The following is a 56186-nucleotide window of genomic DNA, read 5'->3' as shown; positions in this document are numbered from 1 at the left end:
GGTCTGGAATCCATATTTGTATTGGTCGACGTCGATCTTTCGGACCCGATCGATCGTGTCCTGCACAGCAGGCATATGCGTTCTCCATCCACGCCGGGGTCAAGGCCCGACAGTTTTCAAACTATGGCACCGCGAAACGAGCAGCCATGGGCGCTCCGAGGCGGCGTAAGTTCCATATAGTGCGCCTCGGCCGGAAATTCACCCGGCCACTATGAAACGCACGGCTCTACCAGGCCCTTGTGGCCCGTAATCCTTTTTCTTGAGCATCGAATTTTTCCGAAAACCGCTTCACACTTTTCGGTTCGATGCTCCAGCCGCCCTCAAGCAGCTTTTTCCCTGTCCGCCCTACGCGACGCGATCCCCGCCAGCGCGATGCGGAACAGTTCGATGTCCTCGGCGCCGGTTGCGTGGCCAATGGACACGCGCAAGGCACCGAGGCTGTCGCCAAAACCCATGGCCTTCAGCACATGGCTTGGACCGACCTTGCCCGACGAACAGGCTGATCCGGCCGACAACGCGACGCCGGCCAGATCGAAGGCGATCTGCGCCGTCTCGGCCTTGATGCCGGGAATAGCGAAGAATGTCGTATTGGCAAGCCTCGGCGCACCGGTTCCAAAGATTTCCGCGTTCGGCACCAGCGTCTTCACGATGGCCTCGATCCCGTCGCGGCGATGGCCGACCGCAGCGATGCCCGCCAATCCGGCAAGCGCCTGCCGCGCCGCCGCGCCAAAACCGGCAATGGCCGCCAGGTTCTCGGTGCCGCCGCGATGGCCCTTTTCCTGGCCACCGCCAGTGATCAACGGCTTCGGCATCATCAGGTCGGCGGCGGCAACGATGGCGCCGACGCCCTTGGGGCCGCCGATCTTGTGCGAGGACAGAATCAAATAATCGGCGCAACCCGCTGACATGTCGATCGGAATGCGGCCCACCGCCTGTACCGCATCGACGACCAGAATGCCGCCCGCCGCCTTGACGATCTCGGCGATGCGGTCAATCGGCTGAATAACGCCGGTCTCGTTGTTGGCGGCATGGATCGCCACCAGCGGCAAGCCTTCACCCTTGTCATGCGCGGCCAGAGCCGCCGACAGTTGGGCGAGGTCGGCGATGCCATTGGCGTCGACGCCGATCCGCATCACCAGCGCTGCCGGAAAATGCCCGCCATTCAGGATGCAAGGATGGTCGGCTTCCGAGACATGGAGCCGGCTCATGCGCACAGTGCCGCGGCCCATCCGCCAGTCCGCCGTCAGCAGCATCGAGGCGGCTTCCGTCGCGCCGGAGGTGAACACGACATGCTCGGCTTTGGCATTGACCAGGGCGGCGACGTCGCGCCTTGCATTCTCGATCAGCCTCCGTGCGGCGCGACCCTCGGCATGGACCGATGACGGGTTGGCGGCGACATCGAGCGCGGCAATCATTGCGTCACGCGCCGTGGACAGCAGCGGCGCGCTGGCATTGTAGTCGAGATAGGTGCGTGTCCTTGCCATTTTCGTTTCGATCGGTCCCTCAAGAGCCATTCCGCTGTGATAGCGCGTTATTTCCTTGAAATTGCAAGGCAAGCCGTCCTATTTACGCGGCTTGCGGCGTGGGTGGCCGAGGCACGATTTTTTGGCCACTCAGTTTTGAACAATTCTAAACTAGCTTCTAAGAAGACGCTCGCCCTGCGTCAAGGCCTGGGAAGACTGGGGCCTGGGGAAGAGTTGTTCCGGGCGCGCCGCGCATTCTTATGCCAATTGGAGTATTTTATGCCTGAGGTCATTTTCACCGGTCCGGCCGGCCGCCTGGAGGGCCGCTACCAGCCCTCCAAGGAAAAGAGCGCGCCGATTGCCATCGTGCTGCATCCGCATCCGCAATTCGGCGGCACGATGAACAACAAGATCGTCTACGACCTCTTCTACATGTTCCAGAAGCGGGATTTCACCACGCTTCGCTTCAATTTCCGCGGCATCGGCCGCAGCCAGGGCGAATTCGACCATGGCACCGGTGAACTGTCGGACGCGGCCGCCGCACTCGACTGGGTGCAATCGCTGCACCCGGATTCCAAGAGCTGCTGGGTCGCCGGCTATTCCTTCGGTTCATGGATCGGCATGCAGCTTCTGATGCGCCGTCCCGAGATCGAAGGCTTCATCTCGATCGCGCCGCAGCCCAACACCTATGATTTCTCGTTCCTGGCGCCCTGCCCGTCTTCAGGCCTCATCATCCATGGCGACGCCGACAAGGTGGCGCCGCCCAAGGACGTGCAGGGGCTGGTCGACAAGCTGCACACGCAAAAGGGCATCACCATCACCCAGAAGACCTTGCCCGGCGCCAACCATTTCTTTTCCAACGACGCTGAGCTTCTGCTCGAGGAATGCGCGGACTATCTCGATCGCCGGCTGGCCGGCGAATTGTCCGACCCACGGCCGAAGCGGTTGAGATAGGAGCGGACCCTGATGTACCAGCCTCCCCATTTCCAGGAGACGCGGCAGGAAATCCTGCACGGGCTGGTACGGGCGCATCCGCTTGGGCTGCTGATCTCCAATGGTGCCAAGGGGGGCGCCGAGGGGCCGGTCGCCAATGCGATCCCCTTCCTGCTCGATGCCCCCTCCTTGCCCAACGCGGATGTACCGCCGAAGGGCAGGCTGCGCGCGCATCTGGCCAAGGCCAACCCGCAGTGGCGCCTGCTGGCCGACAGTCCTCTCTCACCCGTATTGGTCGTCTTCCAGGGCACCGACGCCTATGTGACGCCTTCCTGGTATGAGACCAAGCGCGAGACCGGCAAGGTCGTGCCGACCTGGAATTACGCCATCGTCCAGGTGCGCGGCATGGTCAGGGTGATCGAGGACCGGGACTGGCTGGCGCGGCAGATTTCCGATCTGACGATGTCGCAGGAAGGCGCACGCGAAGCGCCCTGGGCCGTCACCGATGCGCCGCCGGCCTTCATCCAGTCGCAGATCAAGGGCATTGTCGGGCTCGAAATCGAGATCACCGATATAAGCGGCAAGTGGAAGGTCAGCCAGAACCGGCCAGCCGCCGACCGAGTCGGTGTCGCCGAGGGACTGGAGAGCGAAGGCAAGAGCGCCAGTTCGGCCGACATGGCCGGGCTGGTCAGGTCCTACGGCGGCATCGAGAGCCAGTAGCCGAGCCGAAAGGTCGTCTTGCGGATAGGCAGGCTCGCCGAGTTTCGACGGAAGATGAAGCCGAGCCGGGCAAAGATCAGTCCGCACAGGATCGCGCCGGCGCAGCCGAGACCGAAGCCGGCGACGGTGTCGCTTGGATAATGCACGCCGACGAACACCCGCGTCGACGAGATGCAGGCAGTGATCGCCAGCGCGATGTACCAGCGCCTCGGAAACAGCAGCAGCGCGATGCCGAAGACGGCGCCCATGGTGGTGGCGTGGCCGGATGGAAAGCCGGCAAAGCGCGCCTCCATGGCGAACGGATGCAACGACAACACCCCGAATTGATCGAAATAGAGCGGACGCGCTCGGCCGATGCCGTATTTCAGCAGATTGACGGCTATGCCTGAAAGACCGACCCCACCAAGCACCAGAAAGGCAAAGCAGGTCCAGTTGTAGACGATCATCAGCGTGTGCCTGGAAAGGCTTCGCCAGTCGGTCAGGTTGGCGGCAACAAGGCAAAGCGCTGCCGGAATGAGGTACCAGCCGCCCAATCCGAAAACCGTGAAGAACTCGGTGAAGCGGGCAAGACCAGGGGGCCACTCTCCCCAAAGCACCCCAGCCGCCCGATCAAGGCGCAGGAAAACCGCGGTTGTGAGCAGGATCCAGGCCAGCAGCCAGACCGGCCAGACTATGCGCGGATAGCTGGCCTTGCGCACGGCAAAGCGCCTTCGCACGATCCGTATCGTGTCGAGAAAGTTGCCAAGAGATCGGTGGAACACCGCGGTTGCGGTCATGGACATGTTCACCTGGTCATCCGGTAAAGGCCAAGCGACAGCCTGTCGCCCGAGGAATAATTGATGCCGTCGATCTCGGCGACGCGGTCCGCCGATTTGCCCTGCCCCGCCAGCAGATCGGTCAGCTTTTTCTCGTCGCCGACCGGCGCCAGTGCCAGCGCGCAGGCCGGGTCGTCCAGCAGATGCCTGGCGACGCCGTCGACATCGGTTAAAATGGTCTTTGTGCCTACCAGGAACACCAGGCTCGGTTCGTGATATTCCGCGGAGGCGAGCACCGTCGTCTCGCAGGGGCGGTTGGCGCTAACCGCAGCCTCGATCCGAGGGCTCAGCCAAAGCGGCTGCAACGACGGCGCGATGATGCCGAACAGCAGACCATAGGCAACGCCGGCGCAAACCGCGATAGCGCCTATGCGGCCAAGGGACACCTGCAACTGGCGCGAAAAGGCCAGATAGCCAGCGCCGAGCGCCGCGGCGGCGGCCGGAATGCTCCACCACAGGAAGGTGCCGGCGAGATAGATCGGCGCGGCGATGCAGACCACCGCAAGGCCCACTGTGACCACGGCGAGGCCGAAGGCGGTCGACCACCATAGCCACACCTGCCAGCGCTTGAGCGGTGCATTCGCGTCCTGCGGCTGCAATGTCAGGAGCCAGCCGATCAGCAGCGCCATGCCTGGATAGGCCGGCATGACATAGTGCGGCAGTTTCGTCGGGATCAGTTCGAACAAAAGCCAGAACGGGATATACCAAGCGAGGCAGAAACGAAGCCGGGGATCATCGCGCAGACGATTGAGGGCCTGGAGCCCGGCGCCGACGGCAATCAGGCCGAAGGGCCACATGAACAGCGAATAGGTCAGCATGTAGAAGCCGGGCGGAAGGCCGTGCGATTCCTCGCCCTGCGCGACCTTGCCGAGCATATCCTTGCCGACGGCCTGCTGCAGGAAAGCGCCGCTGCTTTTCCAGGTGATGAGGATGAGCCATGGCAGCACGATCAGCAACACGAGGGCCAGGCCGCGCGCCGGCTTCAGCTTCGCCAGCCAGCGCCAGTCCCGTTCGAAGGCGAACAGCGCGGCGACGGTCAGCGCCGACAGCAGCGGCGCGATCGGCCCCTTGATAAGGATCGCCGCGCCCTGGGCCGCCCAGAAGATCCATGGCAGATGGCTGGCAACGGCCTCCTTCCGGCGCGACGCCAAATAGATCTGCGCCAATGCGCCCTGTGCCAGCACACAGCAGGCCAGCAACATCGCGTCGGTCTTCGCGTCACGCCCCTCGAAGGCGGTCGCGAAAATCGCAGCCATCACCAGGCCGGCGGCCAGGCCGGCGCTGGTTCCGAAAAGATTGGCGCCTGTCCAGGCGATCGCCGCGACGGCAACGGCAATGCCCAGGGCGGAGACCAGGCGATACACCCAGATCGGCGCTTCGGCGCCCTTGCCGCTCAGCGTGACGGCGGCCGATTGCAGCCAGTAGATGCCGATCGGCTTCTGGTAGCGCGAGGCCTGCTGAAAGCGGATGTCGACATAGTCGCCGGTCTCGACCATCTGCTTGGTGGCCTGGACGAAGCGCGGTTCGTCGCGATCGAGCGGTGGCATGGTCGCCAGCCCGCTAACCGTCATCAGCAAGCTGAACAGGAAGAGAAAGAGGATGTTCCTGTTCATTCAACCACCGATCGCTTACCCTGATAGACGGATTTCTCAGTCGACCTTCGTCATCGCCGCTTTGCGCTCATTGGCGATCAGCCAAAGATTGCGGATGTAGATAAACATGCCCAAGGCCTGGCCGGCGATGAACACCGGATCCTGCCGCTGGATGGCATAGACCAGCAGCAGGCCGCCGCCGCCCAGCGAAAAGAACCAGAAGGCGACCGGCACGACGCTGCGCTTGGCTTTTTCCGACGCGATCCACTGCACCACGAAGCGCATGGAGAAGAAGAACTGGGCGACGAAGCCGAGCAGAACCCAGGTGTCGAACTGCTTGATGAAAACCTGATGGAACCAGGTCGCCAATTCCTGAAACACGTTAGCCATGCCTGATTTCCTCTGCCTTGGGCATTCTGCGGCGCCGCCGGCGCAGCCACCAGACGCCGACGAGATCGAGCGCACCCTGCAGGCCGCGATCGAAAATGCCGTAGTTCGATTTGCCGTGACGCCTTGAGCGGTCGACGACGTCGCAATGAACGACGCGAAAACCTTCCTGGATGACCAGCGCCGGAACGAAGCGGTGAGTGCCGTCGAAGAACGGCAATTTCCGGAGGATATCCGTATGGATCGCCTTCAGGCCGCAGCCGGTATCGCGGGTCTCGTCATGCAGGATTGCGTTTCTCAGCCAGTTGGCGAAACGCGAGGCCAGTTGCTTGATCTTGCTGTCGCGGCGTTTCAGGCGCTGTCCCTGCGACGCGCCGAACTCAGGGCCGGCCTGCCGCAGCGCATCGATCAGCATGGGAATGTATTGCGGGTCGTTCTGGCCGTCGCCATCGATCGTGGCGACGATCCCGCCACGCGCCGCCCAGGCGCCCGAGCGCACCGAGAGCGACTGGCCGGCGGATTTTTCGTGCCTGAGGTGACGCAGCGGAAATGGGCGAAGCGCAGCCTCGGCGGCCAGTACCGAGGTCGTCTCGTCGGTCGAACCGTCGTTGACGACGATCACCTCGAAGTCGCGCCCGGCCATCGCGGCGCCGATCTCGTCGAGCAGGAGCGGCAGGTTCGCCGCCTCGTTCCTGCAAGGAATGACGATGGATATCTCCGGCATGTCGCGTCGGGGCTCTGTCACAGGATATGGCATTTGGTGGATGCCGTGCGGTGCCGTTCCAGCGGGCGAAGGCTGCAAGGACCCGTTGGCGCGGCGCCTCATTACGCCAGCCGAAACGATGACGCAAGCATTCGCGCCGGATCATCGCAGACGGCATCGGCGTGGCCACAAAGCCGGATTCCACTTTTGCTGATCGCGCTTGAGTGCTAAACGCGCGCCTTCAATACCCGGGCCGCAGCGGCCGGGCGCTTTCGGGAAAGAAAAAATGTCCGCCTTCAAATCCGATTTCCTGCGCATCATGAGCGAGCGCGGTTTCATCCACCAGATTTCGGATGAGGCCGGTCTCGATCAGCTTTTCGCCAAGGAGACGGTGACCGCCTATGTCGGCTACGACGCGACGGCGACCAGCCTGCATATCGGCAATCTGATTTCGGCGACCATGCTCTACTGGCTACAGGAGACCGGCCACCGGCCGATCGCCCTGATGGGCGGCGGCACCTCGATGATCGGCGATCCTTCCTTCCGCGACGACCAGCGCCAGCTTTTGACGCCCGAGGCGATCGCCGCCAACATCGAGGGCATCAAGCGCATCTTCGGCCGCATCCTGCGTTTCGGCGATGGTCCCAGCGAGGCGATCATGGTCAACAATGCGGACTGGCTGATGAAGCTCAACTATGTCGAATTCCTGCGTGATGTCGGCCGGCATTTTTCGGTCAACCGCATGCTGACCTTCGATAGCGTCAAGCTGAGACTCGAGCGCGAGCAATCGCTGTCGTTCCTCGAATTCAACTACATGATCCTGCAGGGCTATGATTTCGTCGAGCTTAGCAAGCGCTATGGCTGCCGGCTGCAGATGGGCGGATCGGACCAATGGGGCAACATCATCAACGGCGTCGATCTCGGCCACCGCATGGGCACGCCGCAGCTCTACGCTTTGACCACACCGCTGCTGACGACGACGTCGGGCGCCAAGATGGGCAAATCGGCCAAGGGCGCGGTGTGGCTCAACGGCGATCTCTTCTCGCCCTATGACTTCTGGCAATACTGGCGCAACACCGAGGACGCCGACGTCGAGCGCTTCCTCAGGATATTCACCCGCCTGCCGCTCGCCGAGATCGCGCGGCTCGCCGCGCTGGGCGGTTCCGAGATCAACGAGGCCAAGAAGGTTCTGGCCACGGAAACGACGGCCATCGTGCACGGCCGCGAGGCAGCCCAACAGGCCGAGGAAACCGCGCGCAAGACGTTCGAGGAAGGCGCACTCGCCGAAACGCTGCCGACCGTCGAGGTTGGCCGGGCCGATCTCGAAAGCGGGATCGGCATCTTGTCGCTGCTCGTCACTGCCGGCCTTGCCGCATCCAACGGCGAGGCGCGAAGGCATATCCAGGGCGGCGCCGTGCGCCTCAACGACCAGCCGGTGTCAGACGACCGCAAGGTGGTGACGCCTCAGGATATGAGCCCGGAACAGGTCGCAAAGCTGTCGCTCGGCAAGAAAAAACACGTGCTGGTGCGGCCGGTTTGACGAGAGCCTGATCCGTCTCGATAGAAACTTGATCAGCTAGCTGCGGCCAATGGCCGAGATGGGGTGGAATATTGCCATTCGTCTCATCGGAACGAGCAGGTAGCGGCTCCGCTCCACCCCAGCAAAGCCATCTCAATATGGTGATTGGTGGTCGAGGAACAATATCTCTTCAGGTCGAGGGAGAGTTCCTAGCCTTTCGCTTAAAGGTCATTTACGGTCAAGGCGAAGAAATTCTGCAGTAAGTTTCAGCTGGTTGCCGAACGATATGAGGAAGATAACGCTAGAGTCCGCAGATCTCCACGCCTTGGTTAACGAAACGCGCGAGAGGCAGCTCGACCTGGGGTGCCGCCCTATCGTACTGAAAAATCCGCCAGGATTCGCCATCACTGCGTTTGTTACCGATGCTGAATTTCAGTCTTTGCAAGCATCGCGAATGTGCGTTTGCACCGCCGTCGACCAGGAGATGCCGAGTGCGGAAGCTCGACTTCGCATGGTTTCTCATGGCAACGGCTTTCGAGCCGCTCAGGGTGGCAGTTCCAATGTGGGGTTAACAAGCGGGCCTTATCTGACCTACGACGAAATCGTCGGTTCCCTTGAACGTCTGTCGGAAGCGTATCCGACGTCGGCTGAATTGTTGAGGCTGCCGAATATAAGCGTCGAAGGGCGGCCGATATTCGCCCTCCGGATTGGTAGCGCGCGAGGACCCAATGCAAAGACAGCAACTCTGGTGGGTGGTCTGCACGCTCAGGAATGGGTGCCTCCAGATGCGTTGGTACGCTTCTGCTCAGACCTTTTGGAGTCATACCGTTTTGGTGCAGGGCTCCAATATGGAGACTGTGAGATCGATGCGAGCGGGGTCGACACAATCATTAAGAACCTGCAGCTCTTGGTCCTGCCCTGCGCAAATCCTGATGGCAGAGTCTATAGCCAGACAGTCGATCCCAACTGGAGAAAAAATAGGGCTCGGTACCCGATGGAAGATGGCACGATATGCCACGGCGTTGATCTCAATCGCAATTTTGATGTCGTTTGGGACTTCGCGCGCCATTTCGCCCGTGGCTTCGCGCATGCTTCAAGCAAACCATCTTCTTATGTCTATGTTGGGCCCTCGGCTGTATCGGAGCCGGAAACCCGTAATATCGTCTGGCTCCTGGATCGGTTCCCGGACACGCGATGGTACGTCGACGTACATAGCTATGCTCCCGCCGTTCTTCACAGTTGGGGCATTGACAGCAGTCAAACTGTAAACCGCCACGAGAACTTCCTTAATCCTAGCTTTGATGGTTGTCGGGGAATTCCCTGGGATCGTAGGTATGGAGAATTCATCGAAAAGGCCGATCTCGAGGAGGCGGTCAGACTTTCGAGGTTGATGAGTTATGCTGCACAGTGCGTAGGCGGTGTTCGCTATCGGGTAAGGCAGGCTTATTCGATCTACGGTACGTCCGGCGCGAGCGACGACTACGCCTATAGCCGGCACCGCGTTAATCCCTCCTCCGGTCGCATCTTGAGCTTCACTCTGGAATGCGGACGTGAGTTCCAGCCCGAATTGTCAACCCGAGAAGCGGTTATGCGCGAGGTGGGCGCTGCCTTGGCCGCTTTCTCTCTGGATGTCGCAGCCCAATAGAAGGCTAAACGTCAGATAGCCATGGCGTGTTCAACTGCTTGCCCTTCGGTCCAGGCAGCCCCCTCACCGGCGAGTCTAATCAGCTTCTCGCGAGGTACAATGCTGGCGACTAGTGGGGCTAGCCGCTCATAGATCTTCTGTTCAGTTCCTTCGCGAACCGACCCATGGAAGAGTCGCATGCGGTCAGAATAGCCGAGCATGCGAGCGGCTCGATCCAATTTTCCGTCAAGGGCTGCAACCAGCGCAAGGTGTTCGACCAGGATCACTATATAGCTGGACAGACCGAGTGTGTTCGCATCTCTCAAGCTCTCTCGCGCGGTCTCCCGCGCCTCGCCGGTCATACCGAGAATGAGTTGATACGCTGCCAAATTCATACGCGCGAGCGACAAGGTGTGCCGATGGTTGTGCTTAACTGCAAGATCGATTGCTTGCTGGACAAACATCAGCGCATCATTTGCCGCGCCTAGGCTGAAACGATTTTCGGCCAGGCAGATAAGCACGAAACGCATCCCAAAATTGTCCTCTATCTCTTGAAAGATATCGGCGGACTCCTTGAGAAGTGTATATCCGTCGAGGAAATTACCTTCGAAATCGGAAAGGACACCGAGGCTAAGTAAGCAAGTGGCGCGTACCTTCGTATCGCCATAAGGTGGCAGCAGCATGTGGCTTTCCTCAAGCAACAGTCTGGCGTGTCTTGTCTCAGTTGGAGAAGATAGCGCTTGTCCGGCTCGCACCAAACACTGTGCCAGTTCCAACGTGCTACCCGAAGCGCGGAAAAGTGCCGCTGCTTCCAGAGCTGGTTGTGCAGCGTCTCTCCCGCCGAACCAGGCGTGATGCACATAGCTGGTGGCGTAGAGAAGTCGAGCCTTCACTAGAAGCGGAGTGTCTTCTCGTACGTGAGCGGACGTGGCTTGGAACCAGCGGTCAATTTCAGGGAAGAGGGATAACTCCAACATAAGACGCAGGCTGTGGCTTGCGAGTTCAAGTCCAAGCTCGATTTCCCCGTTCGCGCCAAAGGCCCATTCGAGACTCGCCCTGAGGTTATCGAGATCAGGTGCATATATCTGGAGCCAGTTGTCCGTCGACCCATCAAGCCACTCGGCCGAAGCCTCGGCATAAAAGGAGATCAGGAAACTGCAAAGGCGACGAGCTAGTGACTCGTGTTCCTCTTTAGCCAATCGTCCGAGTGCGAAGCTACGGGTCGATTCCAACAAGCGATAGCGTGTCTGATGACCGACAGGGACAAGGGTCACGAGCGATTTGTCGACAAGCGAAGAAAGCATGTTAAAGACATTACTGTGAATGATCGTATTATCTGTGGCGACAGCCTGGGCGCTCTCTAAGGTAAACCCTCCAGCAAAGATCGCGAGCCGCTTCAACAACGTCTGTTCGTCTGCAACCAAAAGATTGAAGCTCCATTCAAATACCGATTGGAGCGTTTGTTGCTGTGGCAGTGCAGTCCGCGAGGCGCCACCGAGGACTATAAGATGCTTCTCAAGAAGGTCTGCCAACTCATGGGCCAGCAAAGCTCTCAGATGTGAAGCAGCAATTTCAAGAGCGAGCGGAAGGCCATCTAGCCGCTTACAGATTGTACATACCGCTGCTACATTTTCCTTTCCCACTGTAAAACCTGTGCCGGCTGCGCTCCCTCGTTCTGCGAACAGCCTGACAGCAGGATGCCTAAGTGCTGACTCTGCTGAGGCAGCGTCCGGATGCGTCGGGAAACTTAGCGATGGAATGCGATATATGCGCTCACCGCGAACGGCCAGCGGTTCTCGGCTCGTGCAAATGAGGCTCACCCCAGCGCAATTGCGCAAGATGGCTTCCGCTGTCTCTGCTACAGAGAGAAGGAGATGCTCGCAGCTATCCAGAATTATCAGCACGGACTTGTCACGTAAGAATGACACAACGGTGTCCAAGGCAAGCCGACCCAGCGCTATACCTCCACCAAACAGCGTTGCGAGGCTCTCGGCAACCAGCTGACCATCAGTGAGGGAAGCTAGTTCCAGCACCCACACGCCGTCCGGATATCGCAGAATAGCCTCCCTCCCGAATTCCAAGCCCACACGCGTCTTGCCCACGCCGCCTGGTCCCACCAAGGTGATCAACCGAAATTTCCGAGCAAGTATTTCCATATCTCTCAACTCGGAGTCTCGCCCAATCAACGCTAGTGTTTGCTGAGGGATGTTGGTGCGACGCGGCGAGTCTAATTTCAACGGTGGGAACTTGCTGCCGAGACCCAGTGCCATTAGTTGATGCAGTCGCTGAGGGGTATCGACATCTCTCAGCAAGTGTTGGCCAAGATCCAGCAGAGCGGCACCATCGGGAAGGTTGTCAATCATAATGCTTGCTGCATCAGACACCAATATTTGGCCCCCGTGAGCGGCCGCTACCATCCGTGATAGCCGGTTAAGGGGGGGGCCAAAAAAGTCGTCATCTCGCGTTTGTACTGCCCCAATATGAATGGCCATCCGAACCTTCAAATACTCGACATCTTGAAATCCGTCGTCGTGCAGTGCCCTCTGAGCCTCGATCGCTGCACACAGGGCGGCAAATGCTTGGGGGAAAACTGCGTGGACCGCGTCTCCAACCCTCTTAAAAATGCGCCCGCCAGCATTCTTGACTGCGCGGCTCAAAATAAGATCGTGCCGCTCTATTGCCACCTGCATGGCCGTGGGCAGGCGCTCCCAGCGATCCGTCGAACCCTCTATGTCTGTAAAAAGAAAGGCGAGGGTCGCGCTTGAGCCTGGGCGACGTTTCGTAGGGCCAGAGGCTCTTGGTTCAAGCATATATTAGCCTCGATCGGACCACCCCGTTGTTCCCCAACATTTCGAAACTATCATGCGGTCCGGTGAGCACAAGCAGCACGAATTCGAGCATAGTCAATCGTGCTCAGGCGTAGAACGCAGAGCGTCTTCAGAAAGTCGGGCTCTTATGCTGTTTTTCACAGCAAAAGAGGAATCTTATGGAGTTCCGATTCGGCCAATCTCCGCGACCGCCAGCCGAGCTTTGTAGGCACGTCGAAGAGACGTCCCGGAGCGAAGCGGCATCGACTTGGCCTAAGGCCAGGCACCAACACGCGCGCAACAGGAATACCGATCGCAGCACGCGTCAAGTTCACTGCAATCATAGCCAGATTCGCGTCGTTGCACGCCCGTATGCAGCGCTCCACTGCATCAGACGCAGTAGCAGGACCGCGCTCGTCAAGAATGCTTCGAATGGGGGGGCCAGCTGACTGTAGGTGAGGAACGGTTTCGAAGGATACTAGCGACATCCAGCGCAATATGTCGTTTGCGCCGTCACCTATGCTAGATAGTCTGAGGGCTATCTCGCTTTGCAGCATCTCCGTAATCGCTGAGAGGATAGCAGAGGCTGGATCAAAGTTGGCAGCTGATCCAAATGCAACGTCGCGCCCTTCTGGAGTTGCAGAAACGGCGGCGTAAGCCGGTATCCCCAAGTCGGTTGTGAGATCAAGGACTTCAAATCGACGCGGACGATCGCCAATCCAGTGAGCCAAATCTGACGCGTCCCTGATATGAGAAACATCGACAGGCCGCTTTCGATCGGCCCCCATCCACCAGAGCGCGACAGCATCCCGCTCAACTAGCTCCAAAAAGGCGACTACGACAGCCTCCTCCCACGTTGACGCCGCGGCACAACCATTACTGTCAGAAATTGCGAAGGATGACTCGTCACCAGCCTCGGCGTAACCGATATAGACCACGGCGGCTGGGACCAGTATCCGGCGGCCGTGGGTCAGCGACATGGCCTCCACCCAGTCGAGCGATAGCTCGCGGTTAAGCGGGTTTGGTACCCACTCACTCCTCGCTTGCACCGCATTCCAAGACGATCGCTGCCTATACTGCTCATCGCTAAAGAGAATAAGAGCAGAAGGATCGATAGCCCTGCTCTGCACCTTTGCGATGGGTGCCCGCACATAGACTTCATCCCCCCAAAGACAAGCACTTGTCAGCTCCACCGCTTCCCCAAAGCAAGAAGATAGAGCCAACGCGGGTGACAGCCCGCGACCGGCCGGGACCCGCCCCGCCCCTCGCTGGGCAGCGAGGGGGAGCATAGCTCCTGAATCAGATTCGCTACGAGGTAGCGCTACGGCGAAATAGGCGGGCGCCCCCGAATTTGGTAAGGAAACAAAGCGATAGCGCTGAGATATGAACTCAACGGATCCCGCCGAAATGCCAGAGATCGGAAGCGCCACCGCTTGTCCATGAATACGCTATGTTGCGCTCAACGGCATCGTTTAAAGATCTGTTGTCCGAGTGCCACTAGGTCGTTCGAATCAAGGCTTTCGGCTACGAAGTCCTCGTAGAGGTTCGTAAGGTCCCACAAGCACTCAAGATCTCGACGCGTCGGCACTACAACAACTGTCCGGCCAGCAGGAATGACCTGACTGTCCGCTTCATCGTCGAACATCACCGCGACCTCATCGCCCTCGATTGGGATAAGGCCACAGTCTCCAGAAGAATTGATTTTCCCCGTCACCCCCGCGGCTTCAAGAATTTGCTTGCGATTGACATCGCCTTGTTCGGTCCAATTACTTGTAAATGCGGCAAGGTCGCTTACCGCCTGCGCCGACGGAGCAGGCGACGTTGGGTTGTCCTTTGCCCAGCGAAGTCTGACAATGAGGCTCCCCATATCTTCTGGAACTGCGTCAACGACGATGGCGGCCATGCCCTGTCTCCTGCTCTGTTCCACTATTTTGAAAATCTAGCATCACATGGCCAGCGTTTTTCAACAACTGGTTCTTATACGCAGCTGGATCGTTGCAAGAATCTGCAGGTGTCTAAGCACGCATAACCAAGAAAACTGACGGGCAAATCGATGTTGTCGCTGCAGTCGACCCCTTCTTGGTGGCTATCGCCGATGGAATAACCGACGATATGAGGCGCAAAGCCGCTGTTGGGTCAGCGCCTCAGGAAGGTCGCCTATGGGTCATGGGCGTGAATTCGGCCGGGGCAAACGAGCGTCCGCTGCGGGTCGAACCCGATCGTTTAGGAGTGATTGGGTTTGACCTCACCTGTACTCGAAAATCGACCTGAAAATCCCGGGTGCGATTACCGACAGCGGATTGACGTCCAGTTTCGGCTTGTTGGCATCGCCCCTGAGCCGGTAGGTCACGCCGATCAGGCCGCGATCCCGGCCATTGCCGAGCAGCGTGCCGAACAGCGGCAACTCGCCAAAGATGCGGTTGAGGCCGTAGACCGGCATGAAGGTGCCGGTCATGTCCATATTGTTGTTCTGGTCGTAGAGCGTGCCCTGGAAGGTGGTGCCGATGCGCGGGCCGCGCAGCACGCCATTGGCCAGCTTCAGATAACCGGCGCCTTTTTCGATCTCGGAAGAGCCGCGCTCGAACTGCACACGCGACGTGTCGAGATTGCCCTTGACCGCTTCGTTCAGGCTGCGGCTGTCGCCGGCCGGCGTGGTCGACACGATCGAGGCGAGTTTCGGCTCGTTGACCACGTAGAAGTTGCGGGCATCGACCTGGCCCCGCATCGACCCGTCGCTGGCCCCGGCCAGCGCCAGCGTGATCGAACCGCCCTCCATATGCTCGTAGATGTTGAGGAAGCGCAGGATCGCGCCGGCATCGGCCGACTTCATGTTGAGCGCGCGCCTGCCGTCGGCGGTCGTGTTGCTGATGGTTATGGCGGCGCCGGAGTCCGCCGTGGCGCTCACCTTGAGCCCGTTCACCCTGGAACCGGCGGCGCTGTAGTCGAGCTTCAGGTTCGACAATGTCTCGTCGTGGAAGCCGGTCAGAAAATTGACGTCCGCACTGACGGAAACCGCGTCGGAACCCGTGGTCTTGGTGGCGGTGTCGACGTCGGAGGTGAATTGCTTGATCAAGGAGCGGGCATCGAGCGCATTGCCGCTGATATCGATCGCAAAGCCCTTGCCCGATCGCTTGACCGACACGGCGACGTCGTCGCCCCGGTTCAAGGTGACCTTGCTGAAGCGGGCCGAGGACAGTGCGCCCTTGACCAGAACGACGCTGCCGTCGATCGAGAAGCTCTTTCCATCGAGGTCAAAGTCGGACAGCGTCGTGGTGTCGCCGGACTTGGTCATGGCGAAGGTGACGTTGGCGGGAATGCCTGGTCCCTTGCTCCAGCCGGCCCAGGGGATGTCCAGCCTGGCGTTGGTCAGGTCGGCCGAGACGTTCTGGCTGCCGCCGCCGCTCTTGTCGATGGCAACCTTGATTGTTCCCGAAAGCAGCGTCGACAGGCCGGGCATGGCGGTGGCGCGCATCTTGTCGTCAAGCACCATCGCCACCTTGCGGCCGGGTGGCGGCCCGTCGTCGGTTAGCGGCTCGATCAGGTCAAGCTCGGCCGGAAGGCCATTCAGCAGCGCTTTGGCGGAGATGACGGCCTTATCGGGTTCTACCGTAATCGAGCCGTCGGCGTTCGTCACCGTCTGGCCTTCGAACGGCTTGCCCAGCGACAGGTCCTTGTAGTCGAGCGCCACCAACCAATCGAGTTTGGAGGTATCGACGCCGGATTGCAGCGGGATGTCGGCCTTGACGTGGCCGGTCACCGTGCCGGACAGGTCGTCAGGCAGCAGGCCGACATGGCGCATGGCGTTGATCGGCTCGTAGGATGCGAGCTCGGCGATCGCGGCGGCTTCGCCGGCGACGTCGATGTCGAGCGCGCCGATCACCGGCGGGCGGTTTGCCGCTTTTACCGCCATCCTGCCGCCGCTTGCCGCCACGGTGCGGCCGCTCGGCATATAGACACTGCCGGAGGACAGCGTGATGTCGACATCGTTGCCGTAAAATGCGACCACGCCGACGGCATCGCGGATCGGCGGAATGCGGCCGGCCGTGTCGAAACGCGATCCTTCGATCTGGAACCGGCCGAACACTTCGTCCGCCGAAAGCGGAACGCCGTTGCCCAGCCGCCCCGGCACGACCTGGAATTGGAGATTGGCGTCGACGACGCGGCCGCCAAACAGGTTCTTCAGCACCCAGAGGCGGGCGTTGCGCGCGGAAAACCACGGCCACAATTGCTTGACATGCGAGACCGGCATGTCGTGGACGTTGAGAGCCACGGATATGCCCGGCGCCTTGCCGTCGACGAATGTCACCGACGCCGTGCCAAGCACCTCGCCCGCGGACCCGGATCTCACTCCGATCTGCTCGGCGACGAGCTTGTGGCTTTCGGGCTGGTAGACGCCGGCGACACGGGCAAAGAAACTGAGCGCAGGCTCGGGCGAGTCCGAAGGCGCCAGCGTCGAACCGTCGCTGGTCAGATCGTAGCGGTAGGACGGCTCCTCGCCCGCCGTTCCGGTGGCCGGCTTCGGGCCGATCGAACCGGCGAAATCGAATATCGAACGGCCGGTCTTCAACAGCAGCTTGTCGACCTGGATCTTGTTCGAGCCGGCGACAAGCGTCGCATCGAGGTCGACATCAGCCGGAAGCAAGCCGCGCTGGCCGAGATCGAGCACGGACCCGGTGAGCGCCAATGAGGCTGTCAGCCGCGATGCACTCTCGCCAAACCCTTGCGATCCCGCCAGCTTCAGGGCGACCGCGCCCATCTTCCCGCCTGACGCTGCCACCGCCTCGACGGCCTCCGCCATCTTCACGCTGGCATCCAGAGCGGTCACGCGGCGGGTCGTGATGTCGCGGGTGGCGGAAGCGGCGATGGTGAGCGTTCTGCCGTCGACTTCGGCGTCGGATGAAAACTCCATGCCGCCCGGCCCCGACTGCGAGACGGAGGCGTCGGTGATCCTGACCAGTTTGACCGACCCGGCCTCCGGCAGCACGAGATCGACATTGCTGAGGTCGATCTGGCGCATCGAATCCTCCCGCACCGCGTCGAGTGCGTGGTTGATGTTGGAGAAGACCGCTTCGGACAGTTTTTCCGGATCGATGAGGCCATCTTGATTGCGCAGCGCCGCCGTCCAGTCGCCGCCCGACGGCATCGCCGCCATCACGATATGCGCATCGGAAATCCTGGCGCTGGTGAGCCGCACCTCGCCCGAAAGCAGCGGTATCAGCCTGATGCCGAAGCGGACCCGCCCGGCATCGGCCATCGGCTTGCCCTCTGCGGTCTTAAGGCTGACATCGTTGACCTGCAGCGCAATGAAGCTCGACCCGTCGAGCGTGAGGCGAGCCGGTCCGGCTTCGACATTGACGTCGACCCCGGCCAGCTTTTCGATGGCCGTTTCGGCTTCCGCCCGCAACCGTTCGGAGCCGATGCCCGATACGCCGACCATATACACCGCAGCGGCGGCCAACAGCACAAGGGCGACAAAGCCGGCGAACAGCCTCGCCAGAATGCGAACGCCGCGGCCTATCGACGCCTGGCCGAGCGGCGGCACCCGGCACGCGGACGGGAAGGCCCCCAGGTCGGTGATCTCATCACGCCTGAATCTGATCTTCTCGTGCTGCGGTTGCTCCTGATCCACGCTATTTTCCGTTCTACGAACTCGATCGTGGACGAATCCCCGCTCGACATTATATCGATGAGGCTGCGCGCGTAACCACAAACAAGGGCATCGATATGGCTGATCTCAAGGTGGGCGATCTTGCGCCTCAGTTCGACCTTCCCCGCGACGGCGGCGGCTCGCTCAGCCTCGCGGCATTGCTGGGCAAGCCGGTCGTACTCTACTTCTATCCGCAGGACGACACCACGGGCTGCACGACCGAGGCGATCGGCTTTTCGCAATTGAAGCCGGAATTCGAGAAGGCCGGCGCCGTCGTGATCGGCCTATCGCCGGACAGTGTCAAGAAGCACGACAAGTTCAAGTCGAAATACGATCTGACCGTCGATCTGGTCGCCGATGAGGAGCGCAAGGTGATCGAGGCCTACCATCTGTGGGTCGAGAAGACGATGTATGGCCGCAAATATATGGGCGTCGAGCGCGCCACCTTCCTGATCGGCCGCGACGGACGGATTGCCGGGATCTGGCGGCAAGTCCGGGTCAAGGGTCATGCCGAGGCGGTGCTGGAGGCGGTGCGCGCGCTTTAAAGCCGACTCCGCCGTCTCGGGGCGTTTAGAGACCCGCGCTGACCGCGAGGGCCAAACAGGCGCCCCGTCTTACTTTGCCGATTTGGCTGCACCCGTGAATTGCAAACGGTTGCGGCAAAGCAACCGACCGTTAACCTTAATGATGTGTAATGAGGCTCGTCGTTGGTGTCGTAACGAAAGCTTGGTCACGTGAACGTAACCGGTCAGTCAGCGGTCTTCGGCAGGCGCAAGGAGCCCCACACGGTCATCATCGCCCGGGGCGATGAGATAAGGCACTTCACCATACGGCCGTGGGTTGCCGCATTTTGCGGCTCCGCGCTGGCGGCGATCGTCATAGGTTACCTGCTGGCGACCTCTTACCTCGTGCTGCGCGACGACCTGATCGGCGCCACCACCGCACGGCAGGCGCGCATGCAGCAGGCTTACGAGGATCGCATCTCGGCGCTGCGCGCCCAGGTCGACCGGATCACCAGCCGCCAGCTTCTCGACCAGCAGCTCATGGAAACCAAAGTGAGCGAGCTGCTGGAACGCCAGAGCCAGCTCAGCCAGCGCCATGGCCGCCTTGGACCGATCCTCGACCGCGCCGAGAGCGAGGTCGGAACGCCGCCCGCGGCAGGCACCGCGGCAGCCGCAAAGCCGGACCAGCGCGCCGAGGCTGCCCAGCCACAGGCCTATACGGTTGCCAGCCTTGGTTCCGGCCTGGGTACCAGCTCGGGCACCGGCGACAGCAGGCCGTTCTCCCTATGGTCGACCCGCTCCGATCCGCTGCCCAGCGACACGGCTGCCGACCGCGCCGACAAGCTCTTCGTTTCGATCAACGAGTCGCTCAAGGCCATCGAAAGCCAGCAGCTCACCCGCATCGCCACGCTTGCCGACAACGCCTACAAGAACGCCGATGCGATTTCGCAAGCGCTCGAGGCGGCTGGCTTGCCGGTCGACAGCGATTTCGGCGACGAACGCGATATCGGCGGCCCGCTGATCCCCGTCGACAGCTCGATGATTTTCGACAGCAAGGTCAGGGAACTCGACGAGGCGCTGGACGCGCTCGACCACCTCAAAAAGGAGGCGCGCCGCCTGCCGCTCGCCAACCCCGCGTCCGGCCGTTCCGTCACCAGCCCATTCGGCGTGCGCACCGATCCGATCCTCGGCACCGCGGCGCTGCATTCGGGCATGGATTTCAGGGCGGCGATCGGCGTGCCCGCCAAGGTCACGGCACCCGGCGTCGTCGTCAAGGCCGGCTGGAACGGCGGCTATGGCCGCATGGTCGAGATCGATCACGGCCAGGGCTTTACGACGCGCTTTGCGCATCTCAGCGAAATCGGCGTGAGGGTCGGCCAGAAGCTCGACGCCGGCGACGTCATCGGCAAGACCGGCAACAGCGGCCGCTCGACCGGCCCGCATCTGCACTACGAGGTCCGCCACAATGGCGAGGCGATCGATCCCCTGCGCTTCCTGACGGTCGGCAAGAAGGTCGCGCAGTTCCTTTAGTAGCTGCAGCCATCGTCCAGGCTGCAAAAGAGTGCTGTCGGAAAGGCTGCCGATCTCCCCCTGCGGGGGATCGGCAGCTTTTGCCGTTCCGCCCGCACTTCATGCGCGTCAGTCATTATTTTTGAATTCCATTTGACTGAATAAATCTTTGATGCCAACCTGCGTTCTCCTAAGGGACGCAAGGGCATGGCACTGCGGGGGACCAATCAGGAATTCGGGCGGCCTTACAACAGGCGCATCGTGCTCGAATCCATCCGCCTTCATGGCCCCATTGCCCGCGGCGACATAGCGAGGCGGGTCGGGCTTACCGTCCAGACGGTTTCAACCATCGTTCGCGAACTGGAGGAGCACGGCTATGTCCTGTCCGTGCGCGAGGAGCCGCGAGGGCGCGGCCTGCCTCCGGCAACACTCAGAATCAATCCGGAAGGCGGCTATGCCGTCGGCATCCACATCACCCCCCTCGGGATCGACGCGGCCCTGACCAACCTCAGCGGCGACGTGATCGAAAGCGCGCACCGTGAGGCGCCGAATGCCACGCCTGATCTTGCCTTCGACCTGATCGGGGCGATGGTCAACGATTTGACCGGCTTGCGTCCCGGCGGCCGCGTTCTTGGCATCGGCATGGCGTTGCCCGGCCCATTCGGGGTGGAATCGATGAGCTTCGTCGGGCCGACAACGATGACCGGCTGGAAGGACGTGTCGCTCAGGGAACGGCTGGCGGCTTCAACGGGGTTGCCGGCTTTTTTCGAGACCGACATGGCCGCCGCGGCGATGGGCGAGCGCCTCTATGGCCTCGGGACGGGATATTCCGAATACTACTATCTCTATTTCGGCGTCGGTCTTGGCGGCGTCATGGTGCATGACGGGAGCGCATTGCGCGGCGCCTGGGGAAATGCCGGCGAGATCGGCCACATTCCCGTGGTCCCAGGCGGCGAGGCCTGTCCCTGCGGCAACCGAGGCTGCCTCGAACGCTATCTTTCGCTCGAAGCGCGAGGACGCTGGAGCGGCAGTGACGCCGACTGGGTGGCCGAGATCGGCCCGGTCTTCCGCAACGCCATCGCCGTCGTCGAGAACCTGTTCGACCCTGAAACCGTCATCCTTGGCGGACTTGCGTCCACCGATCTGCTTGAGCGGCTGGCCGGCTCGGCAACGCAGCTTCCCAACTCGGTCTCGGCCCGAAGGGACCGCGCCAGCCCCCGCATCATCGTAGGGCGCGGTGGACAATATGCGGTGCTGCGCGGCGCCGCCGCACTTGCCGTTTCCGGGGTGCTTTCGCCACGCTTCGGCCAGATGTTCACCGCCGAGCGCGAACGCGGGCGGGACCTCCTGCAAGGCAAGGGGATGGCGGCATGAGCGGAGTTCAGCCTGGCATGATCGGAGCTCAGCCTGGCATGAGCGATCCCCTGCTGGTGCTCGACAACGTCGCCAAGAATTACGGCGCCATCGAAGCCCTGAAAGGCATCAGTTTCTCGATCGGCAGGGGCGAGGTCGTGGCGCTTCTGGGCGACAACGGCGCCGGCAAGTCGACGCTTGTCAAGATCATAGCTGGCGGCCTGGAGCCGACTTCCGGCCGCATGCTGTTCGAGGGACGGGAATTCCTGGCCAGGTCGCCGGCCGAGGCCAAGGCCGCGGGTATCGAGACCGTCTACCAGGACCTGTCGCTTTGCACCAATGTCGACGTGGTGGCCAATTTCTTCATGGGTCGCGAGATCACCAGGAAGGTTCTCGGCGTTCCCGTGCTCGACGAACGCGCCATGGAGCAGGTGGTCCAGAAGGCGCTGGCCAGCGCCGGCACCCGCATCCCTTCGCTGCGCACCAATGTCGAGCATCTTTCGGGCGGCCAGCGGCAGGCCATCGAACTCAACCGGTTCGTGCATTTTGGCGGCAAGCTCGTGCTTCTCGACGAACCGTTCGCCGCGCTCGGCGTCGAGCAGACGCGGCGCGGCCTCGACATGATCCGCCAGGTGGCGAGCCAGGGCATCGGCGTCGTCATCATAACTCATATCATGCAGCAGGCCTTCCAGGTCGCCGACCGGATCGTGGTGATCCGGCAAGGCGTCGTGGCGGGTGATATCGCACGCAACAAAACAAGCCCCGACGCGGTGATCAACATGATCACCGGTGAGACGCTCGCCGGTGCCGGACCGGCTGGCTGAGGGACAAATGAGGGGTCCGGCGCAAGAGGAGCGAACGACATGAAGAAAATACTTCTTTCCGTCTTCGGTATCCTGGCACTGGCCTTTGCCACGCTTATGCCGGCATTCGCACAGTCCAAGGGCACCGTCTATTATATGGTGCCGACACTGCTCGATGAATTCCAGACCGGCTCGGTGAGCGCGCTGGAACTCTTCCTGAAGCAGACCGGCTATGAGATGAAGACGCTGAACGCCGACAACAAGACCGACGCCCAGCAGTCGCAGATGAACGACGTCATCGCGCTAAAACCGTCGGCGATCATTCTCGCCGCCGTCGATTTCAATGCGTTGAAGCCGTCCATCGAAGCCGCCCGCGCCGCCGGCATCCCGGTGGTTGAGTTCGACCGTCAGATCACGTCCACCCCCTCCGACTTCACCTCGGTGGCGGGGACCGTCGAAATCGGCTACGTCGCCGCCGATCAGGCCGAGAAACTGCTGACCGCCAAGAACGGCTCCGTGAAGGGAAAAATCCTGCAGGTGCTCGGCGATCCCGGCGACCCTTACACGCTCGACATCCAGAAGGGTTTCGAGGAGAAGATGAAGGCGTTTCCGGACGTCAAGATCATCTCGCTGCCGGCCATGCAATGGGAAGCCAGCAATGCCGGCACCATCGTCGCCGACCAGATGCTTGCCAACCCCGACATCGACCTGATCTTCAGCCACGCCGCCCATCTCTCGGTCGCCGCCGTCGCCTCGCTCGAGGCCGCCGGCAAGAAGCCGGGCGACGTCATGCTGATGAGCTCGAACGGCGCGCCTGTCGGCCTCGACCTGATCCGCAAGGGATGGCTCAACGTCGAAGTCGAGCAGCCACTCTACGCGCAGGCCGCGGCGGTCGCCATGTTCATGGACAAGATCGTCAACAAGCAGGAGATCAAGCCGGGCGAGTACGAAGTGCTCGGCCTGAAGTCGACCGTGACCAAGGAAGCCTGGGGGCCGAACATCAAGATCCCCGGCGCTGCGATCACCAAGGAAAACGTCGACAACCCGGCCTTCTGGGGCAATCTGAAGCCGCCATCGGATATGGTGAAGCCGGTAGAATAAGACAGTTGCGCTCCGGGCCGCGCCGGCTCGGAGCGCCCACTCCAAAGCGCCGCGCGCCCGCATGGACGCGCGTGGGATGTTGTATCGCCTTGAACCCGAGCGCCAACCGGATCAGCCAATGAATCCCCGCACACGCCAAATCCTCGAGTTCGTCCTCGACAACCTCGTCTGGTTCATGCTGGTCTTCGTGCTGGTGGTCTTCTCCACCTTCGTGCCGAACTATTTCCAGCTCGGCATATTCGCCAATATCATCGAGGCGTCGAGCGTGCTTGGCGTCATGTCGATCGGCCTCGCGCTGGTCATCATCGCCGGACATATGGACCTGTCGGTCGAATCCGTGGCGGCGCTCAGCGCCATGGCGGTCGGCATCCTGTTCTGCTCGTCGGGTATCGGCCTTGGCATTCAGCTGAATCCCCAATGGCTGATGGTTCCGGTGTCGCTGCTGATCGCCGTTGTCGTCGGCGGCATCATCGGCGCCTCCAACGGCTATCTGGTCGTGCGACTGAAGATGAGCGCCTTCATCATCACGCTGGCATCCTACATCTGGGTGCGCGGCCTCGTGCTGGTTATTTCCGGCGGCCGCTCGGCGCAGGATCTGGCGCCGGCGATCCGCTGGTTCGGCATCCAGCGCCTGCTTGGCCTGCCGCTCACGGCCTGGATCGCCATTGCCTGCTTCGTCGTCTTCTCGCTGATCATGGCCAGGACGCCGTTCGGCAGGCATCTCGTCATGATCGGCGGCAACGAGACCGCAACCTTCCGTGCCGGCATCCGGGTGAACCGCAACCTCGTCATTGCCTTCATGCTTGCCGGCGCCATCGCCGGCCTTGCCGGCTGGCTGCTGACAATACGCACGTCCGGCGCCACCGCCAATCTCGGTGTCGGCCTGCTGTTCAACGCCTTCGCCGCCGTCGTCATCGGCGGCGTCAGCCTGAAGGGCGGCGTCGGCACCCTGCCCGGCGTCTATGCCGGCGTGCTGCTGCTCTCGGCCATCAACACGGCGATCAACCTGATGGGCCTGCCCGCCAATTTCACCCAGGTGATCCACGGCCTGCTGGTGCTTGCCGCCGTGCTGCTCGACGCTTTCAAGCAGACCATCCGCCAAAGACTGGCATGAGAGGGGGGCTGGCATGAGCGGGCGGCCGGAAATCGGAAGACTTGACGGAAAGGTCGCTTTGGTCATCGGCGCGGCCCGCGGCATCGGCAAGGCAACCGCCCTGCGTTTTGCCGAGGAGGGCGCGAAGCTGGTACTGGCCGATACCGAGATCGAGGCGGGGCAAGCGGCCGCGGACGAAGTCGGCGCCGCCTTCATCCGCACCGACATCTCGCGGATGGCCGATGCGCAGGCCGCGGCGGCGCTGGCGCTCGACCATCACGGCCGGCTCGACATCCTGGTCCAGAATGCCGGCATCTACCCCTGGCAGCTCATCGAGAACACCAGCCCGGATGACTGGGACCGGGTCATGGCCGTCAATCTGCGCGGCACCTTCAATGCCACCCGTGCCGCGCTCGTGCCGATGAAGGCGCAGCATTTCGGGCGCATGCTCTACACCTCGTCCATCACCGGCCCACACGTCACCAGCCCCGGTCACGGCCACTACGCCGCGACCAAGGCCGGCATCAACGGCTTCATCCGTTCGGCGGCTCTCGAATTCTCGGGCTACGGCATCACCGTCAACGGCGTCGAGCCCGGCAACATCCTCACCGAAGCGATCCAGATGCATCGCGGCGCGGCCTATATCAAGAATATGGAAGACTCCATCCCGCTCGGCCGGCTCGGCAGCCCGCGCGACGTGGCCAATGCCTTCCTGTTCCTCGCCTCGGACGATGCCAGCTACATCACCGGCACGACCATCGTGGTCGATGGCGGGCAGTTGCTGCCCGAGGGCAAGGATTTTCGGCTGCTGCCGCCGTGATCGTTGTGTCGCCAAACGACCTGGCTTCGTGTTTTGGGGTGCCAACGCAAACAATGCTGCCGGGGCAACTTCCGAGGTCCACCACCCAAGGCACCATGCCAGAAAGGCGGTCGTTGCCCCCGATCCGACCGCCACATACAGCATTGGCGGCGGTGGGCAGAGCTCGGATTTTATGAATTCGAATGCCGATCAAAATTGCCCCGTAGGCCCACAGGGGTGCAAGCCCCGATATACCCAATGCCAGCGGCAGGCCGCCTCATTCGCCAACGACGGTGAATGGCCGCCATTGCGGCCAGTAATGGGCGCTGCGGCAATGGGCATATGTCAAGTAACGGGTCAGCCACCAAAGGGCTGTTGGAGGCCGCAGAGCTTGGCTCTGTGGTCACCAATCATTTTCGACGCCTGTCGACGATTTCAAAGCGACGGATTGAGAGAAAGCATACAACCAATTGATTGAGTGGTGGGCGATGACGGGCTCGAACCGCCGACATCTTCGGTGTAAACGAAGCGCTCTACCAACTGAGCTAATCGCCCGCTCCGGCGCGGACCTTTAAGCGGTCGGGACCGGCTTCGCAAGGCCAAATGAGCGGGCGATGCCCCAACCGCAAGCCGGTTTGGGCGACAAAGTTCGCCCTGTCAAAAAACCTTCTCCTGTTTGCTGTTATGCTGTCGCGCTCCCCGCTTGACACCCGCTGGCTTACCCCTTATCCACCGCCCCAACGACGAACACGGCTGACACGTGCTCGTCCATGCGCGGGTGTAGCTCAGTTGGTTAGAGTGCCGGCCTGTCACGCCGGAGGTCGCGGGTTCGAGCCCCGTCACTCGCGCCATTCTTTTGAATGGCCTAGGTTTCCTTCATACAAAAAGTTTCGACTTTCAGTTTTCTGAGAGTTTCGACTTTTTGTATTCGCTTCATTTCCTCGCCAAGTTAATCATGCGCCGGCCATTTCAAGAATTTTCCTTGTAACGAGAGATATCGCTGGCTCCTCATTTTCAATGTAAGCGGAACTCTTGTCTTCAATCCTTGGAACTGGCCTGCCTTCGTACCAAGAACTGGCCTTCCCTGATTGATCTTTTCGTTTTTTCTTCTCGAAAATGTCTCGGTATCTTCGCGGCGAGATGCCGATAAATGGCTCAAATAGGACTTTTTTCTCTCGTTCTGCGGGAGAGAATGTGATGGAATCGGCGTGAAGATCCTTTGCGTGGCTTTTTGGATATGGTTCTAAAAAAACGACTCTTCTAACGCCGGAAGATACAATATGCTTTGCGCACATATGGCAGGGAAAGGTTGTGCAAAAAAGTATCGATCCAGCTAAAGCTTTGCCAAGCCGTGCTGCGTCAGTGATGGCCGACATCTCGGCATGGATAATCCGACCGAACTCGATCAAGTCCATTACTTTCGAATCCGAGATTGATTTTTCAGACATCAATCTGCGAACTTGTTTGTGAGTCGAGCCAGAAGATAAGAGCTTCTCAGATAGGAACCCGAGTTTACCCATTCGCTCAACCAGATCATCGATTACGCGAATTTTGCGGCTATGGTTTCCGTCGGCACCTTCCTCAAAATCACGATGTTTATCGCCGGCATCGTCACACCAATAGGTCCCGCCAAAAGGTTTCGGCACTTCGTTGCAACCTAAGGCAATAACCTCTCCGTTGGGGGAGAACACGGCAGCACCAACTTGTCGCGAAAGGTCTAGAGATCGAAGGGCCGCTCCAGCCGCCGCGTACATGCCGTATTCAGTCTTTGTAGGCGAATAGCTATTATGGCCAAAAAAGGCTCGGATGAACCGCTCGACTGTACTCTTTGAACCTTGGTTTACTTCGCCTCTAACAAAAACATCCCCCCGATGGAAAACGTCTGAAACGCGTTGCCCATACTCGTCAGAAATTTCGTTATTGTCGATAGAGATTAGGTCGATCGCCTGCTTCTCAGCATCGTCTTCTTCTATCGTTCCAGTGCCATATTCTTTGATTTTTTTTACGAGTTGTGACCTACGCTCCTCCTTGTCAGAGAAGACGGAAATTTGAATGAACTTCCGACCGTAAACCTGGCGCAGAAGGGCGATTTCCTCCTCCCGTTTGAACTGGCGGACTATGAAGGCGGTACCCAGTAAGGGTGCCTCACGTGCAATTTTCGGATCCATCTTCGGTTGTAGTTCTTGTCGCAGTCGGCGGATTTCACTTATTGCGAGGCAGGCCAACGCGGCCTGATTGTCAATGGTCCGGCGCACCGTGTCTGCGTTCGAGATCAACGAACGGTATCTGGCGCTGTAGGAATCCTCTTCGACCCTCATCTGAGGGAGTAGGTCTCGCATCACCTTAGTGATGTGGATTACCTGTGATTGGTAGGCGACGTCCTTGAGGCCGCTTTCGAGGAAACTCACGATGGCGTCGAGATCGACACCGATTGGGCCAACGAGTCCGATGACGAGTTCAGGATTGTTTATGGTGACCGTGTTGCTCATTTGCCCCCCCGGGATGGAACTTAACCGTTCCGTTTTTATTGTCGTATGAGAGTACTCATACCTGATGTATCATAGAGTCGCAAAATCGCTGGAGGGTGAACAATGGTCGAACCAGAACGCGTCAGCCTGAGTCAAAGTAGCAGTCAATCGAGAAAAGAGCAGCTTAGTGAGATCATGCGAGACGCTGTGAATAGCGTTTTGGAGCGCCCGGACTCCAGACGGGGGCCCTATATCATAGACAACAACGACATTAAGAACGTTGTTGTTCGGCGCTAATCGCATCAATCTAATGTCTAGGCCCGCGCTGCCGTGAAGGCAGGCGGGCTTTGCTTCATTTGAGGGATTAGATCTCCCTCAACCCTCCAGCAGCACCGCCTCGACCTCTTGCAGTGACGGCATCGACGGCGCGGTGCCGGGCCGCGTCACCGAAATGCCGGCGACGGCGCAGGCAAAGCGCACCGCCTGCAGCGGCTCCACGCCTTTGGCGAGTGCCGCGGCCAGGCCGCCATTGAAGGCGTCGCCCGCGCCCGTGGTCTCGACCACCGGGCCGGCATTGACCACGGGAACATGGTCGGAACGGCCGGCCGTGTGGAGCAGCGCGCCTTTTTCGCCAAGCGTGATGATCACCGTCCCAACGCCCTTGCCGAGCAGGCTGTCGGCGGCGCGGCGGGCATCGTCGATGGACGACACCTTGATGCCGGTCAGTCCCTCGGCCTCGGTCTCGTTGGGCGTGACATAGTCGCAAAGCGCGTAGATGCGGTCGGGAAGCGTTACCGACGGGGCCGGAGCCGGGTTGAGGATGGTCGTCACCCCTGCCCCGCGCGCGATTTCCAGGCCCCGCAGCGCCGCCTCGACCGGCTGTTCGAGCTGGGTGACGAAGATGCCGGCCGAGCGGATCAGGCCGGCATGGGCCTCGACGTCATCCGGCGAAATCAGCATGGCGGCACCCGGGCAGACGATGATGGCGTTGTTGCCGCTCGTCTCCTCGACGAAGATATAGGCCGCGCCAGTGTAGCTTTGCGGCGTGTCGATGACGGTGCTCTTCACGCCGGCCCGCACCCAGGTCTGCCTCGCCATGTCGGCAAACGGATCTACGCCAAGGCGCGTCAGGAAAGTGACGTCGGCGCCCAGCTTGCCGGCGGCGACGGACTGGTTGGAGCCCTTGCCGCCGGGGCCAAGCTTGAAAGACGTGCCAAGGATCGTCTCGTCCATGCGCGGCTGGCGGACAGCGCGATAGGCGGTATCGGCGACGAAGACGCCCAGTATGACAATAGGCTTGCCTGGCATGTCGCTACACCGCGTCCGGCGGCACGACGCCCTTGCGGAAGGCGAAGCAGCCATAGAAGCGGCGCTCGCCGGTCTGGAGGACGCAATAAGCCCGCTTGGCGCGCTCGTAGAAGGCGTAGCGCTCGACCGAGATCATCGGCCAGGCCTTGCCTTCCGCCGCATCGATCTCTCTTTGCACTTCCTTCTGCACGGGAGGTATCTCGTCCGGCTTGCCGACGATCTCCATGCGCGCCGCCGCATCGTCGACGAACGTGTCAAGCGGATAGAGCGATAGCACCGCCTTGACCACGTCGGCCGCCGGCGCGTCGATACGCAGCAGCTTGCCGAGCACTGTCTGGCGCGCGGTCGAATCGGACGGGAAATTGGTGTCGACGATGATCAAGTCGTCGCCATGCCCCATCGCTCTCAGCGCCTGGAGCACGTCGGCATTGAGCAGCGGATTGATCCCTTTGAGCATGGCATTCCTCCCGAACGGGCTTTTTGTGTGTGAGGTCAGATACGGCGGCCGGTCTCTGCATCGAAGAGATGTACCTGGTCCAACCGGGGCTTGAGGTGCAGCGTGTCGCCCGGCTTGAAGTCGTGGCGCTCGCGAAACAGCGCCACCATCTGACCCTCGCCGAAGCGCAGAAAGACCAACGTTTCGGAGCCGGTCGGCTCGACCACCGAAATCTTCGCCGGGACGCCGTCGGGGTGGATTTCGAGATGCTCGGGCCGCACGCCATAGACGACGCCGCGGCCGCCCTCGACACTGCTTTTCGCAGATATCGGGAACGGCGTTCCCGATATCTCGACGACTGGCTTGTCGCCGTTGCTCACGATGCCCTTCAGCAGGTTCATCGACGGCGAGCCGATGAAGCCGGCGACGAACAGATTGGCCGGCCGGTCGAACAGTTCCAGTGGCGCGCCGACCTGTTCGATGCGGCCGTCGCGCATCACCACGATCTTGTCGGCCATGGTCATGGCCTCGATCTGGTCGTGCGTGACATAGATGGTGGTGGTCTTCAGCCGCTGGTGCAGTTCCTTGATCTCGGCGCGCATCTGGACGCGCAGCTTGGCGTCGAGATTGGAGAGCGGCTCGTCGAACAGGAACACCTGCGGGTTGCGCACGATGGCGCGGCCCATGGCGACACGCTGGCGCTGCCCGCCCGAAAGCTGGCGCGGATAGCGCTTGAGATAGGGATTGAGGTCGAGAATATCGGCGGCGTGCTTGACCCGCTCTGAGACCACCGCCGGATCGGTTTTGCGCAGCTTCAGCGCAAAGGCCATGTTCTGCTCGACCGTCTTGTGCGGATAAAGCGCGTAATTCTGGAACACCATGGCGATGTCGCGCTTGGCCGGCGGCAGATGGTTGACGACACGGTCGCCGATGGCGATCGTGCCGCCGGAAATGGTCTCCAGTCCCGCGACCATCCTGAGCAGGGTGGACTTGCCGCATCCGGAAGGGCCAACCAGCACCACGAACTGTCCGTCAGCGATGTCGACGCTGACATCGTGCAGGACCTTGACGGTTCCGAATGCCTTGGCCACATTGCTGATCGCGACTTGGGCCATTCTCCCCCCTTGGGTCCTTGGGACCCACAGGCCCTTTCGTTGCCGTGAAGCTAACCAACGCGAACGGCAAGGGCAAGTCAGTCTCTTATAGATAAAAACCCAACCTCGTTGACACGGCACCTGGTTGCGAGAATAGTGGCAAATGCCAATCCGACTGCCGGTCATACATCCGAAAATCGGAACTCCAGGCGACGCAGGGTGGGGTCCCACGTCCCCGTTTGATCAAGGAGAACCGCCGGCGTTCGGGCGTCCGACAGCTTGGCATATCAAATCACGACTGTTGTTCTGGGAGGAATGGTAGATGAGAGTCGGTCTTTACGAAAAATTGGTGCGTGCGGGTGCTACCCGTCGTGACATCCTCAAGGGCGCGGCCAGCATGGCCGCGATCGCCGCGGCATCCGGCGCCGGGCTCGGCGCGCTGACGCGCCCGGCTTCCGCGGCAAGCGAACTGCGCGCGCAGATCCTGCAGATTCCCGGCGTCGGCAAGGGTCAACCGACCGATGCGGACTTTCAGAAGGTCGGCGAGCTCTGCCTCGAGGCGACCAAGGCCAATGTCAAGGAAGGCGAATTCGCCGGTGTCGAGTTCACCTTCATGGGCCTCAACAACCAGAACCTGCACAATGTGCTGTTCCGCGGCTTCCTGAAGCCGTGGGAGGCTTATACCGGCGCCAAGATCAGCTGGATCGACCTGGCGCAGGCCGACTACAACGCCCGCCTGCAGCAGTCGATCGCCACCGGTACCGTCGACTTCGACATCATCGAGATGGGCGCGCCGTTCGAAGGCGATGTCTGCGGCAAGGGTCTGACCTCGGAAATGCCGGACTGGGTCAAGGAGCAGATCGATATCGATGACCTCGTGGCCTATCTGAAACCCCCGGTGGGCACCTGGGACGGCAAGCAATATCGTGTGACCGTCGACGGCGACACGCACAACTTCAACTACCGCACCGACGTGTTTGCAGACTCTGATCTGGCAGCAGCCTGGAAAGCCGACAGCGGCGACAAGTCAGGCCTGACGGAGTGGGGCGTGCCGAAGACCTGGCAGCAGGTTCAGGCCGTCACCAAGTTCCTGAAGGGCAAGAAGTTCAAGGGCGAGGACGTCTATGGCTATCTCGATGCGCCCAAACCCTGGGGCGGGTTCGGCTTCTACTTCCTCGGCAGCCGCGCCAGCGCCTATGCCAAGCATCCCGACGACAAGGCCTGGCTGTTCGACGCCGACACGATGAAGCCGCGCGTCAACAACCCGGCCTGGGTGCGGGCGATCCAGGACGTCATCGACGCGCTGCCGTCGGAGCCGCCAGACCAGATCAATGCCGACCCGAACACGACCGGCTTCCAGCAGTTCCTGGCCGGCACCGGTTCGATGATCCCCTGGTGGGGCGATATCGGTTCCAACGTCAAGACCAACGACTCCTCGGTCATTGGCGACGTCACCGGCTTCTCGATCCTACCGGGCTCGGACGACGTCTACAATTCCAAGACCGGCCAGTGGGAAAAGCTCGCCAGCGGCCCGAACCATTCGCCGAACTGCGCCTATCTCGGCTGGGGCGTCTACGTCATGGCCCGCGTCGACAGCGACGAAAAGAAGAAGAAGGCGGCATGGTCCGCCGCCGCCCATCTCGGCGGCAAGGATCTGTCGCTCTGGACGGCCATGTATCCGTCCGGCTTCCAGCCCCACAGGAAGAGCCACTTCAACATTCCGGAATGGGTCGCGGCTGGCTACGACGAAGCGTTCATCACCTCCTACCTCAAGTCGGAGGGCGATTCCTACAACCATCCGAACGCGGCGATCGAACCGCGCATCCCCGGCATCTTCCAGTATTACAGCGCCGCCGAGGACATCCTGGCCAACACCTTCGCCGGCAAGATGAAGGCGCAGGAAGGCGCCGATGCCATCGCCGCCGCCTGGGAGAAGCTGACCGACCAGATCGGCCGCGAAAGCCAGATCAAGCTCTACAAGGCCTCGCTCGGCATGTAGCCAGGAGCTATGATAAGATCGCGGCCCGGCGACTCCTCGTCGCCGGGCCGTATCTTGACCGGCCCGGCCGGTCGCTTGTGCAAAAGAGGCGAGAGGCGTGGCTGACCAGACTTCGACCACGAACGCGTGGCCGGCAAATTCCGTTCCTACCGATCTGATCCCGCCCGGCCGCAAGCGCCTCGGTTGGGCCCTGATGGCCGCGGCGACGCTGGGCCTCCTGGCAACGATCCTGGTTCAGATCCTCTACAAGAGCGAGGTCGACACGATCGGTTTCGAGACCTGGCGGCCGGTCGTCTATGCCTATATCCTGTGGGGCGTTGCGCTCGGCGTCGGACAGGTGCTGATCCGCGGCGAGGACGGCCAGCGCGCGCTGTTCCTGCTGCCGGCGCTGCTGTTCACCATCGCCATGGTGATCTTTCCGACGCTGTTCGGTTTCTACATCGCGCTGACCGACTGGAATCTCTCTTCCTTCTCCGGCCGCAAGTTCAACGGGCTCGACAATTTCTGGCAGATGCTGGGCGATCCCTACTATCGCAACGCGCTGTTCAACATGGTGCTCTACGTGCTCGCCGTGTTCGTCGAATATGTCATCGCCTTCGGTCTCGCTCTGCTGCTCAACGCGCAGATCCGGGCGCGAAAATTCTTCCGCGTCGTCTTCCTGATGCCCTTGATGCTGTCGCCGGTCGCGGTGTCGTGGATGATCGGCAAATCGCTGATGGAATACCGGTTCGGGCCGGCGGCGACGCTGGCGCGCCATCTCGGCTGGGAAAACCCGGCCTTCTTCTCCAACCCGATCACCGCCCGCATCTCGATCATGGTGCTCGATGCCTGGACCTTCATTCCGTTCATGATGATCATGCTGCTCGCCGGCCTGCAGGCGATGTCGCGCGAGGTGCTGGAGGCAGCGCGCGTCGATGGCGCCACGGCCTGGCAGACCTTCTGGCAGGTCACTTTCCCGCTGATGCTGCCGGTGTCGGTGACCGCGGTGATCCTGCGCATCATCTTCAAGCTGAAGCTTGCCGACATCATCATCACCGTCACCTCGGGCGGCCCGGGCGGTGCGACCGATTCCGTATCGAGCTTCATCTATCGCGAGTACCGCGACCGCTCGAATGTCGGCTACGGCACCATGCTGGCGATGGCCTATCTCATCATCATCGTCGTGTTCGTGACGTGGCTGCTGAAATTCGCCAGCCGCTTCGTGCGCAACGTCAACTGATCGGCAGGCCATATGAGCGTTCAGACAACCGACTATAGCGCCTCCGAAATCCGCTCGCCGGCGAGCTTTGTCGCCAATCGCGTCTTCATCTACGGCGCGCTTATCTTCTGGGCCTTCATCTGCCTGTTCCCGATCTACTGGACAATAACCACCTCGTTCAAGACCGCGATCGACGTCACCCAGGGCCATCTCATCCCCTTCGTCGACTTCAAGCCGGACTGGAAGGGCTGGCGCTCGCTCGGCCTATCGCCGGATTCGATCTTCCAGACCTCGACGGTGCGTGAGGAATTCCTCAAGCGCTTCATGAATTCGGTCATCACCTCGGTCGGCGCATCGAGCCTCGCCATCATCATCGGCAGCCTCGCCGCCTATGGGCTCACCCGCTATCGCTACAAATTCGCCTGGTTCAAGAACGAGGACATTTCCTTCTTCTTCCTGTCGCAGCTGATCCTGCCGCCGGTCGTGCTGGCGCTGCCGTTCCTGGTGCTCTACCGCGAAGTCGGCCTGCTCGACACGCGCATCGGACTGATCCTGCTCTACACGCTGATGGTGCTGCCGATCGTCATCTGGATCATGCGCGACCAGTTCAACTCAATCCCGGTCGAGCTGGAGGAGGCAGCGCTGGTCGACGGCCTGTCGATCTGGGGCGCCTTCTTCCGCATCGTCATGCCGATCGCACTGCCCGGCATGGTCGCCGCCTTCATCCTGGCGATGGTGCTGTGCTGGAACGAGTATTTCTTTGCCGCATTGCTGACCTCGACCGATGCCAAGACCATTCCAGTCATGGTGGCGAGCCAGACCGGCTCGCAAGGCATCAACTGGTGGTCGATGGCAGCCCTTGCCACCGCCGCCATCACGCCGCTCGCCGTCATCGGCATCGCGCTGGAGCGCTATCTGATCATGGGCATGACGGCGGGTGCTGTGAAGTAGGCGGCGCCTTCTTCCCTTCTCCCCCTTGTGGGAAAAGGTGGATTGGCGTGCAGCGCCAAGACGGTCGAGGGGTGCTGGAAGAAATGAGACGTCAGCGTTCCCTGGAACAGCCCTCATCCGACCGAGCTTCGCTCGGCCACCTTCTCCCACAAGGGGAGAAGGCAGAGCTGCGCTAGGCCGACAAGATCGCGCGCAGATGATCGAGGATCATGGCGACGCCCTTTTGCCCAAGTTCCGCCGAGGCTTCCGACGCGCTCGCCGTGTACCAGCCGGTGTTGTCGGCGAAATGGCCGGCGTCCACCGCTTCGGGGCACAGCGCCAGCATCAGCGACGTCTCGCCGATACCGGCATGGTCGAACGGGTACTGGCCGTTCATCGTGGCTGGCATCAGCGGATGCACCTGCACCCAGTTGAAGAAATTTTCACCCGCCGCATGCCCGGAATAGTAGTCGGCCATCGCCTGCGTGCCCCACCAGCCCTCGCCGCGCTCCTTTTCGAGGAAGCGGAAGATCGCTTGCCGCCCGGCGCTCTTGAAGGCGAGATCGGTTGGCATGCCGGCGGCGAAATTCTCGGTCTGGTGGTGGATGATGGCATGGACGTTACGAAAGCCGATGCGCAACAGGCTGTAGAACAATTCCTCCGCGAACGGCGCCAGCGCATTGCCGCCGACCTGCACCGAGCCGCTGCCCTCGGGCGGCGCCACCGCATAGCTCGCCGTGCCGTAATAAAAGGGCGGCAGGATGACGATGTCGGCTTCCTTCTCGAACAGCTCCAGCGTCTTGACGACCGCCAGCGTATCCATGCCGACGGCCATGTGCTCGCCATGGTATTCGAGCACGCCGAGCGGGAGCACTACCGGCCAGTTCTCGGCGATCGCCTTGCGGATCTGGTGCGGCAGCATCAACTCGTAGCGCATGGGCGCCCTACTCCATATTGGTGTGACGGGCGCGCATCGCTTCGGGCGACATGCCGGTGATGGTCCTGAGCTTCAGCACCATCACCTCGAACAGCAGGAACAACGCGCCTTCGAACACCGAGCCCATCGGCAGCACGGACGTCTTGTCCGATCCCTGGTCGTCGGCCATGGTCTGTGCCGGAATGAGCAAGGTGAAGTCGGCAAGCGTTGCCGCGCTGCTCCCGGTCTGGGCGGTCAGCAGCAGGACGGTCGCACCCGCTTCGCGGGCGATCCGCATCAGGGTGAGCACGGTCGAGGTCTCGCCCGGCCCGGAACTGACGAGAAAGACGTCGCCCGCTGCAAGCGGCGGCGTTGTCATGTCGCCGGCCACCGAGACCGGCAGCCCGAGATGGTAGAGCCGCATGGCGAAGCCCTTGACCTGCAAAGCCTCGCGACCGCAGCCATAGACGACGATCTTGCTTGCGCCAGCGAGCATGGCGCAGGCGGCATCGACGCGGCTTTCATCCACTCGCTCCAGCACGCCGCCAAGCTCGTTCAGCGCAATTTTGAACAGATCCGTGCCGGCCCTGGTCATGACGGTTCCGCCGGTCTGGTGGGATCCGAAATCTGTCTGAATTCCTGGGTCACGTTTTCCCCGAACGGCTTGTTTTTGTTCATGCTATCACCGCGAAAATCCGTGTCCAACGGCGCTGCGCGCTTTTGCTGTGCCACGGGCGTGATAGTGTCATGTCAGACAAATCAACCGAGGAAACGGCAGGGACATGAGGACACGGCATTTCGACCGCATCGGCAATGGCGGCATCGACTTCACGGAGCTCGGCTTCGGCACGGCGCCGCTCGGCAATCTCTACCGCGCTGTTTCCGACGAGGATGCCAACGCCACGCTGGAGGCCGCGTGGAAGGCCGGCTGCCGCTACTACGACACCGCGCCGCTCTACGGGCTCGGCCTGTCGGAAACGCGGCTCAATCCGTTCCTGCGCTCGAAAAAGCGCGACGACTACGTGCTGTCGAGCAAGGTCGGGCGCATCATGCGCGCCAGCCCGCCCGAGCATCGCACCGGCATCGGCAAGTTCTTCGACACGCCGTCGCGCCGGGAGGTCTACGACTACAGCTATGACGGCGTCATGCGTTCCTTCGAAGCCTCGCTGGAACGTCTCGGCGTCGACCGCATCGACATCCTGTTCGTGCATGACGTCGACATCTTCACCCACGGCAGCAGGCAAGCCTCCGACCAGCGCATCGAGGAGTTCATGCGCTCGGGCTATTACGGGCTGCTTTCGTTGCGCGACCAGGGCGTGATCAAGGCGTTCGGCGGCGGCATCAACGAATGGCCGGTTGCCCAGACATTGGCCGAGCGTGGCGACTTCGACCTGTTCCTGCTTGCCGGGCGCTATACGCTGCTGGAGCAGGAGGCGCTACAGTCCTTCCTGCCGCTCTGCCAGAAGCGCGGCATCGGCATCGTTCTCGGCGGCCCGTACAATTCAGGCATCCTGGCAAGCGGGCCAAGGCCCGGCGCCTTTTACAACTATTCCGAAGCGCCGCAGGACATCATCGACCGCGTCACGCGCATCGAGGCTGTCTGCAAGCGCCATGGCGTGCGGCTGATCGAGGCGGCACTGCAATTTCCGCTGCTGCACCCTTCGGTCGTGTCGGTGATCCCCGGCGGCCAGCGGCCGAGCGAGGTCGAAAGCAACCGCTCGCTGCTCGACGCCAAGCTGCCCAAGGCACTCTGGGCCGATCTCAAGCAGGAGGGGCTGATGCGCGCCGACGCGCCGACCGCATAGAACCTTCTCGGGCGCATCGCGATTTCCGTCATCCTCGGGCTTGTCCCGAGGATCTGCCAACATCAACATAAGTAATTGTAATAGGGTCTATTCTTCGTAGGCACGTAGATCCTCGGGACAAGCCCGAGGATGACGATGGCGTTATGCGCGCCTGCTGGTCGCATGTACCTGCGTAGGCTCAAAAAAGAAAAGCCGGGCAAACCCGGCTTTTCTGATCTCTGAAAAAGAAAAAGTGGTCTTAATTGACCGCGTCCTTGAGACCCTTGCCGGCCGAAAACTTCGGCACGGTGCGCGCCGGAATCTTCACTTCCGCGCCGGTCTGCGGGTTGCGGCCGGTCGACGCGGCGCGTTTTGACACGGTGAAATTTCCGAAGCCGACAAGCCGGACATCGCCGCCCTTCTTCAGTTCGCCGGTGATCACGGAAAATACCGCATCCACCGCCGACTGCGCGTCACCCTTCGAAATACTCGCGGCATCGGCGACAGCGGACACCAGTTCGTTCTTGTTCATAAAAATTCCCTTCCATGAGAAAACCGGAACCACTCGACTCATCCGGCAGGAAACGGACTTTAGAAAGAAGCGCTCCCGCAACCAAGTCGAAAAGCGCCAAATAAAGCGGAAAAAGCCCGGAAATCCGGGGTTTTTCACATGAAAAAGCCGGGCTCAAGGCCCGGCTCTCTCTTTGTGCTCTGCAACTTTAGAGTTTGTGCGATGCAACTTTAGTTATTGCTAATGTGCAAGCGACTTGCTGGCGTCGTCTCCGGCATCCACTGTGGCCGGCGCATTGACCGGTTCGACCCATTCAATCGGCTCCGGCATGCGCACCAGCGCATGACGCAGCACCTCGCCAACCCGCGAGACCGGGATGATCTCCATGCCGTTCTTCACGTTGTCCGGAATCTCCGCCAGATCCTTGGCATTGTCTTCCGGGATCAGCACCTTCTTGATGCCGCCGCGAAGTGCGGCCAGCAGCTTCTCCTTCAACCCGCCGATCGGCAGCACCCTGCCGCGCAACGTGATCTCGCCGGTCATCGCCACATCGGCCTTGACCGGAATGCCGGTCAGCACCGAGACGATCGCAGTGGCCATCGCCACGCCCGCCGACGGTCCGTCCTTGGGCGTAGCACCTTCCGGCACGTGGACGTGGATGTCACGCTTGTCGAAGAGCGGCGGCTCGATGCCGAAATCGAGCGCGCGCGAGCGGACATAGGAGGCCGCCGCCGAGATCGATTCCTTCATCACGTCGCGCAGATTGCCGGTCACCGTCATGCGGCCCTTGCCGGGCATCATGACGCCTTCGACCGTCAGCAGCTCGCCGCCGACTTCCGTCCAGGCAAGTCCGGTGACGACACCGACCTGATCGTCGGCCTCGACCTGGCCGAAGCGGAAGCGCGGAACACCGAGGTAATCGGCGAGATTGTCCGCCGTGATGTTGATCGTCTTCTTCTTCGTCTTCAGGATCTCGGTCACCGCCTTGCGGCCGAGCTTCATCAGCTCACGCTCCAGGCTCCGCACGCCCGCTTCACGGGTGTAGGTCTGGATGATGCCGCGGATCGCGTCCTCGCCGACGGAGAACTCCTTCGGCTGCAGCGCGTGATCGCGGATCACCTTCGGCATCAGGTGGCGCTTGGCGATCTCGATCTTCTCGTCCTCGGTATAGCCGGCGATACGGATGATCTCCATGCGGTCCATCAAGGGCGCAGGGATGTTCAGCGTGTTCGCCGTCGTCACGAACATCACGCTCGACAGGTCGTATTCGACCTCGAGATAGTGGTCCATGAACGTCGAGTTCTGTTCGGGATCGAGCACTTCGAGCAAGGCCGACGACGGATCGCCGCGGAAATCCTGGCCCATCTTGTCAATCTCGTCGAGCAGGAAGAGCGGGTTGGATTTCTTGGCCTTCTTCATCGACTGGATGACCTTGCCGGGCATCGAGCCGATGTAAGTGCGCCGGTGACCGCGGATCTCGGCCTCGTCGCGCACGCCGCCCAGCGCCATGCGGATGAACTCGCGGCCGGTCGCCTTGGCGATCGACTTGCCGAGCGAGGTCTTGCCGACGCCGGGAGGTCCGACGAGGCACAGGATCGGCCCCTTCAGCTTCTTCTGGCGGCTTTGCACGGCAAGGTACTCGACGATGCGGTCCTTGACCTTGTCGAGGCCGAAATGGTCGGTGTCGAGCACGTTCTGCGCGAAGGCCAGGTCCTGCTTGACCTTGGAGTTCCTGCCCCACGGTATCGACAGGATCCAGTCGAGATAATTGCGCACGACGGTCGATTCAGCCGACATCGGCGACATCGTCCGCAGCTTCTTCAATTCGGCTTCCGCCTTTTCGCGAGCCTCCTTGGAGAGCTTGGTCTTCTTGATGCGCGCCTCGATCTCGGCGGCCTCGTCGCGGCCGTCCTCGCCCTCGCCGAGTTCCTTCTGGATAGCCTTCATCTGCTCGTTGAGGTAGTATTCGCGCTGCGTCTTCTCCATCTGGCGCTTGACGCGCGAGCGGATGCGCTTCTCCACCTGCAGGACGGAGATTTCGGCTTCCATGAAGCCCATCGCCTTTTCCAGCCGCTCCTTGACCGAGAGCGTGGCCAGCATCTCCTGCTTCTCGGGGATCTTGATGGCAAGATGCGAGGCAACCGTGTCGGCGAGCTTGGAATAGTCGTCGATCTGGCTGGCGGCGCCCACCACTTCGGGCGAGATCTTCTTGTTCAGCTTGACGTAGTTCTCGAAGTCGGTGACGACCGAACGGGCCAACGCCTCGACCTCGACCTCTTCCTCCTCCGGTTCGACCAGCGCCGAGGCGCGAGCCTCGTGGAAGTCGGGACGGTCGGTGAAGGAGACGATTTTCGCACGCGAAGCACCTTCGACCAGCACCTTGACGGTGCCGTCCGGCAGCTTCAGCAATTGCAGCACGTTGGCGAGCGTACCGATGTCGAAGATGGCATCGGGCTCGGGATCGTCATCGGCGGCATTCATCTGGGTCGCAAGCAGGATCTGCTTTTCCTGACCCATCACCTCTTCCAGCGCCTTGATCGATTTTTCGCGCCCGACGAAGAGCGGCACGATCATGTGCGGGAATACCACGATGTCGCGCAGCGGGAGGACTGCGAAGACGCCGTCGCTGGGAGCCTTGGATACTTTGGCCATTGTCCAACCTTTCATATCGCAGCCGCCATTCGGCCAACCGCGAATCTCATATTAACGACCGAGGATCGTTCCGCCTACCACCGTTTGTGACGGGAGTTTTACAGCACAGAATTCGGCACCACGGCCTTCTCGTGTTAGTTGGATGCACGAGAGCCAAAGATCAAGGGCAAACACTGTCCGTTCATCCACTCCGTCGCAGGGCGGCACATCAAAACGACCGCTACAGCAAAACGGCACCTCACGGCGCCGTTTTTCGAGAAAATTCCAATGCCGGCTCACGTCAGGCGCTGACGTTGCCCTTCTTTTCCTTCTGCTCGGAATAGATATAGAGCGGCCGGGCGTTGCCGGACACCACCTCTTCCGAAATAACCACTTCGCGCACGCCTTCCAGCGCCGGCAGCTCGAACATGGTGTCGAGCAGGATCGCTTCCATGATGGAGCGCAGGCCACGTGCGCCGGTCTTGCGTTCTATGGCGCGCTTGGCGATCGCCGAGAGCGCATTCTCGTGGAAGGTCAGGTCGACATTCTCCATCTCGAACAAACGCTGATACTGCTTGACCAGCGCGTTCTTCGGCTCGGTCAGGATCTGGATCAGCGCCGGCTCGTCGAGATCCTCCAGCGTCGCCAGGACCGGCAGACGGCCGACGAATTCCGGGATCAGGCCAAACTTCAGGAGATCCTCGGGCTCGACCAGGCGGAACACATCGCCGGTGCGGCGATCCTCGGGCGACGCCACGATGGCGCCGAAGCCGATCGAGGTCTTGCGGCCACGATCCGAGATGATCTTGTCCAGCCCGGCAAAGGCGCCGCCGCAGATGAACAGGATGTTGGCGGTGTCGACCTGCAGGAATTCCTGCTGCGGGTGCTTCCTGCCGCCCTGCGGCGGCACGGAAGCGACGGTGCCTTCCATGATCTTCAAGAGCGCCTGCTGCACGCCCTCGCCCGACACGTCGCGGGTGATCGAGGGATTGTCCGACTTACGCGAGATCTTGTCGATCTCGTCGATGTAGACGATGCCGCGCTGGGCGCGCTCGACATTGTAGTCGGCCGACTGCAAGAGCTTCAGGATGATGTTCTCGACATCCTCGCCGACATAGCCGGCCTCGGTCAGCGTCGTCGCATCGGCCATGGTGAAGGGCACGTCGATGATGCGGGCGAGCGTCTGCGCCAGCAGCGTCTTGCCGCAACCGGTCGGCCCGATCAGCAGGATGTTGGACTTCGCCAGCTCGACGTCGTTGTTCTTGCCGGCGTGCGCCAGGCGCTTGTAGTGGTTGTGGACGGCCACCGACAGCACGCGCTTGGCGTAGGGCTGGCCGATGACGTAGTCGTCGAGGACCTTGAGTATCTCCTGCGGTGTCGGCACGCCCTCGCGCGACTTCACCATCGAGGTCTTGTTCTCCTCGCGGATGATGTCCATGCAGAGCTCGACGCATTCGTCGCAGATGAAGACCGTCGGGCCGGCAATCAGCTTGCGCACTTCGTGCTGGCTTTTGCCGCAAAACGAGCAATAAAGCGTGTTCTTGGAATCACCGCTGTTGTTGCCGACCTTGCTCATTTTCTTGTCCTTTCATGGCCGCCCGCCGATGGTCTGGCTGAAAGGGCGCATATTCAATCTATCGCGGGAATCCGCCGCCGCCAGTGCCCTAGCTCCCACAACGTATTCCGTACGAAACACAAATCAGAAAACGTGGCAATGATTCGCAACAACCCCACCCAAAGCTAAGCCGTCGAAAATCAACATAGCCTTAACGTAGGCAATCCTGCCCGTCGAGGGAACAGCCAATTGTGGCCGAAATGCTGCAAACCGCGCCAAAAGCGCGTTATGCCGCCACTCACCTGCCACTAAAGGCCTATGCGGCAACGCCTTCGACCGGCTCGCGCGACGAAATGACCTTGTCGATGAGGCCGAAATCCCTGGCTTCGTCGGCGGTCATGAAGTGGTCGCGGTCGAGCGTCTTTTCAATCTCGTCGTAGCTTTTGCCGGTGTGCTTGACATAGACCTCGTTCAGGCGGCGCTTCAGCTTGATGATGTCCTGGGCATGGCGCTCGATGTCGGACGCCTGGCCCTGGAAGCCGCCGGAAGGCTGGTGGACCATGATGCGGGCATTCGGCGTGGCAAAGCGCATGTCCTTGTGGCCGGCAGTCAGGAGCAGCGAGCCCATCGAGGCCGCCTGGCCGATGCACAGCGTCGAAACCGCCGGCTTGATGAACTGCATGGTGTCGTAGATCGCCATACCCGAAGTGACGACGCCGCCGGGCGAATTGATGTAGAGATTGATCTCCTTCTTCGGATTCTCCGCCTCGAGGAACAAAAGCTGCGCGCAAACCAGCGTCGCCATGCCGTCCTCGACCGGGCCGGTGATGAAGATGATGCGCTCCTTGAGGAGCCGGGAGAAAATGTCGTAGGCCCGCTCGCCGCGATTGGTCTGTTCGACCACCATCGGAACGAGGTTCATGTAGGTTTCGACGGGGTTCTTCATGGACTATCCCTTATTGAAGATGGGATTCCGGCGCCGGATATGAGCAAGTCGGGCAGAATCGGTTCTGGAGCGTTAGAATGTAAATAGGATGTCGGCTCACCCTAGCGCAAGGCCGCCCCTCCTAGCCACCTGGTTAAGTGGAATCAAGCTTTCCGCGCAAGGGCCAGCCCGGTGCGAATACCGGCGGCTCCGCCTAGCCTCAAACGACTGGACTGCGTAGCAGTTTCTTAACCGCATCGCTTAACGAAATATGGCGAATCCGCTTTCCCCCGGTACGGCTTTGCCTACAATTCAACGTTGAACCCGCTTCGCGCAGTTCAAACAGGGGGAGTGCCATGACCAGGAAAGCTTCTTCCTTCGCCATTGCCGGCCTGACCATGCTCGGCACAATGTCGGAAACGGCGGCCGGTGGCCGCGCCGTCGAATGCTACGAGCCGGTCAACAGGCCGGCCGTCTACGACACCGTCTATGAAAATGTGCTGGTCAGCCCCGGCGGCCAGGTGGTCGACTACGACCCGCCGATTTATGGCACGGTTGAGCGCGTCGAGCAGATCGCAGCGCCCCGCGTCACCTATGAGGTCGTGCCGGCCATCACCCGCGCCGTCTACCACACGGTCAAGGTCGACGATGGCGGCTATGCCTGGGAATGGCGCGTCATCCGCGGCCGCAAGGTGCTGTGCAAGGTCTGGCGCAAGGCCCGCTACGCGCGTGTCGCCGAAACAGTCGTCGTTGAACCCGAGCGCACCCGACGGGTTGTCCTCCCAGCCGAATATGAGAGCGTTGCCCGTGAGGTGCTGGTGCGACCGGAGCGGCGGCGCATCACCGAGATCGCGCCGTCATACCGGAGGGTGGCCCGCCGGGTGATGGTGCGGGAAGGCTCGACCAGTTGGCGGCGGGTGCACGTTACGCGGCACTGTGATTGATAGATCAGTATGCTGCTGTGGGTTGTAATTGTTTTCGGAGTTGCTGCCGCTTTCGTTCTTGTTCGGTATGATTTGCATGGCGGTGCCGTGCTCAAATGGAAAAGCGCGTCGGAGCCCAAGACGTCTTACGCATACGCTGCTTTCCTGGTTTTGCTCGCAATTGCAGCTGTTGCGCTATTCTTCTACCCGTAGCAAGCGGTCGGTTCTGATTTGGACACGGTCCGAGACTAAGCTTCGGCCCTAAGCCATGTCTTCAAGCCCGCGACGTCGCCGCCCCGCCCGGGACCAGGCTGGCTTGGCTTGGAGCGCCGCGCGTCCACCGGACGCGCAAAGGACGCTCCAACAATTCGAATCCGCGCATGATCCTTTCCGAAAACCGATTCCGGTTTTCGGGGTCATGCGCTATTGGTCAAGGATGATGCCAGGCTATCTCGTTTTCGATCCCGCCACGCGGCGTCTGCGCCTCGACCCGCATGAGCAGGCCTTCGTCCAAAATCCTTACGAGGCCTATGCCTTCCTGCATGGCGCATCGAATGCCTTCTTCTGGGAGAACTATGGCTTCTGGTGCTTTGGCGGCTTCGACGACGTCAACCGGCTGCTGCGCGACCGTCGTTTCGGGCGCCAGAACCCGGCCGGCATTCCCGACAGCCGAGGTATCGGCGAGGACCGCTCGCATCTCACCGCCTTCGACGGCATCGAGGCCAATTCGATGCTTGAGCTGGAGCCGCCCGTGCACACGCGGCTGAGGACGCTGGTCAACCGCGCCTTCGTCTCGCGCCAGGTCGAGCGTCTCAGGCCGCGCGTCGAGGCGCTGGCCAACGGGCTGATCGACCGTTTCGAACCTGACGGGGTCGACCTGCTGCCCTCCTTCGCCTCGCCCTTGCCGATCACCATCATTGCCGAAATGCTCGGCGTTCCCGTCGCGATGGGACCGCAACTGCTCGACTGGTCGCACCGGATGGTGGCCATGTACATGCATGGCCGCACGCGCGAGACGGAAGAGACAGCCAACCGCGCCGCACGGGATTTTTCCGATTTTCTGCGCGGCTATGTCACCGAGCGGCGCAAGCAGCCCGGTGACGATCTGCTGTCGCTGCTGATCGCGGCGCAGGAGGACGGCCAGAAGCTTTCGGAGGACGAGCTGGTGTCCTCGGCGATCCTGCTGCTCAATGCCGGCCATGAGGCAACCGTCCACCAGACCGGCAATGCCGTGCGCACGATCCTGGCGCAAGGCGGCGACCCCTGCCGCTTCTTCACCTCGCCGGACGCAACCACGGCAGTCGTCGAGGAATGCCTGCGCTTCGATGCGCCGCTGCACATGTTCCTGCGCTACGCCTATGAAGAGATCGAGGCCGCGCCGGGGATTACCGTGCGGCCGGGCGAAATGATCGGCCTGTTGCTCGGCATGGCCAATCATGATCCCCTGGCCTTTGCCGAACCCGCCGCTTTCCGGCCCGGCCGTGCCGACCAGAAGAATTTGTCGTTCGGCGCCGGCATCCATTTTTGCATCGGCGCACCGCTGGCGCGGCTCGAATTGCAGGTGTCGCTGAAGACCTTGTTCGAGCGGCTGCCGCGGCTCCATCCTGCCGAGGAGCCGCGCTTCCGCGACAGCTATCATTTTCATGGGCTGGAAGCGCTCGTCGTGGGCTTCTGAGATATCCGAGGCCGAGACCGCATGGCTGAAAAATTGACATTCGCTTTTCTGCGGGAACCGCCCTTCTGCTTCAGCGACGCTTCCGGGGAAGTCGCTGGCTGCGACACTGAGCTTGCGCGGAAGGTTTGTCAGGTCTTGGGGTTAAAGGTCTTTTCGCCGGTCGAAACCGAGTTCGCCAGATTGCTTCCGGGATTGGCCAGCGGTGAATGGGGCATGACCACCGGCCTGTTCATTTCGGACGAACGCAAGAGAGCCGTCGACTTCACGCGACCGATCTGGGTGCTGCCGGACGGGCTGCTGGTCGCGAAAGGCAATCCGCGTGACTTCCGGGGTTATCGATCCGTCGCCAGGGATGAGGCAGCCCTGATCGGCGTCATATCAGGCCAGGTCCAACATCAGACGGCCTTGCAAAATGGCGTTGCGCCGGAGCGGATAAGGATATTCGCCACGCAAGCGGGTGCGGCGGACGCGGTCGCGGCCGGTGCGGTGCAGGCCTATGCAAGTGTCGCCATGGCACACCGAGGCTATCTGGCCAGCCGACCCGCCGCGCTGCTTGAGGTCATCGACGTTCCGGCGGATGAAAAACAGCCGGCGGCCGGCGCATTTGCCCTCGCCAAGGGCAATGCGTTTCTTCGCCAGCGCATCGATTCATGTCTGGGCGATCTGCTCGGCAGCGCCTGGCACAGGCAGATGATGCACGGCTACGGGTTTTCCGACGCCGATGTCGATCGGCTTTTGTGAATTCGGCACGGCGGCCTGCTGTTTCTATGCATGTCGTTATCGCAAAACCGTTGCACACTTTTGCGCGACATGCATTAAAGCTTGATCACGTACTCCTTGCGGGTCGTTTCAAGCACTTCCCAGCTTCCCCTGAAGCCGGGCCTCAGCACGAAGCTGTCGCCGGCCTTGACGGTGCGCGCCTCGCCGCCTTCTTCGGAAATCACCGAGACGCCCGACAGGATGTGGCAGAACTCCCACTCGTCATATTCGATGCGCCATTTGCCCGGCGTTGCCTCCCAGATGCCGGCGTAGAGGCCGCCATCCTGTTCCTCGACATTCCAGGTGCGGAACTTCGGATCGCCCGAAATCAGGCGATCCGGCGCCGGTGCGCCAAGTTCCGGTTCGACGCTCTCGATATCGACGGACAGAAATTTCGGCGGGGTCATGGCCATCAGATCTTGGCCAGGGCCTGTTCCAGATCGGCGATGATGTCTTCGACATCCTCGATGCCGACCGACAGCCGGACCGTGTCCGGCCCGGCGCCCGCCTTGACCTTCTGCTCGTCGGACAATTGGCGGTGCGTGGTCGAGGCCGGGTGGATGACCAGCGACTTGGTGTCGCCGACATTGGCGAGGTGCGAGAACAGTTCGAGCGCCTCGACGAACTTGACGCCGGCCTCATAGCCGCCCTTCAGGCCGAAGGTGAACACCGCGCCGGCGCCAAGCGGCGAGTACTTCTTCTGCAGCGCATTGTTCTTGTCGCTGGGCAGGCCAGGATAGTTCACCCAGGCAACCTTGGGGTGATCGGACAGCCAGCCGGCGACCTTCACGGCATTGTCGCAGTGACGCTGCATGCGCAGCGGCAGGGTTTCCAGCCCGGTCAGGATGAGGAACGCGTTGAAGGGCGAGATCGCCGGGCCGATATCGCGCAGGCCGAGCACGCGCGCGGCGATGGCGAAGGCGAAATTGCCGAAGGTTTCGTGCAGGATGATGCCGCCATATTCGGGACGCGGCTCCGACAGCATCGGGTATTTGCCTGACTTCGACCAGTCGAAGGTGCCGCAGTCGACAATGGCGCCGCCGATGGAATTGCCGTGACCGCCGATGAACTTGGTCAGCGAATGGACGACGATGTCGGCGCCATGCTCGATCGGCCGAACCAGATAGGGCGAGGCCAGCGTGTTGTCGACGATCAGCGGCAGGCCATACTTGCGGGCTATGTCGCCGATCTTCTCGATGTCGACGAAGATGCCGCCGGGATTGGCCAGGCTCTCGATGAAGATGGCCTTGGTCCTGTCGTCGATCTGGCTTTCGAAGGTCGAGGGGTCGTTGGTGTCGGCCCAGCGCACCTGCCAGCCATAATTCTTGAAGGCGTGGCCGAACTGGTTGATCGAGCCGCCGTAAAGCCTTGTCGCGGCGACGAAATTGTCGCCGGGCTGCATCAAATTGTGAAACACGAGGATCTGCGCGGCATGACCCGATGCGACCGCGAGCGCCGCAGTGCCACCCTCAAGCGCGGCAACACGCTCCTCCAGCACCGCCTGCGTCGGGTTCATGATGCGGGTGTAGATGTTGCCGAAGGCCTTCAGCCCGAACAGCGAGGCGGCATGGTCGGCATCATCGAAGACAAAGGAGGTCGTCTGGTAGATCGGCGTGGCCCGAGCTCCGGTCGCCGGATCGGGCTTGGCACCCGCATGGACGGCGAGCGTGTTGAAACCGGGCGTGCGGGTCATCGAATACCTCCCTTTTGAACCTTCTGAAAATCGCCGGGCATTCTTGGCGAAGCCCGGTCACGAATGCAAAGAAGAAAATGCCCTTCGATGCATGTTCTGTGATCGAGGCGCGAGAAAATGTTCCGATTGCCGGAATAACTTTCCGTCTCGAGCCTGATCCAACCCGATAGGATCGGGATGGGGCATCTAGCTGTGGGCTTTCTTGTTTGACCATGATCTTCCGAAAACCGGTTTCCACTTTTCGGGATCATGGTCTACTTCTGGCGAACGCCGAAACTCTGAAAACCCGGCCGCATCAGCGGCTTCTTCGACGACAGCACGCCGGAGTTGACGCCGGTCCAGCCGATCTCGCCCGACAGCTTGCCATATTCGATCTTGGGGCAGCGGTTCATCACCACCTTGATGCCGGCGGCCTCGGCGCGCGCGGCCGCCTCGTCGTGGCGCACGCCAAGCTGCATCCAGATGACTTTCGGCAAGGGATCGAGCCGCAAGACCTCATCGACGACGCCCGGCACTGCCGCAGAACCGCGAAAGACGTCGACCATGTCGATCGGCTCGGGTACATCGGCGAGCCTGCTATAGGTCATCCGGCCGAGGATTTCCTTGCCGGCCTGACCCGGGTTGATAGGGAACACCGAAAAGCCCTTTGCCAGCAGGTATTTCAACACGAAATAGCTCGGCCGCACATCATTGGCCGACGCGCCGACCATGGCGATCGTCTTCACCGAATTGAGGATGCCGGCGATGTAGGCATTGTCGTAGGCATCGTGGTTCATGCGGCAATCGCCTTCCTGCGATAGTGGTAGCGGTAGAGTTCGCGGCTGAAGCCGAGCGAGGCGTAGAGCGCGCGGGCCGGCGTGTTGTCGGCAACCACTTGCAGACTCGCCGCCGATGCCCCTGCCCGCCTTGCCCAGTCGATCAGGCCACCGACCGTCTTGCGGCCCAAGCCTTGCTGCCGGAACCTGGCGTCGGTTTCAACAGATTCCACGACAAGCAGCCCATCGCGGATGACGCCATAGGCCAGGGCGGCAATTTCGTTGTCGCGCTCGCACGACACAAACGCCTTGTCGCCTGATATCAGGCCAGTCATGTCGCGAAAGACGCGGCGTTCGGTGTCGTCATAGGTGCCCATGCGGAATCGTGCCGCGAACCAGTCCTCGCCCGGCGTCGGAGAAACCGCAACCTGGCCGTCGCTGCCTCCCGACAGTTCGTCGATCCCGGCATGGAGATGGATCGTTCCGCCTTCCCAATCATAACCGCGACGGTCGAGCGCGGTCTCCAGCTCGGCGGCGATATCGGGGACCCGAAACAGTGGCGTCTGGCCATGGCCGATATAGTAGGACTCGGCGGCGTCGAGCACCGCGTCGGGCGCGCCCCGCTTGCCACGCAAGGGGTTGGCGGAATTCGCACGCCGGATCCTGCCGCCGGAGCGCCTGAGAAGCCAGCCTTCGACAACCGTCTCGGCAGCCGCCGGCCAGGCTTCGCGGCAAGCCTCTTCCATCCGCCAGTTGAGATCATCGTCGCGCGCCGTCATTCGTCATCTTCCCTCAGCGCCTCCTCCATAAACGCCTCGGGGTCGATGCAGAAGTCGCGCAGCATGCGAAAATGATCGGTATCGCTGAAATCGGTCGGATCGAGGCCGAAGCGGCTGACGCGGAACAGCCGCGCGCCGGGACAAGCCATCAGCAGCGGCGAGTGCGTTGCCATGATCACTTGCGCCATGCCCGACTGGTCCATCCGCCGCAGCAGCTTGAGCAGCTCGATCTGGCGCGTCGGCGAGAGCGCGCTCTCGGGCTCGTCGAGGATGTAGATGCCTTGCCGGCGGCAGCGCTCCTCGAAAAAGCGGATGAAGCCTTCGCCGTGCGACCAGGACAGGAAATCGGGCGGCGCTTCACCCGCGTCCAGCGCGGCCTGGTCGAGATAACGGGCGACAGAGTAAAAGGATTCGGCGCGGAAGAACCAGCCGGCGGTGACTTTCGGCAGCCAGTGGCCGCGCAGTGTGCCGGCCAGTGCCGCGCCACTTTTGTCGACGGCGCGCGAGTGGTCGATGGGCATATAACCCTTGCCGCCGCCGGCCTCGTCGTAGCCGGCCAGCGCACCGATCGCCTCGAGCAGCGTCGATTTGCCGGTGCCGTTCTCGCCGACGATGATGGTGATCGGCGTGGTGAATTCGAGCTGGAATTCCTGGCCACGGAAGATCGGCAGGCTCCAGGGATATTTTTCCCAGTCGGCGACCCGCGACGGCTCAAGCAGGATGCGCTTGAGGTAAGGCGCCTTCAGCCGCGTCAGTTGCTTGCGAGGAGCCATGCGGCGGCGATCAGTCCGGCAGCGAGATCGTTCCGTCTTCCGCGATCGGAAAGGCCGGATTATGCGCGACTTCCCAGACATGCCCGTCGGCATCGGCGAAATATCCGTACCAGCCGCCCCAGAAGGCGCGGCCGGCCGGCTTGACGATGCGGCCGCCGGCCTTCTCAGCCGTCGCAAGCACTTCGTCGACCTCGGCGTCGGAGCGGGTGTTGTAGGCGAGATAGACCGCTGACGGCGCCCCGGAGAAGGTGACGCCGGAATCCTCTTCGGCGCTAGCGCGCGGAAACAGGCCGAGAATGACGCCACCCATCTGGAAGAAGGCGACGCCATCGGTGATCCCGGCATGGCGCTTCAGGCCCATCCCCTCGTAGAAGCGCACGGCGCGGTCGAGATCGTCGGTGGCGACGGTGATGATCGAGATGCGCGGTTCCATGGCTAGTCGTCCGTCCACCCTACTCGTCCGACCATTCCGGCTTGCGCTTGCCGATGAAGGCGCCGATGCCTTCCTCGGCGTCGCGCGCCAGCATGTTTTCGACCATGACGCGGCCGGTATAGTCATAGGCGTCGGCCAGTCCAATCTCGGCCTGCGCGTAAAACGCCTCCTTGCCGGTCTTGACCACCAAAGATGATTTGGAAGCAATGGTTTGCGCGTATTTGGTGACGATCTGATTCAGGTATTCGCGCGGCGCGATGCGGTTGACGAGGCCAAATTCCTTGGCTGTCGCCGCATCGATCGTCTCGCCGGTCAAGAGCATCTCCATTGCGTGCTTGCGCGAGACGTTGCGCGACAGTGCCACCATCGGTGTCGAGCAGAACAGGCCGATATTGACGCCCGGCGTGCAGAAAGTGGCTTCGTGCGAAGCGATCGCCAGGTCGCAGCTCGCGACCAGTTGCAGCCCGGCCGCGGTGGCCAGGCCGTCGACCTCGGCGATCACCGGCTTGGGGTGGCGCACGATCGTCTGCATCAGTGCCGCGCAAGCAGAAATCGTCTGTTCGAAGAATGCCTTGCCCTTGTCGGCATCAGCGCGGTGCAAAGTCATTTCCTTGAGGTCATGGCCGGCGCAGAACACTTTTCCGGCCGCCGCCAGGATGATGACGCGAACCGATTTGTCAGCCTTTGCGCGGTCGAGCTCGGCCGTCAGCGCCGCCATGACCGCCAGCGACAAGGCATTGGCCGGCGGACTGGCGAGCGTCAGGCGGAGCACACCTCTGTCCTGCCTGGCGGCAACCGGGCCTTCGGGCGGCTTGATGGCGACGATTTCGGCCATGTTCTCCAACCTTTTTGTCGGCCGGCGGCATCGGATTCGCGGGCCATGGAACAAAAGAACTAGCACGCTGCCGATTGAAGAACAGCCACGGGACGTGTTTTCTCCAACCCGACAATTGGCCCAGGATCCCACTCCGAGCCGGTACCGAATCCATATAGGAAACCGCTTATGCCCGCCCAAGACAATCTCGAACCGGTGCTGACGGCGGCTGAAGTCAATTCGCTGATGGCAACCGTCTACCCCCAGCTCAACGACCAGTTCACCTTCTATGAGGCACTCGACGTGTTCCCCGGCGGCTGCACGGTGCGGCTCAATGCCGGCGCGCGGCATTTGCGCCCCGGCGGCACTGTGTCCGGCCCATCGCTGTTCACGCTGGCCGACATTGGCGGCTATGTCTGCGTGCTTTCGCATGCCGGGCCGGATGCGCTTTCGGTCACCACCAACCTCAACATCAATTTCGTCCGCAAGGCCGAAGCCGGACCGATCGACGGCCATTGCCGGATCCTGAAGCTGGGCAAGAGCCTGATGGTGTTCGACATCGATATCGTCGCCGGGCCGGAGAGGCATACGGTGGCGCATGCCACGGGTACCTATTCGATCCCGCCGAAACGGACGCCGTCCTGAAACGTTGGAGCCAAAATGAAAAACTATTTCGCATTGGTCGACAAAGATCCTGACAGCGCGTTCGGTATTCGCTTTCCGGACATTCCCGGGTGCTTCTCGGCGGCGGGTGCGGCGGAAGACATCGTGCCGAACGCAATTGAAGCATTGCGATTGTGGGCGGAAGACATGCTCGTTCCAGAACCATCCGTCCGCAAAACGATCGTCGCGCTTCCCGACATACGCAACGCGCTCGCCAACGGCGCCCAGTTGGTCTCGGTGCCGCTGACGGGGGGAAAATAAACTATCCGCTGCTAATTTGCCCACCACCACAGCGCTGGCTGCTACCTACGAAGTTTATTTTGGAACGAAGTTGCGAATTTTACCCAGAAGCTCGCCAAGTTCCTCGACCGACATGGTGCGTTCGCTCCAATTCGACGACTCTAAATCATCATTCACCTCGAACAGGGGCATGTGGTTGTCGCCTCTGTAGGACGCTAAGACCAAAAAAACAGAATCGCTCTCACCTACTCGTTCGGTCCGATAGTTCGGTTTGGCGCCTGTACCCAATACCCCAATGCGGACGGCTACTGAGTTCCCGTGCTCCTTCGTCGCCCTTCTCGCTTTGCCATAGACTTGGCTTACGTAGTGGTCGGGGTTTTCAAGGCAATTCGCGATGCTTGCAATCGTTGAGTCGGTGGGGATACGGTCCTTTAACATTGGTGCTCCTTTTTCCGAATGAATCCATTAGGTTCGTCGTCGAATCTCTTCATCATCTGCCGATAATTGTGCTTGACCAATCAAAGGCGAAACATTTGACCTGCTCTTCGGCGATCAACTCATCACTGATCAACCCGAGTTCTTCGTATTGAATGGCATCCTTTGAGGGCTTGCCTGTCATTGCATTCACGACAATAACGGAGAGGATGGGAAGCCGGTTCTCGCTCGTTCTGATCGCAATCCCGCCTACAATATCCCCCCAAGAACGGGGATTGATCCCGAACTGCTTTGATAGTTCGCCGTACGAAATCACGCCGGTTCTCTGGCTCAAATATCGTGCAACATCAGGCCTGTAGCTATTCTTCATCTTTCGGTACTTAGCTGCGGAAATGCGGGGCATAAGGATCTCCTGATGTGAATATCAAACTGACTTGTCTTTCGAGGCCTTCCATCTCTTTTGATGCTGCCATGCGGCGCCCTTTGAAATGTCAACGACCTTTGCAGCCTCGGCAGGGATTGCGCCCGTCTCAAACGCTGCATGCAGCATGCGAATGCCTTCTTCGGTAAGGCGGCCATTGGACTTTTTGTATTCCTCGGAAGCCGGGGCCATCTCTGCTTCCACGAACGCTTGGATCCGGTCGATTGATGCCCGAAGCCTGTTGAGTTCTTCGATAATTGGGTGCATGTGCCATATCCTTTTTTCCATACGGTTCCGTATATATATCAAAATCTATACGTTGTGTCAACATAAATATACGGCTGATGGGAACACCGACCTAGCTAGCATCGAACCAACCGCAGTTTGCCCCTGACCACAGCATCTCAAAACGAAGGTCCTTAAGAGTGACGAGTTTTCGATGTGGTAAAATAATACCTTTCATCCAACATATTGTTTTTACTTTGTTTTTTACTTTCATCCTGTTTTTCTACGCCTTGACGCGCGCAACACCCTCCCCTATAAGCCCTCACGAAGCAGCGGCCCGCAAAGGCCGCCGTTTTGTTATTGGCGGCGGGCCAACGCTGGTCGCCAATCCAAGCAACAAGAAACGCCTTCTCCTATTGTTAGAAAATGGGAAGGTCCGAACCGAAAGCAGAAGACATGACAACCTTTTCGCAGAAGCCTGCGGATGTGGTGAAGAAGTGGGTGCTGATCGACGCCGAGGGTCTCGTCGTCGGCCGTCTCGCCACTGTCATCGCCAACCATCTTCGCGGCAAGCACAAGCCCACCTTCACCCCGCATGTCGACGACGGCGACAACGTCATCGTCATCAATGCCGACAAGGTGGTATTCACCGGCAAGAAGTTCACCGACAAGGTCTATTACTGGCACACCGGCCACCCCGGCGGCGTCAAGGAGCGCACCGCGCGCCAGCTGCTCGAGGGCCGTTTCCCCGAGCGTGTCGTCGAGAAGGCCGTCGAACGCATGATCCCGCGCGGCCCGCTCGGCCGTCGCCAGATGAAGAATCTCCGCGTCTATGCAGGCACGGAACATCCGCATGTCGCCCAGCAGCCCGTCACCCTCGACGTGGCCAAGCTGAACGCCAAGAACAAGAAGGCTTCGTAAGATGGCTGAGCTTTCCTCGCTCGCAGAACTCGGAACTGCAACCGGCAACACCAACACCCAGCCGGCCGCACCAGTCCACGTCCAGAAGCTCGACAAGTCGGGCCGCGCCTATGCAACCGGCAAGCGCAAGAACGCCATCGCGCGCGTCTGGGTGAAGCCCGGCTCCGGCAAGATCGTCGTCAACGACAAGGAATTCGCGTCCTATTTCGCGCGTCCGGTCCTGCAGATGATCCTCAACCAGCCGATCATCGCCGCCAACCGTTCGGGCCAGTACGACATCGTCGCGACTGTCATCGGAGGCGGCCTTTCCGGCCAGGCCGGCGCCGTGCGCCACGGCATCTCCAAGGCGCTGACCTACTACGAGCCGGCGCTGCGCGCCGTGCTCAAGAAGGGCGGCTTCCTGACCCGCGACAGCCGTGTCGTCGAGCGCAAGAAATACGGCAAGGCGAAGGCCCGCCGCAGCTTCCAGTTCTCGAAGCGCTAAGCGCTACGCAGTTCAAACATTCGAAAAGGCCGCCTCCGGGCGGCCTTTTCTTTGGTAGTCACCATTTCAAGCGTGATTGGCTGGCGCCTTGATGAAGTCGATGAATGCGCGCAGCGGCGCCGGCACGAGGCGCCGGCCGGGATAATAGAGGAACGGTCCGGAGAAGCTCTGCCACCAGGGTTCGAGGACGGGTTCGAGCGCACCGCGTTCAAAGTAGGGACGAAGCCAGTCTTCGAAGAGGCAGACGATGCCGGTGCCGGCGATGGCTGCATCGACAATGAGATCGGCCGCCCCGCCCAAGGTCACGAGAAGCGGCCCCGCGGGATCGACCCGCACCACCTCGCCGTCGCGCTCGAACTCCCACGGCGGCGGCGTACGGCCGGCGAAGCGGCCACGCAGACAGGCGTGGCCGAGCAGGTCGCGCGGGTGTTGCGGCCGGCCATGACAATCAAGGTAGGCGGTGCTGGCAGCGGCGGCGAAGCGCTGCACGCGCGGTCCGATCGGCACCGCGATCATGTCCTGCTCCAGCCGCTCGTCATAACGGATGCCGGCGTCGCAGCCGGCCGCCAGGATATCGACAAAGCTTTCCTCGGCGATGACCTCCAGCCGAATGCCGGGATAGGCGGCGAGGAACGACGGGACAATGGCTGGCAGCACCAGCCTGGCTGCGCTGACCGGCACGTTGAGACGCAGCGATCCCGCCGGCCTGTCACGAAAGCCATTCACCACGTCCAGCGCCACCTCGACCTCGGTCAAGGCTGGACCTAGCCGCGCCAGCAACCCCTCGCCCGCTTCGGTCAGAACGACGCTGCGCGTCGTCCTGTTGAGCAGCCTGACATCGAGTTGTGCCTCCAGGCGACGAACCGCCTCGCTCAAGCCCGACGCACTGCCACCGCTCGCACGCGCTCCATCGCGAAAACCTTTGGCGCGTGCTACCGCCATAAAAGCATGCAGATCTCCGAGGTCGATCTTCATTGTTCGCCATCTCGCACAGCCCGTGCGGATTGTAGCCAATTATCGCGAGATCGGACAATGCCTATCTCTGCGTCATCTCAAGAGGAGACAGA

General features: G+C 61.3%; 53 protein-coding genes and 2 tRNA genes (1 of these 55 running past the window's edge). 23 read left to right on the top strand and 32 right to left on the bottom strand.

Annotation, left to right across the window (positions count from 1 at the left end):
* Both sufB and MESS2_RS16190 read right to left on the bottom strand, forming a co-directional pair.
* Positions 1-75, bottom strand: partial view of a Fe-S cluster assembly protein SufB gene (gene sufB, locus MESS2_RS16195; protein WP_008875460.1) — the start only. It extends 1443 nt beyond the left edge of the window; the window shows 75 of its 1518 coding nt (coding positions 1-75); it begins with the start codon at positions 73-75; its stop codon lies beyond the left edge, outside the window.
* 245 nt (positions 76-320) lie between these two features.
* On the bottom strand, positions 321-1484 hold the full coding sequence (locus MESS2_RS16190; protein ID WP_040593267.1) for a cysteine desulfurase family protein: 1164 nt from the start codon (positions 1482-1484) through the stop codon (positions 321-323).
* Positions 1485-1742: 258 nt separating this feature from the next.
* Between MESS2_RS16190 and MESS2_RS16185 the strand changes: the two genes are divergently transcribed.
* Together MESS2_RS16185 and MESS2_RS16180 are read left to right on the top strand one after the other, a co-directional pair.
* Positions 1743-2417 (top strand): alpha/beta hydrolase, encoded by a 675-nt coding sequence (locus MESS2_RS16185; protein ID WP_006332791.1) that lies wholly within the window; start codon positions 1743-1745, stop codon positions 2415-2417.
* A gap of 12 nt (positions 2418-2429) precedes the next feature.
* Positions 2430-3116, top strand: a complete 687-nt coding sequence (locus tag MESS2_RS16180) for an FMN-binding negative transcriptional regulator (RefSeq protein WP_008875458.1) — start codon at positions 2430-2432, stop codon at positions 3114-3116.
* On the opposite strand, the gene MESS2_RS16175 is transcribed toward MESS2_RS16180, so the two are convergent.
* Genes MESS2_RS16175 through MESS2_RS16160 form a run of 4 tightly spaced genes read right to left on the bottom strand, consistent with a single transcriptional unit; the run spans position 3092 to position 6634 of the window.
* Positions 3092-3892 (bottom strand): phosphatase PAP2 family protein, encoded by an 801-nt coding sequence (locus tag MESS2_RS16175; protein WP_157357736.1) that lies wholly within the window; start codon positions 3890-3892, stop codon positions 3092-3094. The two genes, MESS2_RS16180 and MESS2_RS16175, sit on opposite strands and share 25 nt — an antisense overlap.
* A gap of 8 nt (positions 3893-3900) precedes the next feature.
* On the bottom strand, positions 3901-5544 hold the full coding sequence (locus MESS2_RS16170) for an ArnT family glycosyltransferase (RefSeq protein WP_008875456.1): 1644 nt from the start codon (positions 5542-5544) through the stop codon (positions 3901-3903).
* Between the two features lie 36 nt (positions 5545-5580).
* Positions 5581-5913, bottom strand: a complete 333-nt coding sequence (locus MESS2_RS16165) for a lipid-A-disaccharide synthase N-terminal domain-containing protein (protein ID WP_008875455.1) — start codon at positions 5911-5913, stop codon at positions 5581-5583.
* The gene (locus MESS2_RS16160; protein ID WP_008875454.1) at positions 5906-6634 is read right to left on the bottom strand and encodes a glycosyltransferase family 2 protein; all 729 of its coding nucleotides are present in this window, start codon (positions 6632-6634) and stop codon (positions 5906-5908) included. The genes MESS2_RS16165 and MESS2_RS16160 overlap by 8 nt, the downstream gene beginning before the upstream one ends.
* A gap of 265 nt (positions 6635-6899) precedes the next feature.
* Here MESS2_RS16160 and tyrS point away from each other — a divergent pair, with 265 nt between their 5' ends.
* Positions 6900-8153, top strand: coding sequence for a tyrosine--tRNA ligase (gene tyrS, locus MESS2_RS16155; RefSeq protein WP_008875453.1), 1254 nt, complete (start codon positions 6900-6902; stop codon positions 8151-8153).
* A 304-nt stretch (positions 8154-8457) separates the two neighbouring features.
* Positions 8458-9777 carry a M14 family metallopeptidase gene (locus MESS2_RS16150; RefSeq protein WP_244440008.1) on the top strand — a complete coding sequence of 440 codons (1320 nt, stop codon included), beginning with the start codon at positions 8458-8460 and terminating at the stop codon, positions 9775-9777.
* Between the two features lie 11 nt (positions 9778-9788).
* Here the strand turns inward: MESS2_RS16150 and MESS2_RS16145 are convergent, their stop codons facing one another.
* The 4 genes from MESS2_RS16145 to MESS2_RS16130 form a co-directional block, all read right to left on the bottom strand.
* On the bottom strand, positions 9789-12566 hold the full coding sequence (locus tag MESS2_RS16145; RefSeq protein ID WP_083918549.1) for an ATP-binding protein: 2778 nt from the start codon (positions 12564-12566) through the stop codon (positions 9789-9791).
* A gap of 155 nt (positions 12567-12721) precedes the next feature.
* Positions 12722-13852 (bottom strand): YcaO-like family protein, encoded by a 1131-nt coding sequence (locus MESS2_RS16140; protein WP_083918548.1) that lies wholly within the window; start codon positions 13850-13852, stop codon positions 12722-12724.
* Positions 13853-14022: 170 nt separating this feature from the next.
* On the bottom strand, positions 14023-14466 hold the full coding sequence (locus tag MESS2_RS16135) for a hypothetical protein (RefSeq protein WP_008875449.1): 444 nt from the start codon (positions 14464-14466) through the stop codon (positions 14023-14025).
* A gap of 342 nt (positions 14467-14808) precedes the next feature.
* Complete coding sequence (locus tag MESS2_RS16130; RefSeq protein ID WP_008875447.1) at positions 14809-18192, bottom strand: DUF3971 domain-containing protein; 3384 nt, start codon at positions 18190-18192, stop codon at positions 14809-14811.
* A 95-nt stretch (positions 18193-18287) separates the two neighbouring features.
* Here MESS2_RS16130 and MESS2_RS16125 point away from each other — a divergent pair, with 95 nt between their 5' ends.
* The 7 genes from MESS2_RS16125 (at position 18288) to MESS2_RS16095 (ending at position 25392) form a co-directional block, all read left to right on the top strand.
* On the top strand, positions 18288-18755 hold the full coding sequence (locus MESS2_RS16125) for a peroxiredoxin (RefSeq protein ID WP_008875446.1): 468 nt from the start codon (positions 18288-18290) through the stop codon (positions 18753-18755).
* Between the two features lie 189 nt (positions 18756-18944).
* Positions 18945-20243: a M23 family metallopeptidase gene (locus MESS2_RS16120; protein WP_008875445.1), complete on the top strand. Its 1299-nt coding sequence runs from the start codon at positions 18945-18947 to the stop codon at positions 20241-20243.
* 186 nt (positions 20244-20429) lie between these two features.
* A complete protein-coding gene (locus MESS2_RS16115; RefSeq protein WP_008875444.1) occupies positions 20430-21596 on the top strand; it encodes an ROK family transcriptional regulator in 1167 nt (388 codons plus the stop codon).
* A 38-nt stretch (positions 21597-21634) separates the two neighbouring features.
* On the top strand, positions 21635-22399 hold the full coding sequence (locus MESS2_RS16110; RefSeq protein ID WP_040593253.1) for an ATP-binding cassette domain-containing protein: 765 nt from the start codon (positions 21635-21637) through the stop codon (positions 22397-22399).
* Positions 22400-22438: 39 nt separating this feature from the next.
* Positions 22439-23479, top strand: coding sequence for a sugar ABC transporter substrate-binding protein (locus tag MESS2_RS16105; protein WP_008875442.1), 1041 nt, complete (start codon positions 22439-22441; stop codon positions 23477-23479).
* A gap of 118 nt (positions 23480-23597) precedes the next feature.
* A complete protein-coding gene (locus MESS2_RS16100; protein WP_008875441.1) occupies positions 23598-24593 on the top strand; it encodes an ABC transporter permease in 996 nt (331 codons plus the stop codon).
* A gap of 13 nt (positions 24594-24606) precedes the next feature.
* Positions 24607-25392, top strand: coding sequence for an SDR family oxidoreductase (locus MESS2_RS16095; RefSeq protein WP_008875440.1), 786 nt, complete (start codon positions 24607-24609; stop codon positions 25390-25392).
* A 458-nt stretch (positions 25393-25850) separates the two neighbouring features.
* Here MESS2_RS16095 and MESS2_RS16090 read toward each other — a convergent pair.
* Positions 25851-25926: transfer RNA gene (locus MESS2_RS16090), tRNA-Val, on the bottom strand.
* Between the two features lie 219 nt (positions 25927-26145).
* Here MESS2_RS16090 and MESS2_RS16085 point away from each other — a divergent pair.
* Positions 26146-26222: transfer RNA gene (locus tag MESS2_RS16085), tRNA-Asp, on the top strand.
* Between the two features lie 102 nt (positions 26223-26324).
* Here MESS2_RS16085 and MESS2_RS16080 read toward each other — a convergent pair.
* From MESS2_RS16080 to MESS2_RS16065, 4 genes are all read right to left on the bottom strand, one after another.
* The gene (locus MESS2_RS16080) at positions 26325-27860 is read right to left on the bottom strand and encodes an anti-phage dCTP deaminase (RefSeq protein ID WP_008875438.1); all 1536 of its coding nucleotides are present in this window, start codon (positions 27858-27860) and stop codon (positions 26325-26327) included.
* Between the two features lie 354 nt (positions 27861-28214).
* A complete protein-coding gene (locus MESS2_RS16075) occupies positions 28215-29147 on the bottom strand; it encodes a ribokinase (RefSeq protein ID WP_008875436.1) in 933 nt (310 codons plus the stop codon).
* Between the two features lie 4 nt (positions 29148-29151).
* Positions 29152-29604 (bottom strand): RbsD/FucU family protein, encoded by a 453-nt coding sequence (locus tag MESS2_RS16070; RefSeq protein ID WP_008875435.1) that lies wholly within the window; start codon positions 29602-29604, stop codon positions 29152-29154.
* Between the two features lie 35 nt (positions 29605-29639).
* Entirely contained in the window at positions 29640-30698 is a 1059-nt protein-coding gene (locus tag MESS2_RS16065; protein WP_008875434.1) for an ABC transporter ATP-binding protein, read from the bottom strand.
* 301 nt (positions 30699-30999) lie between these two features.
* Between MESS2_RS16065 and MESS2_RS16060 the strand changes: the two genes are divergently transcribed.
* The 3 genes from MESS2_RS16060 to MESS2_RS16050 all read left to right on the top strand — a co-directional run bounded on the left by MESS2_RS16060 (position 31000) and on the right by MESS2_RS16050 (position 34825).
* Positions 31000-32676 (top strand): ABC transporter substrate-binding protein, encoded by a 1677-nt coding sequence (locus tag MESS2_RS16060; protein ID WP_008875433.1) that lies wholly within the window; start codon positions 31000-31002, stop codon positions 32674-32676.
* Between the two features lie 97 nt (positions 32677-32773).
* Complete coding sequence (locus MESS2_RS16055; RefSeq protein WP_008875432.1) at positions 32774-33895, top strand: carbohydrate ABC transporter permease; 1122 nt, start codon at positions 32774-32776, stop codon at positions 33893-33895.
* Between the two features lie 12 nt (positions 33896-33907).
* Positions 33908-34825, top strand: a complete 918-nt coding sequence (locus MESS2_RS16050; protein ID WP_008875431.1) for a carbohydrate ABC transporter permease — start codon at positions 33908-33910, stop codon at positions 34823-34825.
* Positions 34826-34997: 172 nt separating this feature from the next.
* On the opposite strand, the gene MESS2_RS16045 is transcribed toward MESS2_RS16050, so the two are convergent.
* Both MESS2_RS16045 and hxlB read right to left on the bottom strand, forming a co-directional pair.
* Positions 34998-35741, bottom strand: a complete 744-nt coding sequence (locus MESS2_RS16045) for a creatininase family protein (RefSeq protein WP_008875430.1) — start codon at positions 35739-35741, stop codon at positions 34998-35000.
* 7 nt (positions 35742-35748) lie between these two features.
* The gene (hxlB, locus tag MESS2_RS16040) at positions 35749-36315 is read right to left on the bottom strand and encodes a 6-phospho-3-hexuloisomerase (RefSeq protein WP_008875429.1); all 567 of its coding nucleotides are present in this window, start codon (positions 36313-36315) and stop codon (positions 35749-35751) included.
* Between the two features lie 187 nt (positions 36316-36502).
* Between hxlB and MESS2_RS16035 the strand changes: the two genes are divergently transcribed.
* Positions 36503-37525, top strand: coding sequence for an aldo/keto reductase (locus MESS2_RS16035; RefSeq protein ID WP_008875428.1), 1023 nt, complete (start codon positions 36503-36505; stop codon positions 37523-37525).
* Between the two features lie 238 nt (positions 37526-37763).
* Here the strand turns inward: MESS2_RS16035 and MESS2_RS16030 are convergent, their stop codons facing one another.
* From MESS2_RS16030 to MESS2_RS16015, 4 genes are all read right to left on the bottom strand, one after another.
* Entirely contained in the window at positions 37764-38036 is a 273-nt protein-coding gene (locus tag MESS2_RS16030) for an HU family DNA-binding protein (protein WP_006201846.1), read from the bottom strand.
* Positions 38037-38255: 219 nt separating this feature from the next.
* A complete protein-coding gene (lon, locus tag MESS2_RS16025; RefSeq protein ID WP_008875426.1) occupies positions 38256-40667 on the bottom strand; it encodes an endopeptidase La in 2412 nt (803 codons plus the stop codon).
* Positions 40668-40947: 280 nt separating this feature from the next.
* The gene (clpX, locus tag MESS2_RS16020) at positions 40948-42222 is read right to left on the bottom strand and encodes an ATP-dependent Clp protease ATP-binding subunit ClpX (RefSeq protein ID WP_006332719.1); all 1275 of its coding nucleotides are present in this window, start codon (positions 42220-42222) and stop codon (positions 40948-40950) included.
* A gap of 295 nt (positions 42223-42517) precedes the next feature.
* The gene (locus MESS2_RS16015; protein WP_008875424.1) at positions 42518-43147 is read right to left on the bottom strand and encodes an ATP-dependent Clp protease proteolytic subunit; all 630 of its coding nucleotides are present in this window, start codon (positions 43145-43147) and stop codon (positions 42518-42520) included.
* Positions 43148-43482: 335 nt separating this feature from the next.
* Between MESS2_RS16015 and MESS2_RS16010 the strand changes: the two genes are divergently transcribed.
* The 3 genes from MESS2_RS16010 to MESS2_RS15995 all read left to right on the top strand — a co-directional run bounded on the left by MESS2_RS16010 (position 43483) and on the right by MESS2_RS15995 (position 46465).
* Positions 43483-44070 (top strand): hypothetical protein, encoded by a 588-nt coding sequence (locus tag MESS2_RS16010; RefSeq protein WP_008875423.1) that lies wholly within the window; start codon positions 43483-43485, stop codon positions 44068-44070.
* Between the two features lie 415 nt (positions 44071-44485).
* Positions 44486-45724, top strand: a complete 1239-nt coding sequence (locus MESS2_RS16000) for a cytochrome P450 (RefSeq protein WP_008875421.1) — start codon at positions 44486-44488, stop codon at positions 45722-45724.
* 21 nt (positions 45725-45745) lie between these two features.
* Complete coding sequence (locus MESS2_RS15995) at positions 45746-46465, top strand: transporter substrate-binding domain-containing protein (protein ID WP_008875420.1); 720 nt, start codon at positions 45746-45748, stop codon at positions 46463-46465.
* A gap of 74 nt (positions 46466-46539) precedes the next feature.
* On the opposite strand, the gene MESS2_RS15990 is transcribed toward MESS2_RS15995, so the two are convergent.
* From MESS2_RS15990 to MESS2_RS15960, 7 genes are all read right to left on the bottom strand, one after another.
* A complete protein-coding gene (locus MESS2_RS15990) occupies positions 46540-46896 on the bottom strand; it encodes a cupin domain-containing protein (RefSeq protein WP_008875419.1) in 357 nt (118 codons plus the stop codon).
* Positions 46896-48176, bottom strand: coding sequence for an O-acetylhomoserine aminocarboxypropyltransferase (locus tag MESS2_RS15985; protein WP_008875418.1), 1281 nt, complete (start codon positions 48174-48176; stop codon positions 46896-46898). The genes MESS2_RS15990 and MESS2_RS15985 overlap by 1 nt, the downstream gene beginning before the upstream one ends.
* Before the next feature lie 254 nt (positions 48177-48430).
* Positions 48431-48952, bottom strand: a complete 522-nt coding sequence (locus MESS2_RS15980; protein ID WP_008875417.1) for a CoA-binding protein — start codon at positions 48950-48952, stop codon at positions 48431-48433.
* On the bottom strand, positions 48949-49710 hold the full coding sequence (locus tag MESS2_RS15975; protein WP_008875416.1) for a GNAT family N-acetyltransferase: 762 nt from the start codon (positions 49708-49710) through the stop codon (positions 48949-48951). Before MESS2_RS15975 ends, MESS2_RS15980 begins: the two co-directional genes overlap by 4 nt.
* On the bottom strand, positions 49707-50483 hold the full coding sequence (locus MESS2_RS15970) for an AAA family ATPase (RefSeq protein WP_008875415.1): 777 nt from the start codon (positions 50481-50483) through the stop codon (positions 49707-49709). Before MESS2_RS15970 ends, MESS2_RS15975 begins: the two co-directional genes overlap by 4 nt.
* A 10-nt stretch (positions 50484-50493) precedes the next feature.
* Positions 50494-50916: a VOC family protein gene (locus MESS2_RS15965; RefSeq protein ID WP_008875414.1), complete on the bottom strand. Its 423-nt coding sequence runs from the start codon at positions 50914-50916 to the stop codon at positions 50494-50496.
* Between the two features lie 19 nt (positions 50917-50935).
* A complete protein-coding gene (locus MESS2_RS15960; protein WP_008875413.1) occupies positions 50936-51751 on the bottom strand; it encodes an enoyl-CoA hydratase in 816 nt (271 codons plus the stop codon).
* Positions 51752-51919: 168 nt separating this feature from the next.
* On the opposite strand from MESS2_RS15960, the gene MESS2_RS15955 reads away from it, so the two are divergent.
* Together MESS2_RS15955 and MESS2_RS15950 are read left to right on the top strand one after the other, a co-directional pair.
* Entirely contained in the window at positions 51920-52375 is a 456-nt protein-coding gene (locus MESS2_RS15955) for a PaaI family thioesterase (protein WP_008875412.1), read from the top strand.
* 15 nt (positions 52376-52390) lie between these two features.
* The gene (locus MESS2_RS15950; protein ID WP_008875411.1) at positions 52391-52654 is read left to right on the top strand and encodes a type II toxin-antitoxin system HicB family antitoxin; all 264 of its coding nucleotides are present in this window, start codon (positions 52391-52393) and stop codon (positions 52652-52654) included.
* Between the two features lie 54 nt (positions 52655-52708).
* Here the strand turns inward: MESS2_RS15950 and MESS2_RS15945 are convergent, their stop codons facing one another.
* From MESS2_RS15945 to MESS2_RS15935, 3 genes are read right to left on the bottom strand one after another with little or no spacing between them, the layout of a single operon-like run.
* Positions 52709-53071 (bottom strand): hypothetical protein, encoded by a 363-nt coding sequence (locus MESS2_RS15945; RefSeq protein ID WP_008875410.1) that lies wholly within the window; start codon positions 53069-53071, stop codon positions 52709-52711.
* Positions 53072-53123: 52 nt separating this feature from the next.
* Positions 53124-53471 (bottom strand): hypothetical protein, encoded by a 348-nt coding sequence (locus MESS2_RS15940; protein ID WP_008875409.1) that lies wholly within the window; start codon positions 53469-53471, stop codon positions 53124-53126.
* A gap of 21 nt (positions 53472-53492) precedes the next feature.
* Positions 53493-53756, bottom strand: a complete 264-nt coding sequence (locus tag MESS2_RS15935) for a hypothetical protein (RefSeq protein WP_008875408.1) — start codon at positions 53754-53756, stop codon at positions 53493-53495.
* Between the two features lie 414 nt (positions 53757-54170).
* On the opposite strand from MESS2_RS15935, the gene rplM reads away from it, so the two are divergent.
* Together rplM and rpsI are read left to right on the top strand one after the other, a co-directional pair.
* Positions 54171-54635 (top strand): 50S ribosomal protein L13, encoded by a 465-nt coding sequence (gene rplM / locus MESS2_RS15930; protein ID WP_008875407.1) that lies wholly within the window; start codon positions 54171-54173, stop codon positions 54633-54635.
* A 1-nt stretch (position 54636) separates the two neighbouring features.
* Complete coding sequence (rpsI, locus tag MESS2_RS15925; protein ID WP_008875406.1) at positions 54637-55119, top strand: 30S ribosomal protein S9; 483 nt, start codon at positions 54637-54639, stop codon at positions 55117-55119.
* 66 nt (positions 55120-55185) lie between these two features.
* Here rpsI and MESS2_RS15920 read toward each other — a convergent pair whose 3' ends face one another.
* Positions 55186-56094 (bottom strand): LysR family transcriptional regulator, encoded by a 909-nt coding sequence (locus MESS2_RS15920; RefSeq protein WP_008875405.1) that lies wholly within the window; start codon positions 56092-56094, stop codon positions 55186-55188.
* Between the last annotated feature and the right edge of the window lie 92 nt (positions 56095-56186).

The organism is Mesorhizobium metallidurans STM 2683 (assembly GCF_000350085.1).
GTDB lineage: Bacteria > Pseudomonadota > Alphaproteobacteria > Rhizobiales > Rhizobiaceae > Mesorhizobium > Mesorhizobium metallidurans.
Note: the sequence above shows the minus strand (reverse complement) of the source record. Positions and strands in the feature narration are given on the sequence as shown.

What these genes read in the sequence shown, in the direction of transcription:
- MESS2_RS16190 (WP_040593267.1), bottom strand. Translation starts at nt 1,484, where the DNA reads ATGGCAAGGACACGCACCTATCTCGACTACAATGCCAGCGCGCCGCTG.
- MESS2_RS16185 (WP_006332791.1), top strand. Translation starts at nt 1,743, where the DNA reads ATGCCTGAGGTCATTTTCACCGGTCCGGCCGGCCGCCTGGAGGGCCGC.
- MESS2_RS16180 (WP_008875458.1), top strand. Translation starts at nt 2,430, where the DNA reads ATGTACCAGCCTCCCCATTTCCAGGAGACGCGGCAGGAAATCCTGCAC.
- MESS2_RS16175 (WP_157357736.1), bottom strand. Translation starts at nt 3,892, where the DNA reads ATGACCGCAACCGCGGTGTTCCACCGATCTCTTGGCAACTTTCTCGAC.
- MESS2_RS16170 (WP_008875456.1), bottom strand. Translation starts at nt 5,544, where the DNA reads ATGAACAGGAACATCCTCTTTCTCTTCCTGTTCAGCTTGCTGATGACG.
- MESS2_RS16165 (WP_008875455.1), bottom strand. Translation starts at nt 5,913, where the DNA reads ATGGCTAACGTGTTTCAGGAATTGGCGACCTGGTTCCATCAGGTTTTC.
- MESS2_RS16160 (WP_008875454.1), bottom strand. Translation starts at nt 6,634, where the DNA reads ATGCCGGAGATATCCATCGTCATTCCTTGCAGGAACGAGGCGGCGAAC.
- tyrS (WP_008875453.1), top strand. Translation starts at nt 6,900, where the DNA reads ATGTCCGCCTTCAAATCCGATTTCCTGCGCATCATGAGCGAGCGCGGT.
- MESS2_RS16145 (WP_083918549.1), bottom strand. Translation starts at nt 12,566, where the DNA reads ATGCTTGAACCAAGAGCCTCTGGCCCTACGAAACGTCGCCCAGGCTCA.
- MESS2_RS16140 (WP_083918548.1), bottom strand. Translation starts at nt 13,852, where the DNA reads ATGCTCCCCCTCGCTGCCCAGCGAGGGGCGGGGCGGGTCCCGGCCGGT.
- MESS2_RS16135 (WP_008875449.1), bottom strand. Translation starts at nt 14,466, where the DNA reads ATGGCCGCCATCGTCGTTGACGCAGTTCCAGAAGATATGGGGAGCCTC.
- MESS2_RS16125 (WP_008875446.1), top strand. Translation starts at nt 18,288, where the DNA reads ATGGCTGATCTCAAGGTGGGCGATCTTGCGCCTCAGTTCGACCTTCCC.
- MESS2_RS16115 (WP_008875444.1), top strand. Translation starts at nt 20,430, where the DNA reads ATGGCACTGCGGGGGACCAATCAGGAATTCGGGCGGCCTTACAACAGG.
- MESS2_RS16110 (WP_040593253.1), top strand. Translation starts at nt 21,635, where the DNA reads ATGAGCGATCCCCTGCTGGTGCTCGACAACGTCGCCAAGAATTACGGC.
- MESS2_RS16105 (WP_008875442.1), top strand. Translation starts at nt 22,439, where the DNA reads ATGAAGAAAATACTTCTTTCCGTCTTCGGTATCCTGGCACTGGCCTTT.
- MESS2_RS16100 (WP_008875441.1), top strand. Translation starts at nt 23,598, where the DNA reads ATGAATCCCCGCACACGCCAAATCCTCGAGTTCGTCCTCGACAACCTC.
- MESS2_RS16095 (WP_008875440.1), top strand. Translation starts at nt 24,607, where the DNA reads ATGAGCGGGCGGCCGGAAATCGGAAGACTTGACGGAAAGGTCGCTTTG.
- MESS2_RS16080 (WP_008875438.1), bottom strand. Translation starts at nt 27,860, where the DNA reads ATGAGCAACACGGTCACCATAAACAATCCTGAACTCGTCATCGGACTC.
- MESS2_RS16075 (WP_008875436.1), bottom strand. Translation starts at nt 29,147, where the DNA reads ATGCCAGGCAAGCCTATTGTCATACTGGGCGTCTTCGTCGCCGATACC.
- MESS2_RS16070 (WP_008875435.1), bottom strand. Translation starts at nt 29,604, where the DNA reads ATGCTCAAAGGGATCAATCCGCTGCTCAATGCCGACGTGCTCCAGGCG.
- MESS2_RS16065 (WP_008875434.1), bottom strand. Translation starts at nt 30,698, where the DNA reads ATGGCCCAAGTCGCGATCAGCAATGTGGCCAAGGCATTCGGAACCGTC.
- MESS2_RS16060 (WP_008875433.1), top strand. Translation starts at nt 31,000, where the DNA reads ATGAGAGTCGGTCTTTACGAAAAATTGGTGCGTGCGGGTGCTACCCGT.
- MESS2_RS16050 (WP_008875431.1), top strand. Translation starts at nt 33,908, where the DNA reads ATGAGCGTTCAGACAACCGACTATAGCGCCTCCGAAATCCGCTCGCCG.
- MESS2_RS16045 (WP_008875430.1), bottom strand. Translation starts at nt 35,741, where the DNA reads ATGCGCTACGAGTTGATGCTGCCGCACCAGATCCGCAAGGCGATCGCC.
- hxlB (WP_008875429.1), bottom strand. Translation starts at nt 36,315, where the DNA reads ATGACCAGGGCCGGCACGGATCTGTTCAAAATTGCGCTGAACGAGCTT.
- MESS2_RS16035 (WP_008875428.1), top strand. Translation starts at nt 36,503, where the DNA reads ATGAGGACACGGCATTTCGACCGCATCGGCAATGGCGGCATCGACTTC.
- MESS2_RS16030 (WP_006201846.1), bottom strand. Translation starts at nt 38,036, where the DNA reads ATGAACAAGAACGAACTGGTGTCCGCTGTCGCCGATGCCGCGAGTATT.
- lon (WP_008875426.1), bottom strand. Translation starts at nt 40,667, where the DNA reads ATGGCCAAAGTATCCAAGGCTCCCAGCGACGGCGTCTTCGCAGTCCTC.
- clpX (WP_006332719.1), bottom strand. Translation starts at nt 42,222, where the DNA reads ATGAGCAAGGTCGGCAACAACAGCGGTGATTCCAAGAACACGCTTTAT.
- MESS2_RS16015 (WP_008875424.1), bottom strand. Translation starts at nt 43,147, where the DNA reads ATGAAGAACCCCGTCGAAACCTACATGAACCTCGTTCCGATGGTGGTC.
- MESS2_RS16010 (WP_008875423.1), top strand. Translation starts at nt 43,483, where the DNA reads ATGACCAGGAAAGCTTCTTCCTTCGCCATTGCCGGCCTGACCATGCTC.
- MESS2_RS16000 (WP_008875421.1), top strand. Translation starts at nt 44,486, where the DNA reads ATGATGCCAGGCTATCTCGTTTTCGATCCCGCCACGCGGCGTCTGCGC.
- MESS2_RS15995 (WP_008875420.1), top strand. Translation starts at nt 45,746, where the DNA reads ATGGCTGAAAAATTGACATTCGCTTTTCTGCGGGAACCGCCCTTCTGC.
- MESS2_RS15990 (WP_008875419.1), bottom strand. Translation starts at nt 46,896, where the DNA reads ATGGCCATGACCCCGCCGAAATTTCTGTCCGTCGATATCGAGAGCGTC.
- MESS2_RS15985 (WP_008875418.1), bottom strand. Translation starts at nt 48,176, where the DNA reads ATGACCCGCACGCCCGGTTTCAACACGCTCGCCGTCCATGCGGGTGCC.
- MESS2_RS15980 (WP_008875417.1), bottom strand. Translation starts at nt 48,952, where the DNA reads ATGAACCACGATGCCTACGACAATGCCTACATCGCCGGCATCCTCAAT.
- MESS2_RS15975 (WP_008875416.1), bottom strand. Translation starts at nt 49,710, where the DNA reads ATGACGGCGCGCGACGATGATCTCAACTGGCGGATGGAAGAGGCTTGC.
- MESS2_RS15970 (WP_008875415.1), bottom strand. Translation starts at nt 50,483, where the DNA reads ATGGCTCCTCGCAAGCAACTGACGCGGCTGAAGGCGCCTTACCTCAAG.
- MESS2_RS15965 (WP_008875414.1), bottom strand. Translation starts at nt 50,916, where the DNA reads ATGGAACCGCGCATCTCGATCATCACCGTCGCCACCGACGATCTCGAC.
- MESS2_RS15960 (WP_008875413.1), bottom strand. Translation starts at nt 51,751, where the DNA reads ATGGCCGAAATCGTCGCCATCAAGCCGCCCGAAGGCCCGGTTGCCGCC.
- MESS2_RS15955 (WP_008875412.1), top strand. Translation starts at nt 51,920, where the DNA reads ATGCCCGCCCAAGACAATCTCGAACCGGTGCTGACGGCGGCTGAAGTC.
- MESS2_RS15950 (WP_008875411.1), top strand. Translation starts at nt 52,391, where the DNA reads ATGAAAAACTATTTCGCATTGGTCGACAAAGATCCTGACAGCGCGTTC.
- MESS2_RS15945 (WP_008875410.1), bottom strand. Translation starts at nt 53,071, where the DNA reads ATGTTAAAGGACCGTATCCCCACCGACTCAACGATTGCAAGCATCGCG.
- MESS2_RS15940 (WP_008875409.1), bottom strand. Translation starts at nt 53,471, where the DNA reads ATGCCCCGCATTTCCGCAGCTAAGTACCGAAAGATGAAGAATAGCTAC.
- MESS2_RS15935 (WP_008875408.1), bottom strand. Translation starts at nt 53,756, where the DNA reads ATGCACCCAATTATCGAAGAACTCAACAGGCTTCGGGCATCAATCGAC.
- rplM (WP_008875407.1), top strand. Translation starts at nt 54,171, where the DNA reads ATGACAACCTTTTCGCAGAAGCCTGCGGATGTGGTGAAGAAGTGGGTG.
- rpsI (WP_008875406.1), top strand. Translation starts at nt 54,637, where the DNA reads ATGGCTGAGCTTTCCTCGCTCGCAGAACTCGGAACTGCAACCGGCAAC.
- MESS2_RS15920 (WP_008875405.1), bottom strand. Translation starts at nt 56,094, where the DNA reads ATGAAGATCGACCTCGGAGATCTGCATGCTTTTATGGCGGTAGCACGC.